Origin of the sequence: Fibrobacter sp. UWH9 (assembly GCF_900129715.1) — a bacterium.
In the GTDB taxonomy this organism is placed as follows: domain Bacteria; phylum Fibrobacterota; class Fibrobacteria; order Fibrobacterales; family Fibrobacteraceae; genus Fibrobacter.
On record NZ_FQWP01000002.1, the window covers coordinates 1 to 57,671 of the forward strand.

At 51.0% G+C, this 57,671-nt stretch carries 41 protein-coding genes, 3 tRNA genes and 1 other RNA gene (1 of these 45 running past the window's edge); 23 read left to right on the forward strand and 22 right to left on the reverse strand.

All coding sequences use genetic code 11. The features are described 5' to 3' along the window. Positions 1 to 237: 237 nt before the first annotated feature. Complete coding sequence (locus tag BUB94_RS01860; protein WP_073161614.1) at positions 238 to 567, reverse strand: DUF3467 domain-containing protein; 330 nt, start codon at positions 565 to 567, stop codon at positions 238 to 240. 190 nt (positions 568 to 757) lie between these two features. Further along, positions 758 to 5,377, reverse strand: coding sequence for a cadherin repeat domain-containing protein (locus BUB94_RS01865; RefSeq protein WP_139260099.1), 4,620 nt, complete (start codon positions 5,375 to 5,377; stop codon positions 758 to 760). A 163-nt stretch (positions 5,378 to 5,540) separates the two neighbouring features. Here BUB94_RS01865 and ffs point away from each other — a divergent pair. Continuing rightward, an RNA gene (ffs, locus tag BUB94_RS01870) (signal recognition particle sRNA small type) lies at positions 5,541 to 5,637 on the forward strand. A 202-nt stretch (positions 5,638 to 5,839) separates the two neighbouring features. Beyond that, positions 5,840 to 6,457: a histidine phosphatase family protein gene (locus tag BUB94_RS01875; RefSeq protein ID WP_073156681.1), complete on the forward strand. Its 618-nt coding sequence runs from the start codon at positions 5,840 to 5,842 to the stop codon at positions 6,455 to 6,457. A 33-nt stretch (positions 6,458 to 6,490) separates the two neighbouring features. On the opposite strand, the gene BUB94_RS01880 is transcribed toward BUB94_RS01875, so the two are convergent. Continuing rightward, positions 6,491 to 7,492, reverse strand: a complete 1,002-nt coding sequence (locus BUB94_RS01880) for a DUF5683 domain-containing protein (RefSeq protein WP_073233754.1) — start codon at positions 7,490 to 7,492, stop codon at positions 6,491 to 6,493. A 171-nt stretch (positions 7,493 to 7,663) separates the two neighbouring features. On the opposite strand from BUB94_RS01880, the gene BUB94_RS01885 reads away from it, so the two are divergent. The 3 genes from BUB94_RS01885 to BUB94_RS01895 all read left to right on the forward strand — a co-directional run bounded on the left by BUB94_RS01885 (position 7,664) and on the right by BUB94_RS01895 (position 10,230). Then, entirely contained in the window at positions 7,664 to 8,185 is a 522-nt protein-coding gene (locus BUB94_RS01885) for a CinA family protein (RefSeq protein ID WP_199505699.1), read from the forward strand. Between the two features lie 40 nt (positions 8,186 to 8,225). Next, on the forward strand, positions 8,226 to 9,332 hold the full coding sequence (gene recA / locus BUB94_RS01890) for a recombinase RecA (RefSeq protein WP_073156676.1): 1,107 nt from the start codon (positions 8,226 to 8,228) through the stop codon (positions 9,330 to 9,332). A gap of 133 nt (positions 9,333 to 9,465) precedes the next feature. Then, a complete protein-coding gene (locus BUB94_RS01895; RefSeq protein WP_139260100.1) occupies positions 9,466 to 10,230 on the forward strand; it encodes a hypothetical protein in 765 nt (254 codons plus the stop codon). Here the strand turns inward: BUB94_RS01895 and BUB94_RS01900 are convergent. Then, the gene (locus BUB94_RS01900) at positions 10,150 to 11,142 is read right to left on the reverse strand and encodes a hypothetical protein (protein ID WP_073233758.1); all 993 of its coding nucleotides are present in this window, start codon (positions 11,140 to 11,142) and stop codon (positions 10,150 to 10,152) included. The genes BUB94_RS01895 and BUB94_RS01900 overlap by 81 nt on opposite strands. Before the next feature lie 128 nt (positions 11,143 to 11,270). On the opposite strand from BUB94_RS01900, the gene BUB94_RS01905 reads away from it, so the two are divergent. The 8 genes from BUB94_RS01905 to BUB94_RS01940 all read left to right on the forward strand — a co-directional run bounded on the left by BUB94_RS01905 (position 11,271) and on the right by BUB94_RS01940 (position 15,424). Further along, complete coding sequence (locus BUB94_RS01905) at positions 11,271 to 11,711, forward strand: hypothetical protein (protein WP_073156667.1); 441 nt, start codon at positions 11,271 to 11,273, stop codon at positions 11,709 to 11,711. A gap of 120 nt (positions 11,712 to 11,831) precedes the next feature. Further along, positions 11,832 to 12,593, forward strand: coding sequence for a triose-phosphate isomerase (gene tpiA / locus BUB94_RS01910; protein ID WP_073156664.1), 762 nt, complete (start codon positions 11,832 to 11,834; stop codon positions 12,591 to 12,593). 46 nt (positions 12,594 to 12,639) lie between these two features. Next, positions 12,640 to 13,023 carry a preprotein translocase subunit SecG gene (secG, locus tag BUB94_RS01915; protein WP_083538013.1) on the forward strand — a complete coding sequence of 128 codons (384 nt, stop codon included), beginning with the start codon at positions 12,640 to 12,642 and terminating at the stop codon, positions 13,021 to 13,023. Positions 13,024 to 13,089: 66 nt separating this feature from the next. Then, positions 13,090 to 13,173: transfer RNA gene (locus BUB94_RS01920), tRNA-Leu, on the forward strand. 69 nt (positions 13,174 to 13,242) lie between these two features. After that, positions 13,243 to 13,473, forward strand: coding sequence for a hypothetical protein (locus BUB94_RS01925; RefSeq protein WP_073233760.1), 231 nt, complete (start codon positions 13,243 to 13,245; stop codon positions 13,471 to 13,473). Between the two features lie 171 nt (positions 13,474 to 13,644). Then, a complete protein-coding gene (gene murD, locus BUB94_RS01930; protein ID WP_073233762.1) occupies positions 13,645 to 15,009 on the forward strand; it encodes a UDP-N-acetylmuramoyl-L-alanine--D-glutamate ligase in 1,365 nt (454 codons plus the stop codon). An 81-nt stretch (positions 15,010 to 15,090) separates the two neighbouring features. Next, positions 15,091 to 15,174 (forward strand) — tRNA-Leu (locus BUB94_RS01935). 166 nt (positions 15,175 to 15,340) lie between these two features. Beyond that, a tRNA-Leu gene (locus BUB94_RS01940) sits at positions 15,341 to 15,424 on the forward strand. A gap of 309 nt (positions 15,425 to 15,733) precedes the next feature. Here the strand turns inward: BUB94_RS01940 and BUB94_RS01945 are convergent. Further along, on the reverse strand, positions 15,734 to 18,013 hold the full coding sequence (locus BUB94_RS01945) for a family 43 glycosylhydrolase (RefSeq protein ID WP_139260101.1): 2,280 nt from the start codon (positions 18,011 to 18,013) through the stop codon (positions 15,734 to 15,736). A gap of 217 nt (positions 18,014 to 18,230) precedes the next feature. On the opposite strand from BUB94_RS01945, the gene tgt reads away from it, so the two are divergent. Together tgt and BUB94_RS01955 are read left to right on the forward strand one after the other, a co-directional pair. Beyond that, a complete protein-coding gene (gene tgt / locus BUB94_RS01950; protein WP_073156654.1) occupies positions 18,231 to 19,367 on the forward strand; it encodes a tRNA guanosine(34) transglycosylase Tgt in 1,137 nt (378 codons plus the stop codon). 89 nt (positions 19,368 to 19,456) lie between these two features. Then, positions 19,457 to 20,914 (forward strand): NAD(P)-dependent oxidoreductase, encoded by a 1,458-nt coding sequence (locus BUB94_RS01955; RefSeq protein WP_073156652.1) that lies wholly within the window; start codon positions 19,457 to 19,459, stop codon positions 20,912 to 20,914. A gap of 226 nt (positions 20,915 to 21,140) precedes the next feature. Here the strand turns inward: BUB94_RS01955 and BUB94_RS01960 are convergent, their stop codons facing one another. Beyond that, positions 21,141 to 23,714 (reverse strand): pectate lyase family protein, encoded by a 2,574-nt coding sequence (locus BUB94_RS01960; RefSeq protein ID WP_073156650.1) that lies wholly within the window; start codon positions 23,712 to 23,714, stop codon positions 21,141 to 21,143. A gap of 256 nt (positions 23,715 to 23,970) precedes the next feature. Between BUB94_RS01960 and BUB94_RS01965 the strand changes: the two genes are divergently transcribed. After that, positions 23,971 to 25,740: an AMP-dependent synthetase/ligase gene (locus BUB94_RS01965; protein ID WP_073233764.1), complete on the forward strand. Its 1,770-nt coding sequence runs from the start codon at positions 23,971 to 23,973 to the stop codon at positions 25,738 to 25,740. Between the two features lie 529 nt (positions 25,741 to 26,269). Here the strand turns inward: BUB94_RS01965 and BUB94_RS01970 are convergent. The 5 genes from BUB94_RS01970 to rpsO all read right to left on the reverse strand — a co-directional run bounded on the left by BUB94_RS01970 (position 26,270) and on the right by rpsO (position 33,928). After that, positions 26,270 to 27,436, reverse strand: coding sequence for a phosphoglycerate dehydrogenase (locus BUB94_RS01970; protein WP_073156644.1), 1,167 nt, complete (start codon positions 27,434 to 27,436; stop codon positions 26,270 to 26,272). A 129-nt stretch (positions 27,437 to 27,565) separates the two neighbouring features. Then, positions 27,566 to 29,317, reverse strand: a complete 1,752-nt coding sequence (ispG, locus tag BUB94_RS01975) for a (E)-4-hydroxy-3-methylbut-2-enyl-diphosphate synthase (protein WP_073156641.1) — start codon at positions 29,315 to 29,317, stop codon at positions 27,566 to 27,568. 133 nt (positions 29,318 to 29,450) lie between these two features. Then, the gene (locus tag BUB94_RS01980; RefSeq protein ID WP_073156639.1) at positions 29,451 to 31,142 is read right to left on the reverse strand and encodes an HD domain-containing phosphohydrolase; all 1,692 of its coding nucleotides are present in this window, start codon (positions 31,140 to 31,142) and stop codon (positions 29,451 to 29,453) included. A 213-nt stretch (positions 31,143 to 31,355) separates the two neighbouring features. After that, positions 31,356 to 33,593: a polyribonucleotide nucleotidyltransferase gene (gene pnp / locus BUB94_RS01985; protein WP_371585311.1), complete on the reverse strand. Its 2,238-nt coding sequence runs from the start codon at positions 33,591 to 33,593 to the stop codon at positions 31,356 to 31,358. A gap of 62 nt (positions 33,594 to 33,655) precedes the next feature. Continuing rightward, entirely contained in the window at positions 33,656 to 33,928 is a 273-nt protein-coding gene (gene rpsO / locus BUB94_RS01990) for a 30S ribosomal protein S15 (RefSeq protein WP_073156633.1), read from the reverse strand. A 297-nt stretch (positions 33,929 to 34,225) separates the two neighbouring features. Between rpsO and BUB94_RS01995 the strand changes: the two genes are divergently transcribed. From BUB94_RS01995 to BUB94_RS02005, 3 genes are all read left to right on the forward strand, one after another. Beyond that, positions 34,226 to 34,855 carry a lytic transglycosylase domain-containing protein gene (locus BUB94_RS01995; RefSeq protein WP_073233768.1) on the forward strand — a complete coding sequence of 210 codons (630 nt, stop codon included), beginning with the start codon at positions 34,226 to 34,228 and terminating at the stop codon, positions 34,853 to 34,855. 268 nt (positions 34,856 to 35,123) lie between these two features. After that, the gene (locus BUB94_RS02000) at positions 35,124 to 35,897 is read left to right on the forward strand and encodes a hypothetical protein (protein ID WP_073156628.1); all 774 of its coding nucleotides are present in this window, start codon (positions 35,124 to 35,126) and stop codon (positions 35,895 to 35,897) included. Between the two features lie 160 nt (positions 35,898 to 36,057). Then, on the forward strand, positions 36,058 to 38,670 hold the full coding sequence (locus BUB94_RS02005) for a VPS10 domain-containing protein (protein WP_073233770.1): 2,613 nt from the start codon (positions 36,058 to 36,060) through the stop codon (positions 38,668 to 38,670). Positions 38,671 to 38,744: 74 nt separating this feature from the next. Here the strand turns inward: BUB94_RS02005 and BUB94_RS02010 are convergent, their stop codons facing one another. Then, positions 38,745 to 39,275 carry a hypothetical protein gene (locus tag BUB94_RS02010; RefSeq protein ID WP_073156622.1) on the reverse strand — a complete coding sequence of 177 codons (531 nt, stop codon included), beginning with the start codon at positions 39,273 to 39,275 and terminating at the stop codon, positions 38,745 to 38,747. 236 nt (positions 39,276 to 39,511) lie between these two features. On the opposite strand from BUB94_RS02010, the gene BUB94_RS02015 reads away from it, so the two are divergent. Beyond that, positions 39,512 to 39,829, forward strand: coding sequence for a T9SS type A sorting domain-containing protein (locus BUB94_RS02015; RefSeq protein WP_158236587.1), 318 nt, complete (start codon positions 39,512 to 39,514; stop codon positions 39,827 to 39,829). 18 nt (positions 39,830 to 39,847) lie between these two features. On the opposite strand, the gene tsaA is transcribed toward BUB94_RS02015, so the two are convergent. Further along, positions 39,848 to 40,582: a tRNA (N6-threonylcarbamoyladenosine(37)-N6)-methyltransferase TrmO gene (gene tsaA, locus BUB94_RS02020; RefSeq protein WP_073233772.1), complete on the reverse strand. Its 735-nt coding sequence runs from the start codon at positions 40,580 to 40,582 to the stop codon at positions 39,848 to 39,850. 87 nt (positions 40,583 to 40,669) lie between these two features. Between tsaA and putP the strand changes: the two genes are divergently transcribed. After that, positions 40,670 to 42,211: a sodium/proline symporter PutP gene (putP, locus tag BUB94_RS02025; RefSeq protein WP_073156614.1), complete on the forward strand. Its 1,542-nt coding sequence runs from the start codon at positions 40,670 to 40,672 to the stop codon at positions 42,209 to 42,211. Between the two features lie 169 nt (positions 42,212 to 42,380). Here putP and BUB94_RS02030 read toward each other — a convergent pair whose 3' ends face one another. The 7 genes from BUB94_RS02030 to BUB94_RS02060 all read right to left on the reverse strand — a co-directional run bounded on the left by BUB94_RS02030 (position 42,381) and on the right by BUB94_RS02060 (position 51,003). Beyond that, positions 42,381 to 43,535 carry a phosphoglycerate mutase family protein gene (locus BUB94_RS02030; RefSeq protein ID WP_083538015.1) on the reverse strand — a complete coding sequence of 385 codons (1,155 nt, stop codon included), beginning with the start codon at positions 43,533 to 43,535 and terminating at the stop codon, positions 42,381 to 42,383. 54 nt (positions 43,536 to 43,589) lie between these two features. Continuing rightward, positions 43,590 to 45,617 (reverse strand): DUF4129 domain-containing transglutaminase family protein, encoded by a 2,028-nt coding sequence (locus BUB94_RS02035; RefSeq protein WP_073233776.1) that lies wholly within the window; start codon positions 45,615 to 45,617, stop codon positions 43,590 to 43,592. Continuing rightward, positions 45,614 to 46,834, reverse strand: coding sequence for a DUF58 domain-containing protein (locus BUB94_RS02040; RefSeq protein ID WP_073233778.1), 1,221 nt, complete (start codon positions 46,832 to 46,834; stop codon positions 45,614 to 45,616). The genes BUB94_RS02035 and BUB94_RS02040 overlap by 4 nt, the downstream gene beginning before the upstream one ends. A gap of 338 nt (positions 46,835 to 47,172) precedes the next feature. Continuing rightward, entirely contained in the window at positions 47,173 to 48,084 is a 912-nt protein-coding gene (locus BUB94_RS02045; protein WP_073233780.1) for an AAA family ATPase, read from the reverse strand. 577 nt (positions 48,085 to 48,661) lie between these two features. After that, positions 48,662 to 49,489, reverse strand: a complete 828-nt coding sequence (locus BUB94_RS02050; RefSeq protein WP_073233783.1) for a glycosyltransferase family 2 protein — start codon at positions 49,487 to 49,489, stop codon at positions 48,662 to 48,664. Beyond that, positions 49,489 to 50,520 (reverse strand): NAD-dependent epimerase/dehydratase family protein, encoded by a 1,032-nt coding sequence (locus BUB94_RS02055; RefSeq protein ID WP_254793635.1) that lies wholly within the window; start codon positions 50,518 to 50,520, stop codon positions 49,489 to 49,491. The genes BUB94_RS02050 and BUB94_RS02055 overlap by 1 nt, the downstream gene beginning before the upstream one ends. Before the next feature lie 45 nt (positions 50,521 to 50,565). Continuing rightward, positions 50,566 to 51,003, reverse strand: coding sequence for a hypothetical protein (locus tag BUB94_RS02060; RefSeq protein WP_073156600.1), 438 nt, complete (start codon positions 51,001 to 51,003; stop codon positions 50,566 to 50,568). Between the two features lie 221 nt (positions 51,004 to 51,224). Between BUB94_RS02060 and BUB94_RS02065 the strand changes: the two genes are divergently transcribed. Beyond that, the gene (locus BUB94_RS02065; RefSeq protein ID WP_088665429.1) at positions 51,225 to 51,839 is read left to right on the forward strand and encodes a hypothetical protein; all 615 of its coding nucleotides are present in this window, start codon (positions 51,225 to 51,227) and stop codon (positions 51,837 to 51,839) included. A 32-nt stretch (positions 51,840 to 51,871) separates the two neighbouring features. Beyond that, positions 51,872 to 54,484 (forward strand): DNA gyrase/topoisomerase IV subunit A, encoded by a 2,613-nt coding sequence (locus BUB94_RS02070; protein ID WP_073233789.1) that lies wholly within the window; start codon positions 51,872 to 51,874, stop codon positions 54,482 to 54,484. Between the two features lie 276 nt (positions 54,485 to 54,760). On the opposite strand, the gene BUB94_RS02075 is transcribed toward BUB94_RS02070, so the two are convergent. Both BUB94_RS02075 and BUB94_RS02080 read right to left on the reverse strand, forming a co-directional pair. Beyond that, a complete protein-coding gene (locus tag BUB94_RS02075) occupies positions 54,761 to 55,984 on the reverse strand; it encodes a fibrobacter succinogenes major paralogous domain-containing protein (RefSeq protein WP_073233792.1) in 1,224 nt (407 codons plus the stop codon). 114 nt (positions 55,985 to 56,098) lie between these two features. After that, positions 56,099 to 57,671: the 3' portion of an NAD(+) synthase gene (locus BUB94_RS02080; protein WP_073233795.1), read on the reverse strand. Its footprint extends 467 nt past the window's final position; 1,573 of the gene's 2,040 nt are visible here — the last part of the coding sequence; its start codon lies off the right edge, out of view — the gene reads right to left on this strand; its stop codon occupies positions 56,099 to 56,101.

Sequence of the window (57,671 nt, forward strand, 5' to 3'; positions counted from 1 at the left end):
CGCTAGACGAGGATTCCTTTTCCGGTTCAACGAAGCTGTTGCTGTCGTCGTCACCGCAGGCGGTAAAGAACATGGTTGCCGCGAACAGGGCCAGGGCAAATGGTAGCAATCGTTTCATTTGTTCACTCCAAAGAGATAAACTAAAAATAAGTTGGTGGTTATGGAAATTTCACTTTACATTGAAACAAAAAAAAAACGACGTCTAGTAAAGTTGTCGCTTCGCTTGTCTTGAATCAATTAAGCCTTCTTCGGCTTTTCGGCAGGGGCTGCCGCCTGCATGCCGATGTCAATCTTTCCGAATTTCGCTTCGTAGGCATTCAAGGTGGCCCCAAGCATGATGGCGAGGCGCTTGGCCGTGTACGGGGTCATCACCACGCGCTCGGCTATTTCCACGTTCACCTTGCCCTGGTTCATGTTCCAGGCCTGATTCAAGCCCAGAAGCATCATGATTTCTTCACGGCCGCCCACGACGTTCGTTGCGTTCACGTAAAGGCTTTTCATGTTGCCGTCGTTCCAGACTACTTCTGGAAGGGAGTTGGCCGCTTTATTTTCTTTTTTTTCGTTCATGAGAATAGCTCCAAATAAAATGGCTATGTTCTACGAATGTGTAGGACTGCCATTTTATGTTGAATTTACTGAAAAAATACTAAAAAATGGTCTAACCCAACAAAAATTAGGTTAGACCAAGTATCTAAGATAAAGTTTTTAGATAGTTATATTACATCTACACTTTGAAAGAACATAGCCATATCAAATATTACTTCTTGTTGCCAGGACGCTTGTAGCCGAAGGACTTCAGCATATCGTCGCTAGTCTTGATGATATCGCCCTTCTTCTTGGCAGTAAGATCGTTCACCGGCGGCAAGGTACACTTCAGAACAGACTTCATGCCAACATCAACCTTGTAGACATAGGCACCCGTAGCAAACAGCTTGCCGGATTCAGCACGCACATAGCCATCCTTGTCCGGTTTCAGTTCAAAGAACATCTGAAGCAAGCCAGCCTCGTTGACAAAGGAAGGATCGTTCAATTCCTGAGTGAATCGATAGTAATCCACAAAGTTGCCCAAGGTCGTGTACACCCAGATCTTCACATCCATCTTGATGTCGTACAGGTTAGCGTTGGAAGCATTGACGTAATCAAATCCGTCTTCGCAGTACTGATTAACGTAATCACTAACCGTCAGCTTTACACTGTTTGCGGCACTCACACCTTCAATGGCCACAAGGCCATCAGAACCGACCAAGTCATCCAAGGTAGCCAGGCCACCAACGCCACTAACCACAGGAACCTTCACGTCCATGACCAATGTAGGACCAAGGTGAGTTCCTTCTTCAACGCCTTCGTAGGGAACCTTGCCGCTGCCCTTTTCGTTCTTGAAGCTGCCACCGATCAGGGTTTCCGCTTCCTTGCCGGTAGAGGGATTGCGAAGACTAACAGCAAAGGTTTCACCAGGTTTGGGAGGATTAGAGGCATAGTATTCTTCGACCTTTTCCTTGGTCACGACAGCCACAGGCTGTTCAACAGAAATCTCGACATCCTTGGCGTCCTTCATCACAACCCAGACGGTATCAGCACCCATGTTGCCGGCCTTATCCTTATAGAAACGGATAATCGGATTGGTACCCTTTTCCAGACTCTGGAGAACCAGGGTATCCTGCACCACGCCGTTCACCTTCCAGGTTACTTCTACAAAGTTTGCGCGGACGAGATCACCTGTCTGAGGATAGGTAATTTCAACCTTGGGACCAACGCGGTCTAGCACAATGAACACGGACTGGGTAGCCCCATTGCCATAAACGTTGACATAGGTGTAAGAAACGGAATAGCCGATATCGCCAACATCGCTACGAACCAGTTCGCCCTTACGATTGACACCGTAGGCAATATTGACGGAGTTGCCGTTGGCATCCACATAGTCATAAGATACAGTATACGGGACTGCATCAATGTCCTTCTTCGAAGCGGCACTTTCCGTCATCAGGTTACCATTGGCGTCCACCAGCAAAACCGCTCCGGTAGCTGCGTCAGCCTTATAGGAAATGGTTACGGTTCTGCCGTTCACGACTGTTTCGTAAGAAACCGTATAAACTTCAACAGAGTCGTACTTGCCCTTCGAATTCATGACCGGCACCTTAATAATGTCGCCGTTCTTGTCCACCTCGTAAGAAACCGTTACAGAATCGCGACCCGCAAAAGATTCCTTGTAAGAGAGAACCACCACATCGCCATTCACAGGAGTACGTTCGGTCACCTTCGTTTCGTCAAGAAGGATATTGGCCTTTTCCACCGTTCCCATAGTAGAAAGAGTGGAACTGGGAATTCCCGTAGTATCCAGGTCAATCTCTATGTAGTAGTCTTTCTTCACATTGGAAACAGAATCAGATACCGTTACATGAATCTTGTTCTTAGTTGCATTCACATAAGTGTTGGCATCATCTTCATCCAAACTTTCAACGATGGTATAAATGTTGTCGGCCACAACTTCGTTGTCTCCGGCGCCAACAGTCACGATCGGAGCGGCAGAGCTATAGCATACCTTGACGGAATCGCGGGCTGCACCATCCAGATCCGGATTGTCATACTCAACTGTAACGTATTGGCAACCATCCTTCAAGTTAGCTTCCTTGCATTTCTCGGCTGAAGGACTGTTATCGAAGGTGCAGCTCAACTCGATGTTCGGAACGTTGGTATAAATGGTCGTGGGGTTCGGCCACCCGCCCTGTTCATTTTTACCTTCAACAATCTTCACCTTGGAATTGGGCACGTCCACGACGGCAACCACCACGTTCTTTTCGGAGCAGCCATTGTATTCATCGCAAACCTGAATGGTAAGAGTCTCATTCTTAGACTTTTCGTAATCAATCTTGGCACCTTCCTTTACGGTGATTACGCCAGACTTAGAAACTTCAAACCAATTAGAAGTTCCAACCAAGGTATAAGTCTTTACGGTATCACCCGCATCCTTATCAATAGACTTCAGCGAAGAATCTGCAGAAGTTCCGGACTTGGAATTTTCAACCACGTGGACCGTATCCGTCATGATAGTCGGCGGATTGTTATTGAAGTCGATTTCGATGGTCACCTTGGAACTTGCAGTAAGAATATCTTCGTCCTTACCGGTAGAGGCACTCTTGTCGCTTACAATCACGTTGATTTCGTACTTGGACTTAGAGACGTTTTCATTCAGTTCAATGCCATCCTTCACATGGATCTTGCCAGTATTTTCATCGATAACAAAGAGGGAATCCACAACGGCGAAGTTCGGATCATCAGGATCAAAGGCGTAGGTAAATGTATCGTCATCGACATCCTTCACAGAAATGGATCCGTCAAGGATTGCCTTATCGCCACCATTAATCACATGGCCAGAAATAGTGAAAGTGGCAGGGCCAGTAATCGGAGCATCGTTCACCGGAGTGACAACAACGGTTAGTGTCTTGGAGCCTTCCTTTTTATCACTGGAGCTTACGGAATTCTGAGAATCATAGACTGCAAATTTCAGAGTCGTGTATTCATAATTCGACAGCGAATCACCATATTTATCAGCCACGGGCACATACTTCAACTGACCAAGGGAATCAGCCGGGATCTTCCTACCCACATCACTCTTAGTCAACGTTTTTCCAAAATAGGTCAACGAGCCCTTTGCAGGGACAGCTTCGATAACGACACCACCCATTTCTCGATCAAGGGGCGATTCATAGGGGAACATATCAGCCGCAAAGGTGAATACAGAATCTTCAACAGCGTCAATAACCGTGTCCCTAGTCACAGGGACAACATCCTGATCGATGATGTACATATCAAAGGCACCTTCGCGAACGTATTCACCAGAAGCATTCTTCAAAACGGCACCGACAAGATTCGAAATCTTCAACTGGAATTTTTCTTTATTGTTCGTGCCATACGCTTCGACAAACTGATCCAGCTTTGCGTGAATCTTGATCTGATTTTTCAAATCGAGAGTGTCAGAATCAACGTCAATTTCTGCGGAAGCCAAAGAATCTCCGCAAATAGGAGTAAGCCCCACAAAGTCAGAAGCATCTGCCAGAGCGCCACTGATCTTTCCATCAACCGGAGTTTCAGAAGACACACTGAAGCAATAATCAAATGTCACCTTCACCTGTGTCTTCTTGTTCAGCTTCAAGGGAATAACCGTATCTCTTTCGCTTTCGGGGAATTCAACCGTAGCAAACAAGGTCGGGTCAATTACAGACGGGTTGAAGCGCACATAGCGGAAGTCTTCGGCCTTGAAGTCAAACTGTACATAAATAGCCTTGGCAATCAGCTGGCCAGCGAAACGGGCCTGCTGCGCAATGGTAATGGTCTTGCCAGAAATGAATGTACCCTGAAGATGCTTTTCGCCAGCAGTCCAGTTAATCTCTTCGGGAGTGTAAAACAAAAGGTTGCCGGCATAATCCTTATTGCTAACCAAATTTTCATCAGATGTGGTCCACGTTCTAGATTCCCTATCCCATTCACTATCATCGGAAGCCTGGATTACGCGAATATTACTATGGTTGGTGATTTCAAGTCCACCATCCAAAAAGACGCGAGTCAAACGACCGCTCTTCTGCATGCGAACATACAAGGGCTTGTCATTTTCCAGTCTGATACCCGCAACACGGATATTATACATATCGTCAATATCACCGGGGGGCACATCAATATAGGCGTTGGGAGTCGTGGAAGAAGCATGAATGACCGTATCAATTTTCAGATAATGATCAGCATCCATACCGTCAAAGAAAGAGTAATCAACAACAGGAACATCAAGATCCTCATCAATGGGGATAGCTCCATCACACCCAATAGTAGCCTTTGTATCACGAAGGCCCTGCGTTGCGCAATAATATTCGCCGTCACAATTATTGTTTACGAAAAAGCCTTTTTCTACACAATACATGCCTGCAAAGAATTCGTTATTTCGGCCATTAAAGGAAGCCTCAAAAGTACCCCCAAAATGAGAAGGTCCGATCAAGATGGAATCCAGTCCGGTTCCACCCTTAAAGGAGCCTCCAAAAACCAGGGGGCCGCCAATAGAATGCACATCATTTACCATGACGAAGTCGCCAGTGGCACTACCAACATAGCCAGAAGAATCCGTAATATGGATTTTTCCACCATCAAAGACAATACCATCGCCGGCATTTTTTCCGTTACCGACAATGCCATCACCTTCGTACAGACCGGTACCCCAAAGTTTATACTTCATGAGGTCATTCCATGCATTGGTCTGAGACGCAGAATCCCCGGCAATTTTTGTAAACTTAAAAGGGAGCACTTCCAGAGGGAGTCCCTCTGCAAAAGATGCGCTACAGCAACCCAGAACTAGCAAAACTAGCCAAATCTTTCTAAAATCATACAAAAACATAATAAACCTCCGCAAATTCAACCCTATACCCTATCCCATAAAATAATAAAATAAAATTTACAACGTTAACAAAACGAAACCTAAAAGCGGTTTCTTATGTCAAATAATCCATAGAAACGGCCTAATCTCTTGAAAAATGTCAAAATTGTTCTATATTTGAGGCTCCTAGGCCCTGCGCAATGACTATTTGCGGGCAACTCGCCAGGGCGAAAGCAGCAACGGACTTGCGGATTTTTATGTGCTCAGGTAGCCTAGGATTTTTTTTAAAAACTGCTGGAAAACGGCAGTTTTTTTATTTTTGAGAAAGAGGAACGAGGTATGAGGGCGGAGCCTGCGGCTCCTTTGTGCCAAATAATCGCGCCGAAGGCGCCTGGTTTTAACTCACCACTATTCACTCTTAACTATTCACTCTTAACTATTCACTCTTAACTATTCACTCTTAACTATTCACTGTTCACTCTCATGATTCTCTGGACCATCCGCCATACCAAGCCTTACAATCCCAAAGATGTCTGTTACGGCAGACTGGACTTTGACGTTTCCCCTACTTTCGAAGAAGAAAGCGAGGGCGCCCTGAAGGCCCTGGTGGCCGCTGGAGCCAAGCCCACCCGTTTGTTTTCGAGCCCGTTGCTCCGCTGCACCCGCCTAGCCGAAAAGGCCGCCAAGGTGACCGGCCTCGAAGTCGAGAAGCGTGACGAAATCATCGAGATCAACTTCGGTGACTGGGAAGGTCAGAAGATGGATCAGGTTCCTCGCGAACAAATGCTGGGATGGGCCAACGACCTCCGAGGTTACAGGTTCAACAACGGCGAATGTTTCTATGACATCGACAAGCGCGCCGGCCGCCTGCTAGACAGCCTCGACGACGATGGAGAATTTCTGTGGATCAGCCACGCAGGTGTAATCGCCGCATTGCAGCACTTCGCCTGCGGACTCCCCGACGACCAGTTCGTAGAAGGAGCATTCAGTTACGCCATGGTCACCCGCTTTGAATTCAAGCGTAACGCCGAAGGCCACTATCGAGGGACCTACACAAAGATTCATGACGGAATCCAGATGGTTCCGCTGAAAATCGGTTAAAGCAAAAGCTGGCAAACGCCAGCTTTTTTCCGTTTAAAAATCAAAGGTAAACAGAGCCTGGGCGCCGCCGTTGAAATTCGGCAACAGAGCCAGGTGCAGCGGGTTGTCAAAGTCGCTCAACAGGGCGTCCACCACCGCATCGCCAATAGAATACAGATACAGGAGCGCCGAAGCCCAGATATACTGGTTACGGTTCTTGCGGTAATAGGTCACACGCTCTACCACACGTTCGTAGTCTTCACTAGTCGTGCTTTCTCCAGCCTGCATATGCTTGCGGTCGAGGTAATATTCTACCATGTTCTGCGAAGTCCAGACGCTGACGCTTGCTCCCATCAGTCCCATATATAGTAAGCCGGCCTTGCCAAACTCCCCATTATACATTTGTCCAAAACCGGGGATAATGGCCCACAAGGCGGCAGACTTCATACTCCTCAATTCATTGCTTCGATAATTGTTCTTATACCAGATACCAAAGGCGTCGAACATACTATACAACTGCAGACCATAGAGCCAGGCCGTTTCAGCCTTGCGCAGGTCTTCCTGTTCCATTTTCTTGTCGCTGTAGGCTCTCAGACGATTGATGTTGTCCGTACGTCTTTTTTGATAATATTCAAGGCTGTCCCTAGACTGCAAACCCATGATCTTTCGGGTATAGAAGGAGACGGAATCTCTAAAAGGTTCCGCCTGTTCCAGGACTCGTCGATACTGGAAGTCCTTATTGTAGACAACTTCGTAAAAAAGAGCAAGTTCGATTGCGGTAATGAATCCTCCACGAACGTAATGTTCCGTGTAATAATGACCACCACCCGGCAGGATACTTAAGAGCATGGTCAAGGGAAGAGAATTCCGCTCGGTAGGAATATCCCATTCATTTACCTTGAGGGTATCGATGGCCCTAATTCCGGTAACGCCCTTTTGCATGGGATTGACACTGTCTTGAGGAGATTCAGCGGCAAAGACCCCGGCCACCAACAGCAGCAGGGCCAGGACTCCGGCCCGCAGGGAGCGACTCCGGATAGGCTTGAACCAACTCATTAACATTGAGCGCAAATATATAAAAGTCTATACAAGGTTTTATTTACGCCAACGCCTATGAACGTCAAAGTCGCGCAAAACGTTATTTTGTATTTTTTTGGGGGAATGTCGTAATTGACATTTTATGACACAACCGTTTTGTATATTTGAACACGTAAAAGGAACAACAAAGTGAACAACGCAAACGAAATGAATCTCGAGCAGTTGGCAATCGCCGTCAAGGAAGCTCTGCAAGCAAAAGGCCAGATGATGGCCACCGCAGAATCCTGCACCGGCGGGCTTATCGCAAGCACCCTGGTCGACATTCCGGGCAGTTCCGCAGTCCTGGCAGGAGGCATTGTCGCCTACCAGAACGAAGTCAAGGAAAACCTCCTGGACGTTCCCGCAGAAATCCTCAACACCGTTGGTGCCGTTTCTGCAGAAACCGTCAAGGCCATGGCTGAAGGAGCCCGCAGGAAGTTTGGTTGCGAATGGGCGGTTTCCACATCGGGAATCGCAGGCCCGGGCGGCGCTGAACCAGGCAAACCTGTTGGTACAGTGTGGATTGGTGTCGCCAATAGTTTGCAAAATGAAGCTTTTTGCGAAATTTTTTCGGGAAACCGCAATCAAGTCCGCGAAAAAAGCGTGTATAGAACATTGCAGGTACTTCTAGAAAAAATAGTTCAAAAAAGCACTTGCACAAGTGAACACTAGTTGTTATATTTTTTAACGAAAAAACAAAACGGAGTCAATTATGGCTAAGAAGACGAACACAAACGGTATCAACACTCTCGGCAACCTTTCCGCAGATAAGGCAAAGGCAGTAGAAGCTGCCATCGCACAGATTGAAAAGAATTATGGAAAGGGTTCTATCATGGCTCTGGGCGATCAGCCCAACGAAGATATCCCCGTTATCCCCACCGGCTGTATCCAGCTGGACATGGCTCTGGGCGTAGGCGGTTTCCCCCGTGGCCGTATCATCGAAATCTACGGACCTGAATCCTCTGGTAAGACTACCCTCACCCTCCACGCCATTGCTGAAGCTCAGAAGCTTGGCGGTGTGGCAGCCTTCATCGACGCAGAACATGCTTTCGACGCTGTTTATGCCCGCAAGCTGGGTGTCGATATCGAATCCCTCCTGGTTTCCCAGCCCGACACCGGTGAACAGGCTCTCGACATCGCAGAAACCCTGGTCCGTTCCGGCGCCATCGACATCATCGTTATCGACTCTGTGGCTGCCCTCGTGCCCCAGGCTGAAATCAACGGCGAAATGGGCGACAATCACGTGGGTCTGCAGGCCCGCCTCATGAGCCAGGCCCTGCGTAAGCTTACCGGCATTCTCTCCAAGTCTAACACCTGCATGCTGTTCATCAACCAGCTGCGTATGAAGATTGGCGTCATGTTCGGCAACCCCGAAACCACCACCGGCGGTAACGCCCTTAAGTTCTACGCCACCCAGCGTATCGACATCCGCCGCATCGCAGCCATCAAGGACGGCGAAGATGTCATCGGTAACCGTACCCGCGTGAAGGTTGTAAAGAACAAGGTTGCAGCACCCTTCACCCAGTGCGAATTCGACATTCTCTACGGTTGCGGCATTTCTCGTGAAGCCTCCATCCTGGATCTGGCTACCGAACTGGATATCATCCAGAAGAGCGGTTCCTGGTTCAGCTACAATAACGAACGTATTGGCCAGGGTCGCGAAAACACCCGCCTGTTCCTGAAGGACAACGCAGAACTCTGCAACGAGATCGAACAGAAGATCCGCGAAAGCATGAAGGATGTAGAACTCTTCAAGCTGAACGACGGTGACGCTCTGGCCGCAGACGACGAAACTCTGGAAATCACCGACGAAGCCTAATTCGTAGATTTTCAAAAATTTCTTCCTAAAGCAAAACTCCGACCGATCCTTTAGCCATTGGGATGGGCCGGAGTTTACTTTTTTAGAGGAAGCAACGTCCAATTTTTTTTGAATTTTAACTATCTTACGGTTTATGAATAAGCGCTTGTGGACTTTGGCAATATCGATGGCACTGACAGCAGCGTCAGCCCAGACATCCTGCCCACACTTTATTCTAGAAGCGCCCATGGTCGTAAACATCGAAGGCCATTTTATTAACGTAAAGAATTCCCGCGAAAGCATTGATGTGGAATGGCGTCACCACCCCGAAAGTCTAGACACGTTTTTTGTCAATGCATCTAACCGTCCGCAGTTCAATTTCATTACTGCAGGAAGTTACCGCTATATGGAATTTCCCGACGCCAAGATAAAGCGCCAGCTGGGCACCCACCATCTAAAAGAAACTATTGGCGACACTCCGCTAAAGTTAGACGATATGGAATTGCTGGCCAACGGGCAGTTCCTGTGCAAGAATCCCACAGAACAGAAGTCGAACGTTTTTTCTACCGCCCTGTCTATGACTTGGTGGAGTCTTACTGCAGACACGCTCCCCACTCCGCAGAGTGTAACCATGCGAGGAGCCCGCAAGGAAACCAGAACATTCACCATCCGTCAGTGGAGAAATTATTCGGGATCCACACTGCCCACTCTGGTCAAACTAGAAAGCGAACAGTACAACGGAGAAATCTGGATCCGTTCCGCCTATCCTATCCAGGCACTGCAATCCGACCCGCTCAAGAAGAACGTTGCCAAGAAGACCCAGCCTCAGCAGCCTGAGCTATTCCGCAAAATTCCAATGAAAGGGGAAAGAAAAATACCCCTGATACTCAAGCTGAATCAAGAACTGTTGCGCGAGTGATCCATCGTAGAAGGATTTCCTGATGCGGTTCCAGCCACCCACTTCCAAGGTCAGGTTCTGGAGTCCCTCATTCCATGAAAAATGAACGCCAGCCATAGACTTGACATAGCTCAAAGCCTCTTTTTCTACGGTATTGTGGCTGCGCAGGTAACCTGTTCTGTAGAAGTTATTTTCAAACAGCAATGCAAAATTTTCGTCCAGGGGAATACGCCCGAACGTTTCTACAACAATCAGGAAGTCACGACTGAACACAGGAATGTTACGCTTGTAATCGTAACTCTTGCCATCGAAATCCGTGCTTACATCCGAAAGAATGTAATGCAAGGTGAATCCTAAATCGGAACCACCACGGAATTCATAGTTCATCGTTAGACCGAAGTCAAACAACTGGGCATAGTCAAATTCAGCATCTTCGCCGCCCACGTTATCGAGAACGTAATCGGCGTTCCATGTTTCCGCAATCCTTCCACTGCCTGTCACATCAGAAGTCACCATTTCCAGGTTAGACTTGAAGTACAGGTAGCTTTCATAATTGAAATTCAGTTCAAAGGACGGATTGATCTTGAAAGGGCGCAGTCCAAGACCTGCGGAGTAACCTCCATAGAAGGGAGTCAATTCCAGCCCGCCATCCATGCGAAGGTAGCTGGGATTACGTCCCAGTCGTTCGCCGTAGGGCAACATGCCCAGAGGTTCCAGCCAAGTATAATGGAGCGTCCCGAACAGCTGAGGCAACCACTGCCCCAAAACAAAGGGAGTATTGCCACTCAAGCCATAAGCCAGGTTGGCACCATATCGAAAGGCTGTCTGAGAGCTCTCGTTATAGCCATCAGCATAGGCATCAACGGGGTTTGCAACCGCAAACAGAGCACACAGAGTGGCTACAGCGCCAAATTTCTTTCCAAAACCGTTCATTTCAGTGTAAAATTAAAAATATTTTCATCTTTTGCCTAATAAAGTTCTTATTTTGTGGTCAACAAAACGAAATGATAAAATCAGACGATTAAAAAGCTGACTTTATAGATAAAATTAGAGGAGAAATTATGAAGCTCTCTCATATTTGCCTGCTCGGTGTTAGCGCCCTGATGTTCTGGGCCTGCGCCAGCCGTTACTCTTCCCCCATTCTTATCGAACGTGGCGAAGGTCGCAAGGAATATGAACGTGAATACTTTGCCATTAAGGAAAGTATGGGTATCGACAAGCGCCTGAAGGACGTGTTCAAGCAGGGCTATATCGAAGAAGGCATGACCAACGACATGGTCAACCTCCTGTGGGGCCCTCCCGACCACGAAAAGGAAACTTCTTCCAGCAGCGTTTGGGAATACTACACCCGCGAAGGTAAGCTGATTACCCGCCTTATCTGGAAGCACCCCGACCAGGCCCGTCTGAAGGGTTACGAAGGCGAATGGATCCTGGACAAGATCGAAGGCGACCGTTATGGCGGCTCTCCGGCACCGGTTTCCAAGCATTCTAGCAACTACTAATCGGTATTTTTCAGCCTCAAGCCCACAACTTGAGGCTATTTTTTTATTCGGTCTACCACAGGCAGTCCTTTTTTACTAAATTTACCCGCGTTAAATTTTAAACCTCTCAAGGAGTTAATTATGCGTCAGTATATCATTGCTGGTAACTGGAAGATGAACAAGACCGTTAGCGAATCCGTTCAGCTCGCTAAGGACATCGTTGAAGCCGTCAAGGACGTGAAGAAGACCGAAGTGGTCATCGCTCCGACCTACCTCGCCGCTGCTAAGGTTGCAGACGTCGTTAAGGGCACCAACGTGAAGCTCGCTATCCAGGACATCCACTGGAAGGACCAGGGCGCATACACCGGTAAGGTTTCCATCGACATGGTTAAGGAAATCGGTGCAGAATACGTGATCATCGGTCACTCCGAACAGCGTCAGTACTTCGGCGAAACCGAAGAAACTGTTAACCTGAAGGTTAAGAAGACTCTCGAAGCCGGTCTGAAGCCCATCATCTGCATTGGCGAAACTCTCGACCAGCGTAACGGCGGCATCCTGAAGGAAGTTCTCGGTCTCCAGGTTAAGGGTGCTTTCAAGGACGTTTCCGCTGAAGACGCTGCTAAGTGCGTTCTCGCATACGAACCGGTTTGGGCAATCGGTACTGGCGTTACCGCTACCGACGAACAGGCTCAGGACACCCAGGCATACGTTCGTTCCGTCGTTGCCGAAGTCTACGGTGCTGAAGTTGCTGAAGGCATGCGCATCCAGTACGGTGGCTCTATGAAGGGCGCCAACGCTGCAGGCCTCCTGGCTCAGAAGGATATCGACGGCGGTCTCATTGGTGGTGCAGGCCTCAAGGCTAACACCTTCATGGAAATCATCGCTGCTGCAGAAGCTAAGTAATTAAAGCTTTTAGCACAACAATTTAAAACCAAGGTAAATAACTATTATGGCAACTCTCTTCTGGATTCTTATCGTCCTCCACGTGTTCCTCTGCTTGTTCCTCATGCTCCTCGTTCTGGTTCAGAACGACAAGATGGGCGGCCTCGCAGGTCTCGGCGGCATGACTTCTCAGTCTGCCTTCTCTACCGCAGGTGCTGCGACCTTCATCCAGAAGTTGACCCGTGCCATTGCAGTTATCTTCTTCATCGTCGTTTTCGCCCTCGGCCTCATCACTGCCAAGCAGGATCAGGCAGTCGAAGAATCCGCCATGCAGAAGGCAACTCGCGAAAACGCTGCTCAGCAGGCTCCGGCAATCCCGGCTCTCCCCGCTGACTTCGGTGCACCGGCAGCAGCTCCCGCAGCTGAAGTTCCGGCTCCCGCCGCAGAATAATTACCTGGTAAACAGCTTTTGCGCGTAAGCTTGCAGATTCGTCTGCGACGCTGCAGCGCAAGGTTCGCGGTCGTGGTGGAATTGGTAGACACGCTAGCTTGAGGTGCTAGTGGGAGCGATCCCATGACAGTTCAAGTCTGTCCGACCGCAGCAAGAAGTCCGTCCTTTGGGGGCGGATTTTTTTATTTTAGCCCTACGGTTATCGAGGGAGGACGATTCATGATCAAGTTTTTTTTCGCGACAGCTATCTTCATTTGCGGTTGCTCATTAGATTCGGAGCGTGAGTGCCTAGAAGACAGAGATTTCTGCCTAGACTACGATATCGACCGACAAAACAACTGCATCGACGAAGACGCCTACAAGACTTGCATCCAGAAATATTCAAAAAAAGCAATGACTAACGTTGAAGAATTCTGCAAGGACCAAAGCACCTACAAGTGCAGTAATTAGCCAGAACAACGAAGCCAATCCGCTGAACAAAAGAACTGACGGTTGCTAAATTTTACCCCGTTAAAAAGGAAATCCCGTCTAGATCCTTGATTCTATCGGACCTGTTGTCCTCCAGAATGACTGGTCGAGGATAACATTGGCCGGGATGACATTTGAAGATAAAGGTTTAACATGAACAACAATTTGGTTTCTCCTGTAGGCATTCTCGGCTTTGGCGTTGAAGGCCAGAGCACCTTGCGTTATCTGTTCCGTGAAGGCGTCAAGGACATTGTCGTGATGGACAAGAATCCGGTGAACTTGCCGGAAGTTCCTGCAGGCGTAAACGTGAAGGTTTGCAGCGGCGAAAGCTACATGGACGGCCTCAAGGATTGCGTGACCGTAGTGCGTTCTGCAGGCGTATACCCCATGAGTCAGGAACTGTTCAAGTTCCAGATGAACGGTGGCATGATGACTAGTCAGATTCAGCTGTTCCTGGAACAGACCAAGTCCAGCAAGGTGGTGGGCGTTACCGGCACCTTGGGCAAGGGCAGCACCGTCAGCATGATCAGTCACATTCTCGACAAGTGCGGCAAGGCAAACATCATCGGCGGTAACTTCGGCGTGCCGGCGCTGGACCTGCTGGAAGACGATTCCGCAGACCGAATCAGCATTCTGGAACTTTCCAGCTTCCAGCTGATGACGCTTTCGAAGTCGCCGGACGTAGGCGTGGTTCTGCGCGTGTCTACGGAACATCTAGACTGGCACAAGACTGTCGAGGAATACCGCGACGCCAAGGCAAATCTGGTTCGCTGGCAGAAGAATAGCGGCACTTGCGTCTACCTGAAGGATGCAGAACCTACCGCAAAGATCGCAAGCGAAAGCCCCGCCCGCAATAAGCTGGCTGTTAGCTTCGGCGACGGCGAAAACGGAAGCAATGACGGAAACGCCGTTATCGAAGGCTCTACGCTGACCATCGGCAGCGACAAGCTGTTCCTTAGCGACTGCAAGGTCCGCGGCATCTACCAGCTGGAAAACATGGCTGCAGCAACCCTCGCCTGCACCGCCCTGGGCATCAAGGTAGCCGACGCTTTCGAAGCCTTGAAGTCTTACGAAACCCTCCCCTTCCGCATGGAATTTAAAGGCGAAAAGAAGGGCATTGAATTCTACAACGATAGCTACGCCACCCGCCCCGACGCCACCATCGCAGCCACAGGCAGCATGAAGCGCCCCTTCGCTTTGATTCTGGGCGGTTCCGAAAAGAACGCAGACTTTACTGAACTCAGCAACATCCTGGTGAAGGAACGCCCCAACCTGAAGCGCGTGGCCCTCATAGGCGCCACTGCAGAACGCATGCTTGCAGACCTGAAGAAGGCTGGTGTAGACGCCGCCGGCATCAAGACCGCCATCTTCCCCACTCTTGAAGAAGCTTTCGCAGACAGCCTGAATATCGGTGAAGGCGGTACCGTTATCATGAGCCCCGCCTGCGCAAGCTTCGGTCTGTTCAAGAACTACAAGGTTCGCGGACAGGTTTTTGACAAGCTAGTTTCTGAAGTTTAATTTTTTTGAGAAAAAGCGGTTAAAACCCTTTACAAGATTAAACGAAATAACTAACTTTGAGCCGTTCCGTTAAAGGACCTCGCGGTCGTGGTGGAATTGGTAGACACGCTAGCTTGAGGTGCTAGTGGGAGCGATCCCATGACAGTTCAAGTCTGTCCGACCGCAGTAAATAACTCGCTTGAAAAAGCGGGTTATTTTTTTATAGTCAGACGTTTTCACGCCCGCTTTCACTCCCAAAAACTTCTTCATTTTTTTCAAAAAAATTTCCGTTCAAACATTTACAAAAACGCAATTTGTTATTATCTTTGAGCCGTTCCATTAAAAGGACCTCGCGGTCGTGGTGGAATTGGTAGACACGCTAGCTTGAGGTGCTAGTGGGAGCGATCCCATGACAGTTCAAGTCTGTCCGACCGCAGTAAATAACCCGCTTGAAAAAGCGGGTTATTTTTTTATTTAGCCGACACAGATTCCGCTTTTTTCAACACCGACGCTGATTCCACGTTTTTAGAACACCGACGCTGATTCCACGCACTCCTAAAACATCCCACGCCCCCAAAACATCCTGTACATATTCAAAACGTCCGGTTCCGTCCCGCGCCCCCAAACTTCCGCACACATCCCAAACGCGCGTTTTATAATCAGTCAAACATCAACAAAACGCGCACAAAACAGAAAAGCCTCCCGAGGAGATTCGGGAGGCTCATCCGTTTGATTTTTCCATCAATTATTTAACGGTATTCACCATCATTTTCTTGGCACCGTCCACCTGCTTCAGCAGGTATACGCCCTTGGCATAGCCGGCAGCGTTAAGAGCCTTGGCGGCACTCTTTCCAGCCAGGTTAACCAGGCCGACCTTGTTGCCCTGAACATCGAACACATCGTAGTTCATGCCAGAAGCTGCAACGAAGTTGATTTTCTTCATAGCGGTTGTTTCGCCAAGAGGATTGTCATCGTCGGCATTCTTGCCCTTCACCAGGTTGAAGTAATCAAGGTCAAACCAGTCTGCGGTTGCAGTAATGCGAATGATATTCACACCGGCCTTCAAGGCCACATTAGTGGAAATCTTGTTGTAATCATCGAAGTTCTGTTCGTCATCGCTAGAAGAAGTTGCTGCAGGAACTTCAACTTCGCCGGCTTCAGTACCATTGACAGACACACTGAAACTTGCACCGCCGTTAGAAGCTGCGGCAATGTACATGGTGTAATCGCCAGCTTCAGCAGCATTCACAGAGTATTCCAGCCATTCGCCCTTTCTGATGTAGCCAACGACAGTCTTCTTTTCGCTCTTCTTGTAGATGTCAACACCAGTGCCATCGCGATACTTGGAGCATTCAGCTTCCTTGCCTGCGTCGGTACAAGAGTGGTTATCCGCATCATCTTCATAGTAGGAATCATTGCCTGCGCCGTAGCCCGGATCATCGAAGTCTTCGGCCTGTACAATTCCAGGAACAGTCCAGGGAGTCTGGGTCTCATTATGAGCGGTCTGGGGTTCCGGTTCGCGCTTGGTTCCCTGGAATTCCCATTCAAGAATACCCATGGTAGAGTCCTTTGCACCCTTGAATACGAAGAACACCTGATCAACTTCTCCGGTAAGACCCTTCATTTCGCAATCATTATCGGCATAGTCATTCCAGCCGCTAGTCTTTGCCAAATCGCAGGAACCTGCCAAAGTACCGGTGACAGAACCAGTATGGATTTCAACCTTGTTGTCGTTACCCACGTTAGCAGCCTTGATGCGAAGATTCTGGGCACCCTTGCCGAAGTCCACGCCAGTCACGCGAATCCAGGATTCCTTGGTGGCAAGGGGAGTCAGCACATGCTTAACAGCCTGGCCCTTGGTCCAGTCGGTACGGCTACGGACATTGCGCTGCTTGGAACTGGTGAGAGCCTTGTAGGTGTTGTACGGATCGAACTTGCCTACCTGCTTAGGACCTTCCTTGGTGAACACAAGCTTGTTCATGGAGCCATCAGCCGCGTAGGTAATTTCATCGATACTTACACTACGATGGTTACCCGGTTCCGGATCGGCAACACCCAGGGAAGCAGGATGTTCCTTAGCGCGAACAAGGCGACGATCATGATAAACAGCATAAGTCTTGCCCTTGAATTCAGCAAAACCCTGGTGGTTGTTACCGCCATCGCAACTATGAGTTTCACAGTCGTTAATCTTCCACACGGCTTCGATAACGATACCCTTGTAGGAGTAAGGACCAAGGGGATTCTTGGACATACCGTAACCGATTTCCTGACCGCTATTGTTGAAGCTGATATAGTACCAGTCACCATGCTTATGGATGTAAGGAGCTTCAAAGGACTTTTCTGCCTGGACTCGAGTCAGAGAGTTCCTGTCCAAAGTCACCTTGCCGTTACTTTCGGTGAACTTGATAATATCGAAGTTATTACCGATGGGACGCTTCACAGAGCTGGTCGATCCACCACCAAAAATCACATAGCCGGTACCATCTTCTTCAATGAAGATACCCGGGTCAAAGCAGTGGTCGATGTCATCGCAGTTGCCGAGGAAGCTATTGGAGCCACCGGCAATTCGAGGTTTGCCATAAGCATCCATAATGGGGTCTGTATAGGGACCATCAATGCTAGGAGCGGTAATCATACCCACGCCACTTGCGCCGTCGGGATACACAATAAAGGGTCTGCCATTACGGACGGCAATGCCGGAAGCCCAGGTATTGCCGGGATAAGTACCAAATTCACGCTTTGACTGGAAAACCATGCCATGGTCGGTCCAGTTCACCATATCCTTGGAACTGAAAGCATACAGACCGATAATATTGTACTGGAACGGGTCAGTGCTGACGCACATATCGTCCGTATCGGTCAGAATGTAGAAGGTATCACCATCAGAAGCGGCAGAAGGGTCTGCCAGATAATGATAACTGGAAATAGGATTTTCCGCCATTGCGGATGCGGCCAGGCCAAAAACGGCGGCAGCCACAAACTTGCGAGAGAGAAGGGCCGCTGTCGCGAGCTTATTCATCTTCATAACTTACTCCATACACGAATATCCCACCCATTGGAATTATTCTTATAGCAAAATACTCTATAATAATGGAATATGGACATTCGAATCCACCTTGTCATGGACAAATTGACAACGGCAAAATATTTACAAGCGCTATAGGAAACGCGGCTTCGCCCATACTATGGGAAATCGGGAAAAAAAAGCTATCTTTACAAAAAAAGTTAAAGAATCGTAAGACATGAACCGTTTTGAACTCATAAAGACTTCCAAGAAGTCCAAGGCACGTCTGGGAGTGCTCCACACGGACCACGGCGACATCCATACGCCGATTTTTATGCCCGTGGGCACCGAAGCTACCGTAAAGTCGGTAACGCCCCAACAGCTGAAGGACCTGAAGGCCGAAATTATCCTGGCCAACACCTACCACCTCTACCTGCGTCCCACAACGCCGAAAATCGCCGCTGCCGGCGGCATTCACAAGTTCATGAGCTGGGATCGCCCGGTTTTGACCGACAGCGGTGGATTTCAGGTATGGAGTCTGAAGGATTTACGCAAGATTAAGCCCGAAGGGGTGGAATTCAGAAGCATTCTGGACGGTTCCAAGCACTTTTTCAGCCCGGAAACCGTCATGAAGGCCCAGCGCGAGATCGGCGCCGACATCATTATGGCCTTCGACGAGTGTACGCCCTACCCCAGCACCGAAAAAGAAGCTCAGCACAGTCTGAATTTCACGCTGAAATGGACCAAAGAGGCCATGGATTGGCTCAAGGCCAACCCGGAAATCCACGGTTACGAGCAGAAGTTCTTCGGAATTGTGCAGGGCGGCATGCATAAACACCTGCGTAAGCAGGCAATAGAGCGCATCGCGGAACTGGAACCCGACGGATTTGCCATGGGCGGCCTCTCTGTAGGCGAGCCCACCGAAACCATGTACGAAATCGCTGATTTCTGCACCGACTACCTGCCTAAGGACCATGCCCGCTACGTGATGGGCGTAGGAACCCCCTGGAACCTGCTGGAATTGATCGGCCGCGGCGTAGACATGTGCGACTGCGTCATGCCAACCCGTAACGCCCGTAACGGAATGCTGTTCACCAGCGAAGGCGTCTTGCGTTACAAGGCCGCCCGCCACGCCGAAGAATACGACAAGCCGGTGGACCCAAACTGCGACTGCTACTGCTGCCGCAACTTCAGCCGCGCCTACCTGCGCCACCTGCACCACGCCGGCGAATCTTTGGGCTTTACCCTGGCCAGCATCCACAACCTGCACTTCTATCTGCACCTGATGCAAGAGGCAAAGGACCACATCGCAGCCGACGACTTCGAAGAATGGAGCAAGGCCAAGATCGAGGTTCTGCAGCGAAATCTGGAATAACGATACTGACAAAACCTTTATAGGCATCGTATATTTTTTATATTTGCCCGCGAAAAATTTGAAAACAGGCATCAAACCCGAAGGTGATTATGCAGGACTCTTCCGCAATGGATAAAGCCGCTCAGGCAGAATTGGATCGCATCAACGCGCTCCCCACGGTGACTCTGAAAGACAAGATGGCTATTCCGCCCCAGCGTGGTGCAGAACTTCCCCATCGCGAATACCGCACAACCATGGACGAAAGCACCAAAACCATGTCTCTGGCACAGGCTCGTCTCGAAGCTAGCCGTTGCATGGACTGTAAGAAGCCGTTCTGCACCGCAGCCTGCCCCATCAGCATGCCCATCCCCCAGTACCTGAAGTTGCTGGCCGGTGGTAACATCGAAGGCGCTGTGGAAATGATCCGCGCCACTTCCCTGCTGCCCTCCATCTGCAGCCGCGTCTGCCCCCACGAAAAGCAGTGCCAGTCCAGCTGCGCCATGGGTCGTACCCTGAAGGATATGAACAAGGGTATCCATATGGGCGAAACCGAACGTTTCTGCATGGACTACGAACGCGAACACATGGGCGGCAAGAAGGTTCCTGCCATGGCCCCCTCCACTGGCAAGAAGGTTGCCGTTATCGGTTCCGGTCCTGCAGGTTTCTCTGCAGCAGTAGACCTCCGTACCCTGGGCCACGATGTCACCATTTTTGAAGCCTACGACTTGCTGGGTGGCGTGCTCCGTTACGGCATTCCTCAGTTCCGTCTGCCCAAGGACATCGTTGACTACGAATACAGCATTCTCCCCAAGATGGGCATCGAAATCAAGACCGGCGTTACCATCGGTAAGGATATCACCATCGAACAGCTGAAGAAGGACTTTGACGCCATCTTCATCGGTAACGGCGCTGCCCAGGCTCTCAAGACCGGCGTTCCCGGCGAAGACCTGAAGGGCGTCTACACCGCCGAAGAATACCTGAAGAAGGGCAACCGCGGCGTTGAAATTGAATCCGGCAAGCGCGTTATCGTCGTTGGTGGTGGCAACGTGGCTATGGACGCAGCCCGCATGGCATTCCGTCTGGGCGCCGAAGACGTCCGCGTGGTCTACCGTCGTACTCTTAACGAAATGCCCGCCTGCAAGGCAGAACTCCGCGAAATCCTGAACGAAGGCGTGGTGGTTATGGAACTGCACAACCCCGCCGAATTTATCGCCGACGAAAACGGTCACGTCAAGCAGGCTAAGTTGGACCTGTTCCAGCTGGGCGAACCTGATGAAGCTGGCCGTCCCCGTCCGGTGAAGATCGAAGGCCAGAGCGAAACCATCGACTGCGATACCGTGGTCCTGGCAATCGGCAGCAGAGTTTCCAGCGAAATCAAGGACACCACTCCGGGTCTCGACACCAATCGCAACGGTACCTACATCGTCCGCGCCGAAGATTCTTGCGAAACTTCTGTTGACGGAGTATTCGTCGGTGGCGACGCCAAGCACGGACCTCTCACCGTGGTGATGGCCATGAAGACTGGCCGTGACGCTGCAGTCCAGATCCATAAGGCTCTCGTCGGTTAATCAAAAGGTTTGCGGGACCTACCCGCAGTTCCCCAAAAAATTTTAGAGGTTCCGCACAAAGGCGGAGCCTCTTTTTTATGCCCAGTCCAATCCTAGGCCGCCAAGAAAAAAGCGTACCGCACCCCATACTGTGCAGAACGCTTTCCCGGGACCGGATTCACATACCCTACGCGTCGTCCGATCCCTAGGCTACTTGTCGCAGCGTAAATTTTACGGCATCGCGATTTTACTGTTTGACGATTTTGCGTTGGAACGTCTTACCGTCGGCCACCAGGCGTACCAGGTATATGCCAGGCTGCAGATGACTCAGGTCATAGCTGACCCCGCCGGGCATTCCGTTCAGGCGCACCTTACGGCCATCCATACGGACCACATCCAGTCGGCGGATTTCGCTAGCGAACACATCCAGACGGCATTCCGAGACGTTATACATCAAGGGGTTTCCGTTGGCGGCAACCGTGGCAGAGAATCCAGTTTCTTCACCTTCGGAAGGTTCATCCTTAGAAGGTTCGTCCTTGGAGCCGGAAGAGGCGGGACCGTCTTCGGCAGGTTCGCTGGAGGAAGCCGGATCGTCGCTGCTGGAGGAGCCCGGCTCATCGGCGGAGGCATCAATCTTAACAGAGATCAGGAAGAGGTTAGCGGAATCGCCCTTGGTAATGGAATGCTTACCGGCAGCCAGCTTGACTTTTACAACGCCTGCGGTGGCAGTATACTTTTCACCATCGATCTTGATCCCCTTAGCGAAATCACCGTTGAAAACCAGAGTCACTTCAGCAGACTTGGCCAGCACGAATTCAACAGATGTAGCCGTTTCAATCTTGAGGCAGCGGGTCAATTCGGCACCGTTGTAAGACACGGTTCCCTTGCTGGTAGAAAGGTTTCCGAGGAATTCGAAGTAGTCGCTGCTGGCTCCTTCTTCGGTAAAGTTATGCACCAGGTCTGCAGAAATAGACTTCAAGTCGGAACTTTCATCAACGGGATCGTCTGCAGGCGCTTCGACGGTGGCAGAGGAACTGTTAGGAACAACGCCGCCAGAGACACTGCTGGAACTGGCCACAGTCGCACTGGAGGAAGGTTCAACAGAAGCACTGGAAGAGGGGCTGGATGCGGTTCCCGAAGAGGAGTTGGGAACGATCGGAGTCACGACAACCGCGCCATCACCCTGGATAGACTTGACGCTACCGGTATAGGCCACCAGCTTATTTTTCAGAGCCTGGTTCACAGCATAGAGGGCATCGTCTTCGGCGGTAAAGGTCCACTTGAAATCACCGCCATTGATACGGCCTGCATAGGCCATCACATTAGCCTTGGCGTCATCCGGTTCATCGGCAGTATACTTGTACATGACCGAGGTATTCACGTCGAAGTTGTTGTACTTGTTGCCACCAGACTTAGAAACAACAGTGGCAGGAACCTGTTCGTCGCGCTTGCTCACCACGTAGGCGTCGAAGTCGGTCTTGGTATTGATGGAGCCAACGGCAGTTCCGTCAACGCCCTTCAGGCGGTAGGTGGTTGCGCCGTAAGCGATGAAGGTACCGCCTTCTGCAAACTTGTTATTGTAGGCCTTGATGGTTCCGCCCGCTTCCTTGCTGAAGGTAGCGTTAACGGTGGTGCTGGTGGTAGTACCGGCATAAAGGTCGGAACCCTGCATAGAAGTGAGCATGGGGAACTTGCAGTTACGGAAGTAGTTACCTTCCATGAACACAGAGGAACCCAAGGTAGAGCCCGCACCGTACTTGGCATTGCCATCGTAGTAGTTGTTGTAGACGTGAGCGCTGTAATAACGCACGCGAGGATGACGGCTATCGGAATGGTCGTACCAGTTATGGTGATAGGTAATGTAGTAGCCGTCGGTAGTTCCTTCGGAAAGGCCCAGCAAGTTGGACTTGCCGTTATCCCAGAAGTGGTTGTAGCTGAAGGTGACGTAAGTAGACTTCTTGCAGTCCAGGGCTCCATCGCCCTTCACCTGGTCCGCATCGGAACCGGCATCGCCGTAGAACATATCGTTGTTGTGGATCCAGATGTACTGGTCGTTCTGCTGAAGACCGATGTTGTCGCCTTCGGAACTGTTCACGTTCATGACGCCCATATTGCGGACTTCTACGTTCTGGGCGTTCTTGATGCGGATACCCCAACCGTTTGCGGTAGCATCTTCGCCAATACCTTCAATGGTCACATAGGAATCTTCGGAAGAGCCCAAATCAATGAGCATGTCGCCTGCCACCAGGGAATCGGAGTCCGTCACGTTACCGATAAAGCGGAAGTCGAAAGGACGAGTTTCGTAACCCTTCTTCATGCAGTTCAGAATGCCCTGGAAGCTCTTGCAAGTGGTCTTCGTGCCCTTGGAATTGGTCACCACGTCGGCGGTCACCTTGTTCTTGGAATTTTCGGAAACATACACCACCACGGCACCGCTCTTGAGAGTACCGTCGGTATTGTAGGCCCCAGGAACGCGGCCATTGCTAAAGGCAAAACCGGTGCGGTCATGAGCCTTCACAGAAACCGTCTTGGATTCGGCAGCCCCTTCGGCACCATTCACCACGGGAGCAATCTTCAAGGTGTGTGAGCCTGCCTTCAGGCCGACCACGTCAGCACGCATATAGGAACCGTAGCTACGAATCAGCGGATCATCGATCTTGGTTCCGTCCACATAGACATTGTAGCTGGAGGCACCGGAAACAGGCTGCCATTCCGCATAGGCGGATTCCAGCCAACCGGCAGCGGTATTGACAGTCAGCGCCGAGGCGGAAGCGGCAAGGCCCAGCACTGCGGCAGAGAGAGAAAGAAATTTGCAATCCATAAACATCCCTTTTTTAAACCTTGAGAACGGGCACCATCCCGTTGTTCTCATTTTCTTTCTCAAATATAATGTTTATTTTTTAGAAAAGCAATATAAAAATTCTGATTTTTAAACAAAAATAAAGATTTTCAATATAAGAATGTTCTCAAAATCATTCAAAAGCATCATATTTTGCACCTTTCTACCCAGCCCTTTCTTTTTCAAGGTCTGCATAAATCTATTTTTGCATCAATCATATTTGAACCAAGGAGTTCCCATGGAACCGCTGCTGCACCAGTCCCTCGCCCACATGTTCTTCGCTACCTGCGACAGAGAGGATTTCCCCGGCTGGTACCACAGAAAACACGAACAGTGGATTTATTTCTCTAGGCAGCAACTCGCCAGAGATACCCGCTCCTTGGCCCTTGCGTTCAAGAACCGCGGAATCAAGGAACACCAGAGTATCGGCATCGTAGCCAACAGCTGCCCTGAATGGATCATGACGGACATCGCATCCCAGCTGAATCACGCCCAGGTGGTCCCCCTGTTTCCCAACATTTCCTCGGACAATTTCAACTTCCAGTGTGATGACTCCGACGTCCAGATTCTGCTGCTGAACAACGTAAACGAACTGGACCAGGCCATCAAGGACGTCCTTCCCCGCTTTAGCGTGGTCATCTGCATCGATCCGGCATCCGACTGCCCCGACAACGGCGTCTACTGGCACGACCTGATCCGCGAAGGCCAGGAACTGGCCAAGAAGCCCGAATCCTCCGCCTGGATCCAAAGTCAGCTGGAATCCATCAACCCCGACGACCTGTTCAGCATCATCTACACCAGCGGTTCCACCGGACGTCCCAAGGGTGCCGAACTGAGCCACCGCAACATGCTGGCGCAGATTCAGACCATCAGGCGCGATGTTGTCGCCCTGAACCACAACGACGTAGGTCTCGTAGTGCTGCCCGTGGCCCATGTGCTGGAACGCATGACCACCTATTTCTTTATCCTGAACGCCACAAAGGTATTCTTCGCCGACACCCCCAAGAACACCGCCCTCCTGATGAAGGAAGTCAAGCCCACCGTCATGATGGTGGTCCCCCGCATTCTGGAACGCGTCTACGAAAGCATGACGGCCGCCGGCGAAAAGTGCCACGGTTTCAAGCGTTGGCTGATTAACCGCGCCGTAAAGATTGCAAAGATTGAGGACCCCACCAAGCGCCCCAGCATCGCCCGCCGCATTTACGACAAACTGGTCTACAAGAAAATGCGCGAAGCCATCGGCGGCAAGTTCCGCCTGATCGTCTGCGGTGGCGGCGCCCTGAACAAGTCCATCTGCCGATTCCTGCTGAACGTTGGCATCAACATCTGCGAAGGTTACGGCCTTACCGAATGCGCCCCCGTGCTCACGGTGAACACGCCCAAGTGCATCCGCCCCGGTAGCGTGGGCATCCCCCTTGCCTATCTGGACGTAAAGATCGGCGAGAACAGCGAAGTCCTGGCCAAGGGCGACAGCGTTTTCAAGGGCTACCACAACATGCCCGAAGTAAACAAGGAAATCTTTACCGAAGACGGTTACCTCAAGACAGGAGACCAGGGATCCTTCGACGAAGACGGCTACCTGTTCTTGATCGGTCGCATCAAGGAACTGCTGAAGACCAGCACCGGCAAGTATGTAAGCCCCAACCCCATCGAGCTTGAAATCAGCCGCCACCCGCTGGTGGAACAGGCCCTTGTCATCGCCAACGACCGTAAGTTCGCTTCTGTGCTTATCTTCCTGAACCCCATCAACGCACGCCGCTTCCTGAACCGCACCAAGGACGAATTCGATATCAACCGCGCTCTGGAATCCAAGCACATCAACGAGGCTCTGGAACGTCACATCACCCGCATCAACAAGAAGCTGAACCATTGGGAACAAATCCGCAAGTGGACCCTCATTGGAGACAGCCTCACCGTTGAATCAGGCTTGCTGACTCCCACCCTCAAGATCCGTCGCAAAGCCGCCGAAGAAATGTACAGCGAACAAATCGAAGAAATGTACAAGTAGCGGAGAGCGATGAGCAGCGAGCTGTGTGCTGCGAGCGGAAAGACTCGAGGCGCGAGGCTTGAGGTATCATCCTGAGCGAAGGCATGTAAGGCCGTAGTCGATATAGAATTATTAGCAATTTATTGCCTTACAATTCTTAGGTTCGAAGGAGCAGGATCTAGATACTAGATATGAGATATTGGACGTTTGACGTGGGACTTCTAACTGGATTAGTGAACAATGAATAGTGAACAGTGAAAGGCGCCTTGTATAGCCTTGAGTTTTCAGCTTTGAGACATGAGTTTTTTAATCGCGCCGAAGGCGCCTTGCGTCACCCTGAGGGCGCTCAGGGTCTCGTACATTTATGGGATTCTGGAACAAGTTCAGAATGACAATCCACCCAGCACACCTCTTTCATATCTCATATCTCATAACTCATATCTCATAACTCATATCTCATAACTAAAAAAGCCAGGTTTTCACCTGGCCTTTTTTGCAAGGTCGACCTCATACCTCAAAGGAAGGCGAAGCCGACCGACCTCTTTGCCTATTAGAAATGGATCACGCGAACCTTGATGACCTTGGGCAGCTGAGCCAGCTTGTCCTTGATGGAATCATCAATGGAGCTTTCGATGTCGATCAGGTTGTAACCGATCTTGCCGTTGCTCTTGTTGGAGAAGGAGGCAATGTTGATGCCTTCTGCACCCACAACCTTGGTGATTTCAGCGATCATGTTGGGAACGTCTTCGTTAATCACCACAACGCGGGTCTTGATGCCCATGTGGGGCTTGTCCATGAGAGCCGGGAAGTTAACGGAGTTACGGACGCAACCGAATTCGATGTAGTCCTTCAGTTCTTCAACAGCCATGACTGCGCAGTTTTCTTCAGCTTCTTCGGTAGAAGCGCCCAGGTGCGGGAAGCACTGGATCTTGTCGTGCTGAATCTGCTTTGCATCCGGGAAGTCGCTGAGGTAACCCTGGAGAGTACCGTTGTCCAGCATTTCGTAGATGGGGTCCATTTCAACCAGACCGTTACGGGCGAAGTTCAGGATATGAGTACCCTTGAAGTTAGCCAGGTTCTTGCGGTTCAGGAGGTTTTCGGTAACGCCCTTGATGAACGGAACGTGAACGGTGAGGAAGTCAGAATTTGCGATCACGGTGTCGAGATCGGCAATTTCAACCTTGTTGGAAAGTTCGTGCATGTTCAGTGCGTTGGGATACGGTTCGTATGCGATCACGCGCATGTTCTTCCAACGAGCATAGTTAGCAACGAGAACGCCGATCTTGCCGAGGCCGATAACACCGAGGGTCTTGCCAGCCAGTTCAGAACCAGCGAACTTCTTCTTGCCGCTTTCAACAGTCTTGGCCATATCCGGATCATTGATGTCCAGAGCCTTGACCCAGTTTGCAGCCTGTGCAACATTACGAACAGCCATACCGAGAACGGTCATCACGAGTTCAGCAACAGCGTTTGCATTTGCACCCGGAGTATTGAACACGCAGACACCCTTAGCGGAAGCCTTGTCGATAGTGATGTTGTTAACACCAGCACCGGCACGAGCCACAGCCAGGAGGCCGTCAAACTGATCAGTATCAACCTGAGCAGAACGGACAAGAATTGCGTCCGGATTTTCGACGGTATCAGAAACCTGATAGTAAGCTCCAAACAGGCTGAGGCCCTTCTTGGAGATGTTGTTCATAGTCTTAATAGTTGCCATGATTTATTCCTTGTAGTTTATGTTAAAAATTCTTAGTGGCTAGTGGTTAGTGGTTAGTGGTTAGTGGTTAGTTTTATAATCGCGGCGTAGCCGCCTTACTTTTACTGTCTACTAACCACTGTCTACTAATCACTTCGCTTCCGGCGCATCCACCCAGCGGCCACGTTCCTTGATGAGAGCTACCAATTCTTCGATGGCATCTTCTTCGGGAATGTTCTTCTTGACTGCGGTCTTTCCTTCGAACAGGGTAATGCGGCCGGGACCACCACCCACGTAACCGAAGTCAGCGTCTGCCATTTCACCCGGGCCATTCACGATACAGCCCATAATGCCGATAGACAGATCCTTCAGATGACCAAAGCGGGCCTTGATCTTACCCATCACTTCCTGGATGTTGTACAAAGTACGGCCACAGCTGGGGCAGCTAATGAAGTTGGTCTTGCTGCGACGGCAGTAGGCAGCCTGCAAAATATCGAAAGCCAGTTCCACAGATTCCTTGGGGCTCTTGAAACCTTCGATAACAACAGCGTCACCGATACCGTCAGTGACCAGGCTACCGATGTCGGCAGAAGCACGGAGCATATCCTTCTCGGAGCTACCGATGTTGGCATAGAGCAAGATGGGATCCTTGCGGCCAGCGGCTTCCATTGCAGAAACCAGGGCGCGAACACCAGAAACCATGTTATCGCCAGTATAGCAGAACACGGAACCTTCCGGAACAGAAATAGGATTGGCGGCAAAGCCAGCAATATCCATGGGATCGTCAAAAGCCACAACAGGCTTGTCGGCCAGGCTGGCCACGGCAAATTCAGGACCGCGACCTTCAGAAGTCAGGCTGGCAGCATCGGAACGAACACCGACCTTGACCGGCTGAGCGCCACCGATTTCCACACCGTTAAGAACAACGGGCTTGGTTTCGCGACGAGCGTAGTGGTACGGATCCTTTTCGAGAATAGGCACATCGTAGCTTACCGGAACTGCGGGCAAGGCGCAAGCCTTGATCAGTTCCTGGGCAACGGGGACTTCGGCCACAGGATCTTCGGTCAGGGAGACGCGGATGGTATCGGCAAGACCGTCCATCAAGAGGGCACCAATACCTGCGGCAGACTTCATGCGGCCATCGGCACCGGCGCCAGCTTCGGTAACGCCCACATGGAAGGGGTACGGCTTGTAGTTTTCCTGCTTGATACGGGCAGCCAGCATACGGTAGGCAGAAATAGCCACGCGAGGATTGCTGGACTTCAGGCTCAGGACCACCTGGTCAAAATGTTCGGCTTCGCAAACAGCCAGGTATTCCATGACGGATTCCACCATGCCTTCCACGGTGTCGCCATAGCGGTAAATCATACGGGCAGAAAGGGAACCGTGGTTCACGCCAATGCGGATCACGCGGCCCAGACGCTTTGCTTCCTGGACGAAGGGAGTGAACTGTTCAGCCACCTTCTCCTTGCCTTCTTCGAACATGGCGTCAGTCTGATTTTCCAAAGTCAGGATGCCGGTATCAACGAAATTACCCGGATTGATACGGACCTTTTCAACCCACTTGAGAGCTTCGAAAGCAGCCTTGGGCTGGAAGTGGATGTCGGCAGAAACCGGCACCTTGCAACCAGCAGCACGAATGCGCTTCATGACTTCTTCCAGACCCTGGGCATCGGCCAGAGTGGGAGCGGTAATACGAACCAGGCCACAGCCAACCTTGGCAAGATCCAAGGTTTCCTGGACGGTCTTTTCAACGTCCTTGGGCTTGGTGGTAGTCATGGACTGAACTAAAATGGGGGCACCGCCCCCAATCAATGCATCACCAACACGAACCTGTACAGTTTCTCTACGGACTGCGTTAAAGCGGTCAGCAACATACGGAAATTCAGAAAACTTTGTCATATATAAGCAATTTAGGAAAAGTCGAGCGTCGCGGCAAAAGCGTTTTCGCTTTTGACATAACCGAGAAGCACTAAATGCGCTTGTTAAAGCGCCATTTAGGAAAATCCGCAATTATCGGCACATTCCAAATTACTTATGTAGAAGATTTGTAGTACTCTTCCAGCTTTTCACGACAGTTATAGAAGCACTTCCACAGCGACGGATCGAACTGGGAACCCATGCCCTTGGCGATAATATCAAAGGCATCCTCGAAAGAGAATTTTTCCTTATAGCAACGCTTACTGACCAGGGCGTCGTATACATCGGCCACAGCCATCACACGGGCTTCAAACGGGATATTCTCGCCACTCAGGCCCCTGGGGTAGCCCCTTCCGTCATAACGTTCGTGATGGAAACAGGCCACGTTCCTGGCGATGTTCACGAAAGCAGGAACCTCGATCTGTGAAAGGAGATTCTCGACAATGGCAGCACCCTTTTCAGGGTGAGTTTTCATCTCCTCGAATTCCTCGGGAGTGAACTTTCCAGGTTTTCTCAGAATCTCATCGTTAATGGCAATCTTGCCCAAGTCGTGCATAGGTGCGGCACTGACCAGAGCGTCGTAGAAGGTATCTTCATACTTGCGCTGTCGATCCTTACGCAGTTCATCAACAAGGATAGACACCACCTTGCTGGTACGCTTGATATGACCGCCCGTATTGCTATCACGGCTTTCAACCATGTTGGCCATGCCCACAATCATCTGTTCCTGGATAGACTTCAACTGGTTGGCGTTACTCTTCACCACAGTCTTCAATCGGGTATTGCTGTCGCCAAGCATCTGCACATAGTTGTGCAAATCCGTATCGTCCACAATCTTGAACAGGTTCACATAACGATCACGGAACACGTTGACCTTGCGAACATAACAGCGATAATGACGAACGCTAGACAGGTATTCCTTGGTATCCAGATAATCCCCGTCCCGCACTTCCCTCACCCACAATCTCAGGAAATCGATGGCAGCAGAACCCGAAGGCAGCAAGTGGTCTACGCGGCAATTTTTTAAGGCAGGAATGATCTCGTAGGCAATCTCGTTGCATCCCAAAAAACGGTATGACGAAGACACCAGAATATACCCATCCGTATTGTTTTTTTCAAGAACAGATAGAACGCTATGCCCGATGTCATAACTCTTTACACGGAAGCAAATGTATATCAGCGCCAGCTGGTCAAACACATAGACCGCAGGCATGATCAAGGTATCGATTTCCCAAAGGCGCGAAGAGAAGAACGCCAAAATCGTAGCAATATCGATAAGGGACATGGCCACAAGGCACTTAAAGGAAACGTTCTTCTTCTTGGCAAAGGCATAGATAAGAATGCTTACGTTGGCGATCAGGAACCCAAAAATCATCAGGTTGAACAAATCATGGCCAAAGCCATAAGTCGCCACATAGTTACCCACCCCTTCGAATGTCTGGACATACTCAATGGAGGTGTAATAAATATCGCTGAAACCTACCGTACACGACAGGCCGAATATTAACATCGTATAGGCATTCAGGATCGTGCGCACGAACTTGTGGATTTTAACCCGGCAGACATCGGCGACGGCATAGAACATGAACAGGGGCAGAAATACGGAACCCGCATAGTTGAACTTGTTGGCCACAATGGCTTCATCCACGTTGGTAGACAAGCCAAGCATCAAGTGCCCCATGCAGGACACCAATACCAAAAAGCTAATGAACGAATAATTGCCACTAAACTTTGGATTCAGATGCCAAATCGCCACCACATTCAAGGCGGCAATAATACACAAAACCAACAAACACGTAATAATCATACACAAAAACCCTACAATTGGCCAGGCGGTCTCTCTTAAAGATAATCAACTTTAGAACTAATCGCAAACAAAGACCCCCAAAGGGGCCCCAAACGCATACAAAAAACTTGCAATATGTGATTTAGCAAACAATTACCGCTAACCAAAAAAAAGCCCGACTGCTTTCGCAGCCAGGCTTTTTAAAGTTCTAGGAACTCTGTCGAAGTACTTCGATTAGGCTTCGGTTGCGGTCGCTTCTGCAGCAGCGCTAGCGGGTGCTTCAGGAGCGGCTTCGGCTGCGGGAGCAGCTTCAGCGGCCGGGGCTTCAGCCTTCGGGGGGAGCAGAGCCTTCATGGAAAGCTTCACCTTACCCTTCGGGTCAACACCGAGGCAGAGAACTTCAACTTCGTCACCGACGTGAACGACGTCTTCAACCTTGTCGACGCGGTGGTCAGCAAGTTCGGAGATGTGCACGAGGCCATCGCGACCCGGGAGGATTTCGACGAATGCGCCGAACGGCTGGATCGTCTTAACCTTGCCCTTGTACTTGCGGCCCGGTTCCGGTTCTGCAGTGAGTTCTTCGATCATGCGGCGGCAAACTGCAGCAGCCTTACCAGTCGGAGCAGCGATGTCAACGTTACCGTTGTCGTCGATGTTGATGGTGCAGCCAGTCTGAGCCTGCATGCCCTTAATGACGGAGCCACCAGAGCCGATAACGTCACGGATCTTGTTGGTGGGCACCTTCATCTTGATCATGGTAGGAGCCTTTTCGGAAACCTTCGGACGAGGTGCGGCGAGGCCAAGTTCAGCCATGCGGCCGAGAATGTGGAGACGGCCCTGCTTGGCCTGTTCCAATGCCTGACGCATCAGTTCCGGAGTGATACCACGGATCTTGATATCCATCTGGAAGGCGGTGATACCTTCTGCGGTACCAGTCACCTTGAAGTCCATATCGCCGAGGTGGTCTTCAGTGCCGGTAATGTCGGACAAGATTTCGATCTTGCCGCCTTCCTTCACGGAACCCTTTTCGGAGATGAGGCCCATTGCGATACCAGCAACCGGAGCCTTGATAGGAACGCCAGCGTCCATCAAGGAGAGGCAGCCACCGCAAACGGAAGCCATGGAAGAAGAACCGTTGGATTCCTGAATTTCGGAAACCACGCGGATGGTGTACGGGAAGTCTTCGGGCAGCGGAAGAACTGCAGCCAGAGAACGTTCGGCGAGGTGGCCGTGACCGATTTCGCGGCGGCTGGTGCCGAGACGCTTGCATTCACCCACGCTGTACGGCGGGAAGTTGTAATGCAGCATGTAGCTCTTTGCGCCTTCACCCTGAAGGCTTTCATAACGTTGTTCGTCAGCCTTGGTGCCGAGAGTACATACAACGAAACCCTGAGTTTCACCGCGCTGGAAGATGGCAGAGCCATGAGCGCTGGGGAGAACGCCCATATCGATTTCGATGGGGCGGATTTCGGTAGTGGTACGGCCGTCCAAGCGGACGTGTTCGTTCAGGATCATTTCGCGCATTGCGGTGCGTTCCAGATCGCCGAAGATTGCCTTGGCATCAGCAAGGAGAGCTGCGTCCTGAGCGTCGCCTTCGCCAACAATAGCGAGGATACGCGGATCTTCAGTCATACGCTTGCAGAGGTCTGCCATAGCAGGATAGAAGTCGGTCTTGACCATGTTGGAATGAACGTCCTTCTGGAGTTCGTCATTCACAACTTCCTTAACGGTGGTGAGCAGCTTTTCGTGAGCTTCGCCAAGATCCTTCGGAGCGAGGATCATCTTCGGCATCTTACCGCACTGGTCAACAAGCTTCTGCTGAGCAATGCAAAGCTGCTTGATGACTTCGTGACCGGCGAGGATAGCGTTGATCATGGTGTCTTCGGACACTTCATAAGCGCCACCTTCCACCATGCAGACGGAGTCTTCGGTACCGGCGACCACCATGTCCAGATCGGCGCATGCAATCTGATCATAAGTGGGCATCACAACGTTCTGACCGTCAACGACGGCCACGCGAACTGCAGCAACCTGCTGTTCGAACGGGAGGTCAGAGAGACCAATGGAGAGAGAAGCAGCGCTCACGCCGAGAACGTCGGGAGCGAACTTCTTGTCGGCAGACATGACCTGCACGATGACCTGGACTTCACGAGTGAAGTTTTCCGGGAACATGGGGCGGATCGGTCGGTCGATAATACGAGCGGACAGGGTTTCTTCGTCAGACGGACGACCAGCTTCACGCTTGGAGTAGCCACCCGGGAGGCGACCAGCAGCGTAGGCCTTTTCGCGGTATTCAACCGTCAGGGGGAAGAAGTCACCTTCCTTTTCTTCGCCGTAGCAGACAGTGGACAGAACGAATGCGTCGCCCATCTTGGCAACAGCAGCGCCACGAGCCTGCTTGGCAATACGGCCGGTTTCGAAAGAGATGACACGACCATCGGGAAGTGTTACAGACACTTCCTTCGGGTCCAGCATCTTGCCGTACTTTTCTTTGTAAGCATCAATAGACATAGATTATCTCCAGTCCACAGAAATTAGCCGCGGAGACCCAATTCCTTGATAAGAGCACGCTGAGCGACAATGTCCTTTTCGCCGTAGTACTTGAGGAGAGTCTTGCGCTTTGCAACCATCATAGACAGACCGCGCAGAGAGTGGTGGTCCTTCTTGTGCTGCTTGGCGTGTTCGGTGAGGTTCTTGATCTTTTCAGTCAGGAGAGCGATCTGAACGCGGACGTTACCGGTGTCCTTTTCGTTTGCGCCAAACTTAGCGGTGATTTCTGCAGCCTTTTCTTTAGTAATAGTAGCCATTTTACTACCTGTTCCTTTTGGTTTGTTTGTTTTACTTATTTACACGTTTGCACCCGAGTATTCTACATGCACTCCCAGTGGAATTAACTGGTCGGGAATACCAAGGTGAAATGACGTTGAGGAATAATATAGGTAAAAAGAAGAGAGACGAAAGACGGGAAACGAGAGAAAAGAGGGAAAAAAGGGGCCAAAAGGGGTGTTTGCGACTGATTTTAAAAACTCGTAATTCATATTTCGTAATTCATAATTAAGACAACTGTTTTTTCTATCATTGTTGGCGAAGGGTTTAGATAAATTTTGAAGAAGGTTTTACTGGTCATTTTTGCGATTGTATTCTTGTGCGGGGGCGTACTCCCTGCGGTGGAAGATTATCTTGACGAAATCGCAAACAGTAAGGACGTTCTCACCTTCTTCAACAAGAAAGATTCCCCTGAAAAGCTGAAGAAGTTCATCGTTTCGGTGAACCGAAATTTGAGCGTTGCCGACGTAGATCGTTTTGCCGGATACATCCTGACCTACTCAAAACAGTATGATATGGATTACAAGTTGGTGGCAGCCATTATCGCTCAGGAAAGCAGGTTCAAGGTCAACGCCAAAAGTCGCGTCGGGGCTTTGGGTCTTATGCAGATCATGCCAACCACCGGGAAAAATGTCGCTCAAAAGTTGAAGCTTTCCAAGTACAGTTTGTTGAACCCGAAAGACAATATCCAGATTGGCGTAAAGTTCCTGTCGATGCTCCGCAGCGAGTACAAGGGCGATATAAACCTGATGTTGGCCCACTACAATGGCGGATACAGGCAGGCGGAACTGTACAAGGCATTCAGGTATTTTGAATTTTTACGCCTGATAACCATGCAGTACGAGACCTTTAATTACGTGAAAAAAGTAAAGACCAACTACCGAAAAATCTCCCGCGACGAGGTATGAGGAGGTCGCCTACGGCTCCTTTCAGCGATGAGCTATGAGCCTTGAGCAATGAGCTAGATAATCGCGCCAAAGGGACCTGACGTCACCCTGAGGAATCTCAGGATCTTGTGCGTTCACGGGATTCTGAAACAAGTTCAGAATGACAGTTTGCGGATATTCAGAGGGACAGTCCCCACTGTTCACTACCCCCCCCTCTAGGTTGCGAAGCAACCGACCTGAAACCTCTAGTGTAGCGAACCTCATTTTCAATTGCTATCTTTGGCCGCAAATGTTCGAGTCCTTGAATTTTCACTTTTCCTTCTACGACTACCTGCTGGTAGCCATGGTGACTGCGCTTGGAACCTTGAGTGCTTACCTGAAGGACCCGCAGCTGAAGGCGGTTACGGCCACCATTCCCATCCCCTTCGGTTTCGCCTACATCGCCGTGGGCCTCCCCATCGGGGCCGCAAACGCCATTTCCGGATTCATGTGCATGCTGTATGCGAACATCGTCCGCATCCTCCATTACAAGGCTAAAGTGCCTATCGTGCTGTCCATCATTATAGGCCTAGCCTGTTTTGTGGCCATGGGCACCTTCCTTATGCCCCGCATCCCCGACAACGAAGCCTTTTTCGTAGGGGTCTGCGCCTTCGACTTTATCGTTGGCCTCATCATGTTCCAGAAGCAAAAATACAAGGCCGGTGTCCGCTACAAGACACCCCTGCCCATCTACATCAAGGCCCCCGCCATTGCCGGCGTGGTCAGTGGCCTCATGTTCATCAAGCGACTCATGGGCGGATTCTGCACCAGCTTCCCCATGATGAACTCCATCGTCAGCTACGAAAGCCGTTTTTCATTGGGTGACCAGTGCCGTCAGCTGCCCCTGTTCCTGATTGCAGGCCCCTTTATGTTCCTGGAGATGCACTTTATCGAGACCCGCCTGGGCCTAAACCATTGGCTGGTACTGCTTAGCGGCTACATTATCTTCAGCGTGATTTACGTTCCCCTGAACAATGAACTGAAACGAAGGAACGCCTGTAACTATAACAACCCCCAGGAATAGTTCCCCATAGGCATATTCCAAGCTGTTGTGATTAAATAAACGTTTTTAACAACAAGGGCGCCCCAAAGGCGTCCTTTTTCGCTATTTGGAAATATTTTATATAATGGTAATTTGGCACTTCATACAATTTAGGGTGCCGCTGGTGAAATCTGGAGAATATATGTTTGGAAAAATCAAGGCGATTGGCATTATGGCAGCCATTGTTGCCACCGGTGTAACACAGTCCAACGCTGAAGCTTACGACTGGGGTAACGTCCGTTTCGATGGTGGCGGATTCATGAGCGCCATCCTCCCCAGCCCCTATCAGAAAGATTTGATTTACGCCCGTACCGACGTGGGCGGCATCTACCGCTGGGATGCAACCAAGTCCTACTGGATTCCTCTTATGGACCAGTTCAGCGAAGAAGACAAGGGTCTTTACGGCACCGAATCTTTCGCCCTGGACCCCACCGATCCCAAGCGCATTTACGTTTTGGCAGGTACCGGCTATTTTAGCTGGGGACGCACTGCAGTACTCCGCTCCGAAGACTACGGTACCACCTGGGACACCACTTATGTAGGCAACAAGGAAGGCGAAGGTATTCTCGCCCACGGTAACGGCATGGGCCGCCAAACTGGCGAAAAGCTGGCCGTAGACCCCAACATGCCCAACATTATTCTTTGCGGTAGCCGTACTGCAGGCGTTTACAAAAGTGAAGACTATGGTAAAACCTGGAGCAGCCTCTACAAGGTGGCTATTTCTAGCGCCTCGGGAAACAGCCTGAGCGGCGTAAATGGTGTCGCCTTCGTCATGTTCGACGAATCCCAGGGCAAGCTAGCCGACGGCAGCACCGCCACCATTTACATCGGTATTTCCGACACCAAGGACAATCTGCAAGTTTCTAAGGATGGCGGTAAGACCTGGAAGACTATCGAAGGCGGCCCCTCCAAGTACATGCCCCACCGCGCCAAGATCGTAGATGGCGATATGTACATCACCTACGCCGATGGCCCCGGCCCCCATAACATTAGCGGCGGCGCCGTGATGAAGCTGAATCTCAAGTCCGGCACCTGGACCGACATCACCCCGTATGATGATGAAGAAGACGAAGGCGGCACCGTTCAGCACAAGAAGAACGAAAGTTCCTACGGCGGCATCGCCATCGACCCCAAGGACAAGAATCACATTGTAGTTTCTACCCTGGGCAAGTACACCGGCCGTCACGTAACCAAGGACGAAAAGGATAACTACGGCGACCGCATTTACGTTACCACAGACGGCGGCAAGAACTGGGTCCATGGTCAGCATTACGGCGACGTACCCAATATCGACGCCAACGGTACCGACTGGATTCCGGGTAATGCCATCCACTGGGCAGGCTCCCTGGAATTTGACCCGTTCAACAACAAGAAGGTCTGGGTCACCAGCGGTAACGGTATTTTCACTACCGACGACATCACCGCCAAGGTTCCTGTCTGGAAGTTTGAATCCAAGGGCGTAGAAGAAACCGTTCCCCTGGATATTGTCAGCATTCCGGGCGGTCCCCTGGTTACGGCCATCGGCGACTATGATGGCGGAGTCTACACCGACATTAACGCACCCGTCAAGCGCCACTTCCCCATCGTAGGTTCTACCGAAAGCATCGGCTACGCAGCCCTCACCGGCACCTTGATGCGTACCGGTATCGTAACGGTCTACGGCCAGTACGATTCCAAGAGCTACAAGAAGATGTACCGTTCCGACGACTTGGGCAAAACCTGGGACGAGATGCCCATGGACACCACAAGCACCATGGAGAACATGCGTAAGGGCCACCTGACTCTCTCCGCAGACGGCAAGGTCATCATGCACAAGCCGGAAAACGGATCCAGCTTCTATCGCTCCGTTGACAACGGCAAGACATGGAAAGAAGTAAAGACCGGTAGCGGCAACGGCCGTATGGCTTCTGACCCCGTGAACCCGAAGGTATTCTACGTCATCGGCGATAACGGAGAAGTGATCGTTTCCAATGACGCCGGCGAAACCTTCAAGCAGGTAACATCTCTCAAGACCAACGAAAACTTCTCTGGCGATGGTAACCCCATCCGTACCGTTCCCGGCAGAGAAGGCCACATCTGGGTGGCTCGCGACCAGAATCAGATCTGGCAGAAAGACGGTTACACTCATAACGGTCTCAGCTATACCGAAGACGGTGGCAAGACCTGGAATGATTGCGACATCGTAGGTACCGCCGTTGCAGTAGGTATCGGTAAGGCAAAAGAAGGCGCCGACTACGAAACCATCTACATCTGGGGCGGCACCAGGGAATATGTAGGCGAAGGCCAGTGGGGCGGCAAGGAATACAAGTACTCCACCGTCGGCCTCTACCGCAGTACCGACAAGTGCAAGACTTTCGAACGCATCAACGATGACATGCATCAGTTCGGTGGTCCGGGTAACGGCAAGTTCGTCCAGGGCGACATGAACAACTACGGCGTGGTGTATATGAGTACCGTTGGCCGTGGCCTGATTGTTGGCGCACCGGAAGGAACCAACATTGTCATGAACAACCCCAGAATCATCAACATCGGACGTTCCGCCAGCATGAACCAGCAAGGACGCAGCCTCCAGATCGCAGCCCCCGAGGGAGCCGTTCTCAAGCTGTATTCCGCAAACGGAAAGATTGTCCTTTCTCAGCAAGTTGGCGGCAATGCAAACGTCAGCCTGAACAGAATTCCCATGGGTAAGTACATCGCCCGATTGACCAACGCCAACGGAAACAATCTGCTTTCCAAGGCCATCCTGGTCAAGTAAGCTTTAAGGAGCAAGAAAAGAAAGCCCTCGGTTTTTAGAACCGGGGGCCTTTCTTATGCAATTTTTTGGGAAAATTACTTGGCGAGAGCACTGAAAGATTCAGTGTAGGAGTTCTTGATAGCCATTTCATCGGTCAAATTGTACATAAAGTACAGCTGACCCAGATTCAAGGTCACGAGGGTACCGGTTTCGTCAAGAGCGACAGTGGCGGCCAATTCAACAGTCTTGGGTCCCATGCACATGGTGTTGGTAAAAGACCTCATGTGCAAGACGCCTGCGGCAACAGACCATTCGCCGTAAACAGGATTGCAGTCTGCGGTAGCAATGTCTGCTGCCAGGGCAGGAGCGTCAAACTGGAATTCATGAGTATTCTTGTCGAAAGTCAGCGTGCCCGGAGCTGCGGTGTAATTGAACATGGAATGCATTTCACCAGAAGCCTTGTTGGCCATACCATTGGCGTTCCATGCACCATTCAGGCAGTCATCGGAAATGCCGTTAGCGCAAAGTTCTGCACGGGTCGGATCCGGAGTGCTATCATCGCTACAGGCAGACAGGAGACCCAGGGAACAAACGCCAGCCAGGGCGATCAAAGAAAACTTTTTCATATAAAACCTCTGTTATTTGTGGTTGAATATAAGAAAAAGTGGCGAACATTTTTTTTTATTGATTTTATTTTACCAAAAGACAATGGCTTTTTTACGCAAAAAAGCATAATGTTGTAAAAAAGAACAACAGAAATCCCCCCATTTATATGTACAGACAGGTCAGGAATAGCTATTTTTGGCCCGTGTTTGGAGAGGTCTGCGACTTAACAACAGCAGACGAGTGGAGTTATAGTAGAATGAAGAGATATCTGACAGCAGCAGTTTTGGCTACTTCACTGATGTCGCTCAGTGAAGCAGCCCCAAGCACAAACTTCCAGGTCAACTTGCTGGGCGATTCTAATATGGGGAGCCCTAGCCTCACCCATGCCGAAAAGAATTACCAGGCAAGCGTCAAGGTTTATTCCATGTTGGGCAAGGAAGTTCTAACCTTAGGTAAGAACACCACCTACTTCGAAGCTACCAAGGCATGCAGCCAGAACCTCCCCTCAGGCCGCTACGTGATCAATATCAGGGCAAACGGAACCGACCGCAGTTCCATTATCAATGTTAGATAGTCTAAACCCGACTCTATACTAAATCTTAATCAAGTCCAGGACCGAAAGCACTTCATCCTGGACTTTAAATTTGACTTCAAAGCCAGCAAACTTAAAGCCGTAAACTCGGTCGGCATCCTTCTGGTAAGCCGGGCGGGGATCCTCAGCCAGAATTTCGCGGAGGGTATCCAATTTTTCTGCCGGAAACTCCCCAAGGTCCACGGAGAATTCCACCTTCAGGCTTTTTTCGCGGAGGGGTTCCGCAAAGCCGCCCAGTGCATCGGGCACGGAATCGGCATAAGGCAAATAGGGCTTGATGTCTACAATGGGAGTTCCATCCATCATGTCGGCGCCGCTAACGATAATTTCGGGGCCGCAATAATCCCCGTCAACCACGTTCAGGCGGATTTCCTCGATTTTTACGCAGCTCATGGCCACGGGATTAGGGCGGAAACTGCTGCGGGTGGCAAAAACTCCCAGACGCTTGTTGCCTCCGAGGCGGGGCGGGCGCACCGTAGGACTCCAGCGATTTTCGCCGTTCTCGCCCACCCTTACATTTTCTGAAAAAATCCAGAGGACCCACAGGTGGCTAAAACCCTCGAGACCGCGCAAGGCGTCGGCCACTCGAAACTCAGGTTCAAAGCGAATGGAGGAACGCAATTCCTTTAGCAATCCACTCTGGCGGGGAATGCCGAACTTATCGGGAAAGTCACTCCGGATTCTGGCAATGACCTTAAAGGGGAAATGAGATGGGGTTTCGCAGTCTGGGTTCACAGAGCCATATATAAAAATTTCTATCTTGCCCCACCGATGATTTAACTCAGGCGAATGTTTTTTCGCCGCAACATAGAAGAGGAACAAATGACCGTAGTCGTCTTTATTCTTTACTTGTTGATGATGCTAGGCATCGGTGCCTACTTCTCTCGCAAGGCAAATAGCCTCAACGCCTACTACCTGGGCGATCGTGGCATGAACAAGTGGGTGGTGGCTATGTCCGCCCAGGCTTCCGATATGAGTGGCTGGATGCTCATGGGTCTCCCCGGCGCCATCTACCTCAGCGGTTTCTCCGAAGCATGGATCGGCATCGGTCTCGTGATCGGTACCTATTTCAACTGGAAGATCGTTGGCCGCCGTCTCCGCAAGTACTCTCACTTCTGCGGCGACTCCATTACCCTCCCCGACTTCCTCTCTAACCGTTTCCGCGACAAGAAGGGCATCATCCGCGTGATCGCATCCTTCTTCATCCTGGCATTCTTCCTGTTCTACACCGTTTCCGGCTTCGTGGCTTCCGCAAAGCTCTTCGGCACCATCTTCGGTCTTGACTACACCACCGGCCTGATCATCGGTGCCGTGGTTGTGGTGAGCTACACCTTCATGGGCGGCTTCTTCGCTGTTTGCTGGACCGACTTCATCCAGGCTTCCATGATGCTCATTGCCGTGCTGGTGATTCCCACCATCATCTGCGTTTCCGGTGGCGGCTTCGCTGCAACCATGGATGCAGTGAACGTACAGAATCCCTACCTCATGAGCCTCTTCACCAACGCCTCTACCGGCAAGGCCATCGGTTTCATCTCCCTGATTTCCAGCCTGGCCTGGGGTCTCGGCTACTTCGGTATGCCCCACATCCTGGTCCGTTTCATGTCCATCAAGAACGCTGAAGAAATCAAGCATTCTCGCCGCATCGCCATGACTTGGGTCATCATCTGCCTCGGTGCTGTGATCATGATCGGTCTCCTTGGCCGCTATTATGTAAGCGCTAACGGTCTCACTGTCCAGGACCCTGAAAGAATCTTCATGGTCCTCTGCCAGGCCCTCTGCCATCCGGCTATCGCCTCTATCCTCATGGCCGCCATTCTCGCCGCTATCATGAGTACCGCAGACTCCCAGCTCCTGGTTTCTGCTTCCGCTTTCAGTAACGACATGTACAAGCACATCTTCCGCAAGAACGCCTCCAACAAGGAACTGATGTGGGTGAGCCGCGTTGTGGTTGCCGTTATCGCTATTATCGCTGTTCTCGTGGCACTCCAGGGCGCACCTTCCGCTGGTGCCGCTAAGGAAGGCAAGAGCTTCCTTGACGTGGTCATGAGTCTGGTCAGCTTCGCCTGGGGTGGCTTCGGTGCAACCTTCGGTCCGCTGGTTCTGTTGGCCCTCTTCTGGAAGCGCACCACCCTGCCCGCAGCCGTTGCCGGTATGCTGGTTGGTGGCATCACCACCTTCGTCTGGAAGTTCTACCTCTCCGGCCTCAGCGGTGAAATCTTCCAGATTTACGAACTGGTTCCTGGCTTCGTATTCAGCATGGTTACCATCATCGTGGTAAGCCTTTTGACCAAGGCCCCCTCCAAGGAAATCCAGGACGAATTCGACCAGGTGGAACACACCCGCTTGAGCGATATGAAGCTGTAAGATTAGATATCAGATTCACGATATGAGATATGGATTTCTCATGTCGTGAGATTCCGAAAAAATCGGAATGAAGATTTGCAGAATTCAATTTAATCTTCAGCAAAAAGAAACCCAGACTTTTTAAGTCCGGGTTTCTTTTTTTATAGTCTAACGTTCTAGATTAACAGAACTAAGTCGTTCCAGATTCCAGACCCTTCACAGGAAGAACCTTTACAGAACCATCGGCACCGATCACCACGGCAATACCGGCCAGGTAAGTAATCCAGCTGCGATTTTCGTAGTATCTAAGGTCAATCTGACGGCCAGAGGCATAAATTGTCAAAGGAGCCAGGAACATGTCGTGGGTATTCACCACGCTTACACGAGCCTTCTTGGAAATCACGCCCACCAGGAATTCATCAATGAACTGCTTGGCACGAGAGTCCAGGTCATAGAAGGCATCTTCATAACCGCCATTGAAAGCCCAGTCCGTTGTAGCCACATAGTTTCCATCGGTAGACAAGGCTGCATAAGCATTGAAAGCGGAGTCATTCTTGATGAACCAGCCTCCATTCAACACGCCATAAGCATCGTGGTTGAATCCAGTTTCACCACGACCCTTGGCGATATTCTCCAACGTTTCGCGGGTACGGACATATTCAGAATGAGCGTAGTAGGCCGGATCTTCGCTTGCGATTTTCTGGCCCACGGACTGAGCAGAGAAAATACCGAATTCCGTCAGGTGAGAAGTTTTTCCAGAACTGGAATTACGTTCGGCATGGCGCAGAACAAAGACCACCTTTTCATCGGGCTGCAGGGCCTTGAACACCTTTTCTACACTAGTGAAAGTCGTCAGGTCCGGATTGGCCGGATCGTATGCCACGTCGGCATCGGGATCAGCAAAGAGCGTTCCCTTAAAAGAGGACGTTCCAAGAGAATCCAGGCAATAGACGCCGTTACCCCTGCCATTGTCAAGAGGTTTGACTTCGCAGCCCTCGGGTACATAAGAGGGTTCATCGATATCGGTTCCAACAGCATAGGGGTCCGCATTGGGATTCTCCGTCGGACCTTCAACACCGCTAGAAGATTCAGGCTGAGACGGATCCAAAGTAGGATTAGACGGGTCTACAGACGGATCCACTGTGGGGTCAACAGTCGGGTCAGACGGATCGGCAGAGGCCGAAGACTGCGCACCCGGTTCAGGAGACATGCCGGAATCGGAAGAAAGGATTTCTGATGCAGGAGGATTAGGATCGTTAGAAGGTTCTGTTGCAGAACTACTGTCGCCACAAGCCCAGAACAGGGATGAGCACAGGACAGGCAAAATCAGGAATTGTTTTTTCATAGACTCTAATCTAACAAAAAGGGCCAAAATGACAAGTAAATTTTAGGAAAGGGTCTACGAACACCAGCGATTCCTTTCGTATTCCCGCAATATTTCCACAGCATCGGCAGGTTCGTGCCCTTCTACACGCCTCAAAAAGTCGCCCACCGTTTCACCAGGTTCTCGGTGGAAGCCTGCACGAGCCAGTTCCTTTTCGGCAGCATCCAACTTTTTTGCCCAGTGAATCGCCTTGGCCGACGTAGACACGATTCGCTTTTGACGAGCCCTAAGGGCTCCACGGGTTTTGATCGCAACAAGGAACGCTGACAATAAAACGAGAAGCAGGTAAGGGATTCCGCTATCTATAAAGCTCTGGGTGTAGTTCTGCCAGCTGTCTACGGAACGCCTCCATTCACCTTCCTTTAAGAAATGCATGATGCGGGCGGCGCGACCGCGGATTCCTTCCCACTTTACGCTGAACCAGCTAGGCTCGGTGCCCAAGGGAGAAAACATAGGAGGCGTGGGGTCAAAAATAGCCCAATGACCATCCACAAAAACTTCGACCCAGGAATGGGCATGCTTACGACGGAACACCGCATAGGGGCGGCCCTCCACCACTTCGGGGTGAGCAAAGCCGGTAGCATAGCGGGCAGGAATTCCAACGCGGCGCAAAGCGAGAGCCGCCAAGGTAGCGTAGTATTCACAGAAGCCCTGCTTGGCATGCCAGAAAACAGACAGAGGATCCCGGGTCACATTCCCGCCACTGCGCCAACGTTCCAGTCCCGGAATCTGCAAAGAATAAGTAAAATGATTCTTGAAATAAGCCAGAACACGCTGAAGATTTTCTGCATCGGAATTTTCACCGGAAATGCTGTCGCTACGGACCAGTCCCATCTCGGCCACTACGGAATCCATAAGCGTTTCATAGCGGGCACCAACATGCAGGTCCCCTTCGCTGTACGCCAGCAGGGAATCCGGGATGACGCAATTTCTCTGGGAGCCACCAACGCCTTGAGCATCTCCATTCTCCTGAGCATCGCAAACGAAGTAGTACCAGTCCGAACGTTTGCCGTTCTGATCTAGCCCGCGGACCATGCCCCCGGCAAAATACTGTAATGAATCCACGTCCTTTGCGGCATAGCCCACCGCACCATAGGGAGCAAATACAAAACCAAAATTCTTTACGGAGGACTGTACCCAAACCTGTCGTACTCCATGGTTAGCGGAACCTGCCGGAGTCTCCCCCATCGAAGTAACAGAATCCATCACTTCCATCACCGCGTAGTCCACCTGGTAATAGGCCGGCGTCAAAGTCTTTACTTGTTCCGTAGGAAGTTTCCAGATTCCCGCCACGTACTTTTCGTAACTGGCCGCCTTCAGATAATTGGAAGGCAACGAATCCCACACGCGGAGCACCACCTGACTATTATACTTGCCGTTGTAATTGCTGCCAAAACTTCCCAGTGCCGCCACCTGGTCAAAGCCCATGACCCGTTCACGCTGGTAATAATCCTCGGCCCACCGCGCCCCTTTTTCGTAGCGATGCGCCCGCCAATAACGCCACCCGCCAAAAGCGATTCCGCCCAAGGCAACCACCAGCAGCACAAACAAAAGATACTTGTACCAGGCCGTTCCCCGTCGGCTGTAGGCAAACAGGCAAAGCAGCAACCCTACAATACCAGCAACAGCCCAACCCTTAGGCACCATGAACATACCAAACAGCAAGGCCGCCACACCGTCAAAAGCCACGAAAGCTTCAAAGCCGCCATTACCGCGACTGCGTTCCTGCAACGCCGCCAAGAACAGCAAATACAATCCCGGCAAGAAAATCATCATGGGGTTCACACCGTTCTCCACACCGGGAGTCACCACCCAATACAAGGCCAGCGGCACAATGGCCCCATAGGCAGGAATCTTGTTGTACTTGGGGCGCTTGGAAAATTCCTTGCGGCTGGTGGCGTTCAAGAATCCCGTCACGGCAAAGTAAATCGCAAAAAGCAGGCCCAGCCAAGTCGCCTCGAAAGTATGCCCCAAGTTAAAGGAGGCTGTCATCAAGAACAGGCATTTGGCTACATAACGGATGTCTACTATTTCTTTTTTCACAGCGACACCCCCGACTTTATGGAAGCGGGCTCCACGAACAGGCACTTATCCGAAGATGGATCACGGCCCACCACAATATGCTTGTGGACCAGAGGTTCTTCCTTGGCGTACAGTCCCACCCGAAGCACCGGATCCATGGGCCGTGCCGCAGGAGACCAAGGTCCTGGCTTTCTCGCCGAAATCAAGTTCGCCGCAGGAATTCGGGCCAGCGCGTCCATCAAGTTCTTGCGACGTTCCCCTTGGGCGGCACCACTACCAGCCAGCGGAATTTCTTCATCGTCAATAAAGAATCGCCCAAGGATGTTCCGTTCCAGAAGCCACAGGCCAATTCCCGCCGTCAAGCGGATGGCAAATTCCAGATGCTGACGTTCTCCAAAGGAGGGAGCTGCCGTATCCAGAACCAGAATGGCACCGGCCCCGCGTTCCGTTTCAAATTCCTTGGTAAAGGGCTTGCCGTAGCGGGCAAAAGCCTTGTGGTGCAAGTCTCGAAGAGCATCTCCTTCCCGGTACTCGCGGACGCCCACAAAATTCATTCCGCGATTTAGGCTAGGCATCAACAGCGGGGCAAACACCATGCCGCTAGCCCCCGAGGTTAAGAACGGGAATTCACCCACCTTTATAGGATTCGGATAAACCAGCAATTCCGCAGAACCGCGATATTCAAAAGGCCACTGCAAAAGTCCCATGATTTCGGGAACGTTGGCCGCAATCTTTTTCAGCGGAAAAGCGCCGCGGTTCTTCGTCTGAATTTTGCATTCCAGTTTCTTAAAACCGTCAGCGGCATTAATCTGAACCATCTCGGATTCAAGCCAAGTCAAGCTCGGGTCCATACGGTAAGATGCCAACTGCACCGAATCCAGACGATCAGCAGATCCGCCTCCGCGACCAAACAATCGCAACAGCAGATTAGAAGAACGCTTACGACCGATGGCATTTATGGCATCTTCGCCCCCAACGCCCACATCGGCCCAGATGGTAGCCACCTCCCCCTCGTAAGCGGGAGTCACCACCACATTTTCCATAGAAACGTAATTCAGCTTGCTGGAACAGAACAGGGAAAGAATCATTCCCAGGAACAGCAAGAAATCCAGACCGCAAAACACCCAGGCCGCCCAGAATCCAGGGACCATGCCCACCGCCATAGACAAGGGCATCAATGCGGCAGCCGCCTTTCCCGCCGGAGTAAAATATTCCTGCCACAGGTAGAACGCGAGCATCAGAACACCCGCCCGCCGAGGCGCACGAGGAACACTACGAACAAACCAGGAGAAGAAAGACATGGGAGTAGGAAGTAGGAAGTAGGAAGTAGACGGTAGGTGGTAGGTGGTAGGAAGGGGAGAGTGTCATCCTGAGCGTAGTCGCAAAGCGACGAAGTCGAAGGATCTAGCAAATCAAGATATCAGAAACCAAATATGAGTTATCATTGTTGCGCCAAAGGCGCCCTTACCTGCGGTGAGTTTTCAGTTGTGAGCTATGAGTTTTTTATAGTCGCGCCAAAGGCGCCTTACTTTTAGCTCACTGCTCATCACTCGCAGCTCATCACTCATTACTAACCTCACTTCGGTACTTTAACTTTTTTCAGGATGCTTTGCAGGATGTTCTTGCTGGCTTCTGGATTGGCGCTGTCCTTGGCAAACACGCGATGTTCCATGACCGGGAAGAACACCCGCTGAATATCATCGGGATTCACGAAATCGCGACCAGCCACAAAGGCACAGGCCTGAGCCATTCGGACCAAGTTCAAACCAGCGCGAGGACTTGCCGCCAGACGTACGCCCCCGTCACTACGAGTCGCCTGCACAAGAGAAACGATATAACGTTCCAACGCCTCATCAATATGAATCTTGAAAACCTGTTTGCGGGCTTCGAGAATATCCACCGGCGAAGTCACCGCCACCACCTTGTCTACAGGCCGACCTTCACGATGGCTGCGCAGAATATCAAGCTCCGTTTCTTCGGTGGGGTAACCTACAGAAATGCGAACCATAAAACGATCCATCTGAGCCTCGGGCAAAGGGAACACCCCGTGGAATTCCACCGGATTTTCGGTGGCCAGAACCATGAATAATTCCGGCAACTTGTGACGTTCACCTTCCAGCGAAACCTGACGTTCTTCCATGGCTTCCAAAAGCGAAGACTGAGTTCGTGGCGATGCACGGTTAATTTCGTCGGCCAGCAAAACCTGGGTAAAAACCGGACCCTTCTTAATATCGAATTCACCGGTCTTGGCATTATAAACCGCGCCACCCGTCACATCGGCAGGCAACAAGTCCGGCGTAAACTGGATTCGGGAAAATTCCGCCCCCACAGCCGCCGCCAGGGCCTTACTCAAAGTCGTCTTACCCGTACCCGGCACATCTTCAATCAGCACATGGCCATCGGCCAGCAATGCCATCACTAGAAGTTCCACCGTATCGGACTTCCCCAGCAACACCCCATTTAAAGCAGAAATCAAAGACTTAATCATACCTTAAATATATGTAAGTCAGAGAGAAAAGCGCTAACCAGGGGAAAAATAAATGAGAATTCATGCGCAAGAATCAGATACCAGTTTTGAGTTATGAGATATGAGGTATGAGGTATGTGGTATGAGATATGAGGTATGAGGTATGTGGTATGTGGTATGAGATATGAGGTATGAGGTATGAGGTATGAGATATGAGGTATGAGGTATGTGGTATGAGGTATGTGGTATGTGGTATGTGGTATGTGGTATGTGGTATGTGGTATGAGATATGAGGTATGTGGTATGAGATATGAGGTATGAGTTATGAGGTATGAGTTATGAGATATGAGGTATGAGCTATGAGGTATGAGGTATGTGGTATGAGGTATGAGGTATGAGTTATGAGGTATGAGTTATGAGATATGAGGTATGAGGTACGAGGTACGAGGTATGAGTTATGAGGTATGTGGTATGTGGTATGTGGTATGAGGTATGTGGTATGAGGTATGAGATATGTGGTATGTGGTATGTGGTATGTGGTATGAGGTATGAGGAAAATGCAAAAAGATTTTTTATTAACGCAATAGGTATAGAATTTTTATTTCACTTTTAACATAAAGCAAAATCTTCTAGCAATTTGTCTTAAACAGCGAAGGCCGTAGGTCACTACGTTCAGGTTGGATTTTTCTTCGGCGTAAACAGTGGGAATGGGAAGTTCACCTATGGCAAAGCCACGGGCATCCGCAATGGAAATCAGCTCCAGGTCGATGTCAAAGGAGGGGCTCAGGCGAGATAGTTCCACGGTGCGCAAGAAGTCGGCGGAGTAAAGAATGAATCCGCTGTGGCGATCAGTCAGCTTCTGACGGAACACCAGATTTTCTAGGGCGGTCAAGAAGGCTCCGCCAATTCTCTTGTGCAGGGGCATGTTCCCTGCCTTGGCGCCACCGGTCACTGCGTGGCGAGAGCCCTGCAATAGAGCGAGCGCAGATTCGTTACCGTGGCCATCTACGGTTCTGAAATTTTCCAGATGGTCTAGAAACTGGTCCAGCAAATCAGCGGGGTACTGTCCGTCGCCGTGAAGGCAGACGATGAACTTGGCGCCCGAGGAGAGTCCTTCGCTTAAGCCCTTTTTGACGACAGCGCCATAGCCGCTGTTCTTTTCAAAACGAAAATATTCGAGGCGGGGGGCGGAACCGTTCCGAGATTTTTCAACAGTCCCTTCCTGCGATTTTTCAGCGGGACCTTCCCGAAAACCTTCTACATATTTATCAAACTGTTTGCGGGTCCCGTCCTGCGATCCATCATCTATCACAAGAATCTTGGATTTGCGCAACACGCTTTGGGGAATTTTATCCAGCACACCGGCCAAGGTCTTTTCCACATTGTAGGCCGGCACAAAAATAAAGGTGTTGAATTCCGCGGGCATTATTCCGCCAACTTTTCAAGGCAATCCGAAGTGCTGTAATGTTCCGCAAACCAGGTCAGCGATTCCCGCAAGACTTCACGCAAGGGTGTCGAAGCCTTAAAGCCTACCAGCCGTTCCGCCTTTTCGACACTGGGCATGCGGCGGAGGGAATCTTCGTAGCCAACGCCATAGTATTCAACGCCGTCCACAATCTGTGCCCCAGGGATTTCTTCTACGGGAATGTGCTTTACATCGGCATAGATTTCGGTCATGATCCGTGCCAGTTCCGCAATGGAAATTTCGTTGTCAGGATTTCCAACGTTAAAGGCCTGGCCCTTTGCAGCCGCAGGATTTTCGAAGATGCAGAAGATAAAATCAATGGCGTCATGAACCGAGGTAAAGGTCCGTCGGGCAAGTCCGCCATTCACAAGCTTAATGGGTTCGCCCCGCACCAGGGCCGTAGAAAAATTCGCCAGCACCCGGGGGATTCCTTCCCCATCGACGCCGGGCATAAAATCCATGTAGGGGCCCACAAAGTTGAAGGGGCGCACCACGGTCCATTGCAGGTTCGTAAGCCCTGCCATATAGCGTTCCGCCAGAAGTTTTGCGGTAGCGTAGCTCCAGCGACTTGCAGCCACCGACCCAAAGACAAGGTCTGCAGAATCTTCTTCCAGCAGGCCGGAATCCGCCGCGGTCTTTCCATAAATTTCGGAGGTAGAAAAATGGATTAGCCAGGAGCCGCTCTTGGCGCAGGCGTCGGCCAGGCGGGCCGGGTGATCGTAATTGCTGCGAATGACGGTTGCCGCCTCGGACATATAACGGCTAGGCACGCAAATGGCAGCCAAGTTCACCACCACGGGGAACTGTGCAATGCGCTGCACCACGGAAGGGTTCGCCAGATCGCCGCAGTAGAATTCCACCCGCGGGTCAGCCAAGTGCTGCTGGATCCTGTAAGATTCAAGGTCTACGGCAAACACCCGCCAGCAGGTACGCTGCAGCACAGCTTTAAGCAGGTGACTACCAATAAAACCACCGCAGCCGACAATGGCCACGGTGATCGAATTGTCTTTAGGATTTAAGTGCGGGATTCTCAAGGATTACTTAGAAACCTTGAAAGTACCGGAATTACCGGCCTTACTGGTATTTTCGTAAGGAATCACGCGGATGATAGCTTCATCGGAAGGTTCAGAATAATTGCTATCGAGAACGACCTTCTGTTCGTAGCAAGTCTTGCCATCCGGATGTTCCGGGCCCATGGATTCTTCGAACATATCGTCGCCCAGGTCATCCTTGTCGACCTTGTACACGAAACGGAAACCCGTTCCCTGAATGTCGGAGCCGTAAATAACGGTAATGGTTTCGCCCATCTTGAACTTTTCGCCACCGGCCGGGTAGACGACCTTTACGCCGCCTTTAACGGAGCAGTCGTAGCCAGCCTTTTCGTCGCTAGAAGCAGAAGAGGAATCATCACAGGCGACAAAGCCGAAAGATGCAGCAAACAGAGCGGCCAGGGAAATCACACGGGAAAATTTCATAAAAAACCTCCAATTACTAAACGGAATATATAAAATTTGAATGCCTTCAAGAACTATAATACCATAAAAAGATGCTATATTACCGTCCTATAATTGTTAGGTGTTGAGGTTATGTCGACAATCTTATCGAAGATACCCATGAGGTCGTCATCCCTTCAAGTACATGCAAGGAACTGTGTATCCGTAAGGACTCCTCATTCACCTTTGTATCGCGTGAAGTCGTGACTACGGGAAACTTTGCAGGTCTTGACTCCTTGTATGAAGCTTTCGGTTTGATCAGGCCAGATCTCGTTGATATGTATGGTGTTGGAGGATCGAATTGGAACTACGTTCTTTCGGGATCGAAAAACGATGTTTATGAAAGTTCGCTGAACGCCCGATTGAAAGATGAAATCCTTTACAGCATCGACCCTGGGGAACCCTTTATAATCACCATTGACACATTTAATGTTCGTGTTGAAAAAGGGACAAATACCAGTTCGTTAGCAAGTCGCACTTATCTGAAATCCAGTCAGATAGATGTGTGCGGACAATTAATGATTTGGGCGAACGAAAGCGAAAGCCTTTCTCACTTTTTTGTGGGCGGTTCCATAATGAGCGCAGAAGTGGAATTGAATGGCCGATCTTCAACCAGTGATGAGTGGATTTCCGCGTCAACTGTCGGATACACCCTTAATTTGGGCTACACCATCGCAGAACATTATCGAGTCGGGTTACAGATGGCTGCACAACACATGTCAGTCGCTGTAGCAGGAACTGGGGAACACCGTAGGTGTAGCAATGTCACTTTACTGTCAGAAATTTTTTCTACATTAAGCCCCAAAACTGATTTTTGAACGTACGACATTATTCTATTTCTACACGACTTATGAGCGACATGAACAACGATAACGAAAACGAAGTAGAAACTTCCAAAGAATCTTTTAACGATGTTAAGGTGGGTGAGCACCAGGATACTACTCTGGGCCTGTCCAATGTACACCACCTAGAAAAACTGTATGACGGCTGGTTCCTTGATTACGCCAGCTATGTAATTCTGGACCGCGCCGTTCCGTATTACGAAGACGGCTTGAAGCCGGTGCAACGTCGTATCTTGCACTCCCTGTTCGAAAATCACGACGGCCGTTACCAGAAGGTGGCAACCATCGTCGGTCGTACCATGGCTTACCACCCCCACGGTGACGCATCCATCGGTGATGCCCTGGTGGGCCTGGGCCAGAAGGGCCTGCTCATCGATACCCAGGGTAACTGGGGTAACCCGCTGACCGGCGACCGCGCTGCAGCCCCCCGTTACATCGAAGGACGTCTGACACCTTTTGCCGTAGACGTGGTCTTTAACGGCGAAACCACCGAATGGGTGCCCAGCTACGACGGACGTAGCGAAGAACCGGTAACCTTGCCTGTCAAGTTCCCCCTGCTTTTGGCTCAGGGCGTCGACGGCATTGCCGTGGGTCTCAGCACCTCCATTCTCCCCCACAACTTCCGCGAACTTTGCGAATGCAGTATCGCCATCCTCAGGGGCAAGAAGTTCGAACTCTATCCCGACTTCTTTACCGGCGGCATTATCGATGTTAGCGAATATAACGACGGTCAGCGTGGCGGTCGCGTGCGTGTGCGCGCCAAGATCGAAAAGGTCGACAACAAGACTTTGGCCATCCGCGAAATCCCCTACGGCACCACAACTTCAAGTTTGATCGACAGCATCGTCAAGGCCAACGACAAGGGCAAGATCAAGATCAAGCATGTGGACGACAACACCAGCCGCGATGTGGAAATTCTGATCCACCTGCAGGCCGGTACCGATCCCCAGGTGGCCATGGACGCCCTCTACGCCTTTACCGACTGCGAAAAGAGCCTGTCCCCCTGCACTTGCGTCATTGTAGACAAGCACCCCAAATTCCTGGGCGTGTCCGAAATCCTGCGCATGAACACCGAACATACGGTTCACCTGCTGCAGTGGGAACTTCAGAACGAACTGAAGCACCTTGAAGACAAGTGGCACATGACCAGCCTCGAAAAGATCTTCATAGAAAAGAAGGTCTACCAGGTTATCGAGAATGCCAAGAGCCGCGAAGAAATGGTCCAGCTCATTGATGAAGGCCTGAAGCCCTACGTCAAGAAGATGCTCCGCCGCGAGGTCACCGAAGAAGAAATCCTGAAGCTTGCAGAAATTCCTATCCGCCGCATCAGCCGTTTCGACCGCAAGAAGGCCGACGAACTGTTGGCAGAACTGGATGCAAAGATTGCCGAAAACAAGTTCAACCAGGAACATATTACCGACTACACCATCAACCACTTCAAGAATATCCTCAAGAAGTATGGCGAAGGCAAGGAACGTAAGTCCCAGATTGCAGAATTCGGCAAGGTGAACGCTGTACATGTGGCCATCGCCAACCAGAAGCTGTATGTCAACCGCAAGGAAGGCTTCCTGGGCACCAGTATGAAGAAGGAAGAATACCTCTTCGACGTTTCTGAATACGACGACCTGATCGTATTCAAGGCCGACGGTAGCTTCAAGGTGGTCAAGGTCAGCGACAAGGACTTCGTAGGTAAGGATATTATCCTAGTCGAAAAGTTCAAGAAGGATGATGACCGTCATATTTATAACGTCATCCATTTGGATGGCAAGGACGGAGCTTACTACATCAAGCGCTTTAACGTGGGTGGCGTCACCCGCGACAAGGACTACTTCATGGGCAAGGGTAAGCCGGGCAGCAAGATTCTCTACATGTCCAGCAACCTGAACGGCGAAGCCGAAGTGGTAGAAGTCACCCTGAAGCCCCGCCCCCGTACCAAGCTGAACTTCGAAGTGGATTTCAGCACCATCGAAGTGAAGGGCCGTGGCGCCATGGGCAATATCGTTACCAAGTACCCGGTCAAGAGCATCAAGCGCCTGCGCAAGGGTGTAAGTACCTTGGGCGCCCGCGTGCTGTACTTTGACGCCCCCAGCGGTATCATCAGCACCCAGAAGAAGGGTGACCGTATCGGCGAATTCGGCGAAAAGGACAAGGTCCTTATCGTCAAGGAAAACGGAACCGCCCGCGTCCACGACATGGCAGATCCCATTCTCGTGGGTACAGGCATCAAGTACATTCACAAGTACGATCCTGCACAGGTCTTTACGGTGCTGTACTTCGAAGGCGGAAACTTCAACTACATGGTCAAGCGCTTCAATCTTGAAGGCTGCCCCATGACTACGGAATTCAGCCTGGTCAGCGATCATAAGGACACCCAGATGATCGAATTCTTCGCCACCGACGACGCCCGCGAACTGATGGAATATCAGGTGGGCCGCGAAGTCCAGAAGGAAGAACTGGATCTGACGGAAATTGCAGAAGTCAAGGGCTACAAGGCTCTGGGCAGCAAGTTTACCGCCAAGAAGGTCAAGCGCGCCAGCCGCATTTCTCCGCCGGACACTTTCGATGACGGCACTTCGGATTCCGAAGGCGAGGACGACGGCGACAACGACCTGTTCAAATAGACACCAGTCATCCCGGCCTCCGAGCCGGGATTTTTCTTATTGACCATTCATTTTACTATTAGCATATTACCTTTGGTAAAATACTAAAGGTGAAATACGGAAGTCGTTCTCCTGTCCAATCAATGCCTCCAGCGCAAAAAAAATCGCAAGCGCCCTCGTCGAAAAGGAACTTCTGCTGGAGACAACAACCCTTGAAGGAAAAAGTTACTGCGTCTATAACGTATTTCTGAGCCGGTGGCTAGAAAGGCTGAATTAGAAGCATTTTGAAGGTTTAGCCTAGTCCTTAAGGCAACGCAAACTTTGACCGTAGTCCTTGCCGTTGTAGATCTGGTAGGCGTAGTCGCCACTGTAGTAGAAGTACAGGTACCACGCGACGTCGCGACCGTTCTCAGAAGCAGACCACAAGAAGGCGCCGTAGCCCTCACCGCTGACATCGCCATTGCTGCGCCTGTCACCGGCGGGGAGCACCGAGAAACCATACTTGTCGGTCCCGTTACCGCTCTTGCCGTTATAATCATTCCAGCCGCTGGTGGATTTCAACAACGAACCAGCGGTGTCGGAACCTCCGATGTAGGTGTACAGAGTACTGTACTCCTCGTCCGTGGGCACATGCCAGCCTTCTGGGCAAATGCCGCGGTGGGGGCTATTGGGGGTACAGGTCTTGCCATAGCCACACCTGGTTCCAGCATTTACACTGAACTGGGCAGCACTATCCATCACGGCACTCCAGGTATAAAGGCGACCGTACTTGTCGCAGTTGGAAGCCTTGTTTTCGTAGCACCAACTGGTGGAATCGGAAGTGTAACTGCTGTAATTGTACTTCACGCCAGTGTATGCGTAGTTCAGGTTTTCCGCCATCCAGGTCTGGGTGCCGATGGTGACGGTCTTGTAAACTTGGTTGTCGCGGGAATCGGTCAGAGTACCGTAGACGGGAGATCCCGGGTCGGTGCCCGGGATGACACTCGAAGAAGAACTGCTTGCGACAGAAGAAGAGGATGTTACGGAACTTGAAGATTCTTCCGAACTGGAACTAGCGACAGAGCTGCTACTTTTTGCAGAGGAACTGCTAGATCCTTCGCTATCGCTCAGGATGACACTGGAAGAGGAACTTGCAACCTCGCCAACAACATCCCAGGAGCCTTCCACGCAATTCAACTCGCGGTCTTCTTCATAAAGGTAAGCTGACAGGCCTTCTCTTGACCCCGTGCAGCCAGGCAGATTTTCTTCAACGTCCGCAATCATATCGTAATGGACCCACTTACGATCCTTGCAAATGAAACCTTCCTTTGTCCCATTAATAAAGTTAACGAAACCTTCCCCGCTTTCTGTACAGCTGGGCAAATTTTCTTCAGACTCAACAGAAGAAATGTTTGTGTCCTCATGGTTATTACCCGGTCCGTTTGCTGAACCGTCGTCGCCACATGCGGCAAGGCCCAAAGCCAGAGCAAAGGCTACAAAGCCAAACTTTACCACTTTCTTTCCAAAAAATTTCTTGTTCATTGAATCTACTCCCTGGGGCAAGGTTTGCATACTCGCACCATACATTAACGTTTCAAGTATAACTTAATTTACAGGTTCTTGCCCGTGACCGAAATTCCAACAACGTTTGTCAAGCTATTCCCTAAAGCTTGCGTTCAGGGAATTGGTGAGCCAATCAGCAAAGCTTGCGTCGCTGGGCATTCTCCAGTCGGCACGAGGCGACAGGGAGATGGTCCCCACCTTGGGGCCGTCGGGAATGCAGCTGCGCTTGAACTGCTGGGTAAAGAAGCGGCGTACAAACAAAGTAAGGCAGCGTTCCAGTTCTTCGTCGGGATAAAGACCGGCGAAGGCATGCTTTGCCAGGAACAGCATCTTTGCAGGTTCTGCGCCGTACTTTGCAAAATGGTACAGATAGAAATCGTGAATTTCGTAGGCGCCAAGGATGGATTCGGTCTTCTGGGCAATCTGGCCGTTGGCGTCGGCAGGCAGAAGTTCCGGAGAAACGGGAGTATCCAAAATGTCGCGAAGCACTGCAGAAAGCGCATCGGCGAACTTGAAAGCAGCAGTCTCGTCGGCGGAGCCAGCGGCTACATCTGCGGCAAAGAAATTGCGGGCGCGATCAGCATACCAGGCCACCACATGACGCACCAAAGTCTTGGGAATGTCGCAGTTCACGGCGTACATGGACATATGGTCAGCGTTATAGGTGCTCCAGCCCAGAGCGATTTCAGAAAGGTCGCCGGTACCTACCACAATGCCACCTTCCTTGTTGGCAACGTCCATGAGAATCTGGGTGCGTTCGCGGGCCTGGACGTTTTCGTAAGTCACGTTCAGCACGGCAGGATCATGACCGATGTCGCTGAAGTGCTGCATGCAGGCGTCCTTGATGGACACGGTGCGCAGTTCAACGCCCAAAAGGTTTGCCATTTCCACCGCATTATTCTTGGTGCGGTTGGTCGTACCAAAGCCAGGCATGGTCAGCACCAGGATTTCAGAGGCGGGGCGATTCAACAGTTTGAAAGTTTCGGCAATGACCAGCAAAGCCAAGGTGGAATCCAGGCCACCGCTCAGGCCAACAACAACACGCTTGGAGCGGGAAGCCTCGATACGCTTGGCCAAGCCCGCACACTGAATGTTAAAGATTTCCTTGCAGTTGGCATCACGAGTTTCGATGTTACCCGGCACAAAAGGCGTGGGGCAAACATAACGATACTTGAGAGCGTCTGCAGAACCCGATTCGTCAAAGGAAATTTCTGGCAGGGGGCCAAATTCTGCAGCAGTCGCAAAATAGGGAGTAGAATCGAAGTCCTGGAAGGAACCTTCGCTCAAGCGCTGCATATTCAGGCGCTGCACATCCACGTCGGCGTAAATGATTTCGGAGTCGCGGCCATAGGTCTTGCTTTCGGCCAGCATACTTCCGTTTTCAGAAATCATCAAGTGACCGCTGAACACCATGTCCGTAGTAGATTCCTGCACACCTGCAGAAGAATAGACATAAGCGGCCATGCAACGGGCCGACTGGTTCATGACCAGGTTACGGCGGTAATCCCCCTTCCCTACCAGAGCATCGCTGGCAGAAAGATTCAGAATCACGTTGGCTCCAGCCAGGGCAAGTTCACCGCTGGGCGGCATGGGAGTCCAAAGGTCTTCGCAAAGTTCCACGCCAAAGCAAATTTCGGAACCGTCCAGACAACCCGTGCGGATAAAG

What these genes read in the sequence shown, in the direction of transcription:
- BUB94_RS01860 (WP_073161614.1), bottom strand. Translation starts at nt 567, where the DNA reads ATGAACGAAAAAAAAGAAAATAAAGCGGCCAACTCCCTTCCAGAAGTA.
- BUB94_RS01865 (WP_139260099.1), bottom strand. Translation starts at nt 5,377, where the DNA reads ATGTTTTTGTATGATTTTAGAAAGATTTGGCTAGTTTTGCTAGTTCTG.
- BUB94_RS01875 (WP_073156681.1), top strand. Translation starts at nt 5,840, where the DNA reads ATGATTCTCTGGACCATCCGCCATACCAAGCCTTACAATCCCAAAGAT.
- BUB94_RS01880 (WP_073233754.1), bottom strand. Translation starts at nt 7,492, where the DNA reads ATGAGTTGGTTCAAGCCTATCCGGAGTCGCTCCCTGCGGGCCGGAGTC.
- recA (WP_073156676.1), top strand. Translation starts at nt 8,226, where the DNA reads ATGGCTAAGAAGACGAACACAAACGGTATCAACACTCTCGGCAACCTT.
- BUB94_RS01895 (WP_139260100.1), top strand. Translation starts at nt 9,466, where the DNA reads ATGAATAAGCGCTTGTGGACTTTGGCAATATCGATGGCACTGACAGCA.
- BUB94_RS01900 (WP_073233758.1), bottom strand. Translation starts at nt 11,142, where the DNA reads ATGAACGGTTTTGGAAAGAAATTTGGCGCTGTAGCCACTCTGTGTGCT.
- BUB94_RS01905 (WP_073156667.1), top strand. Translation starts at nt 11,271, where the DNA reads ATGAAGCTCTCTCATATTTGCCTGCTCGGTGTTAGCGCCCTGATGTTC.
- tpiA (WP_073156664.1), top strand. Translation starts at nt 11,832, where the DNA reads ATGCGTCAGTATATCATTGCTGGTAACTGGAAGATGAACAAGACCGTT.
- secG (WP_083538013.1), top strand. Translation starts at nt 12,640, where the DNA reads ATGGCAACTCTCTTCTGGATTCTTATCGTCCTCCACGTGTTCCTCTGC.
- BUB94_RS01925 (WP_073233760.1), top strand. Translation starts at nt 13,243, where the DNA reads ATGATCAAGTTTTTTTTCGCGACAGCTATCTTCATTTGCGGTTGCTCA.
- murD (WP_073233762.1), top strand. Translation starts at nt 13,645, where the DNA reads ATGAACAACAATTTGGTTTCTCCTGTAGGCATTCTCGGCTTTGGCGTT.
- BUB94_RS01945 (WP_139260101.1), bottom strand. Translation starts at nt 18,013, where the DNA reads ATGAAGATGAATAAGCTCGCGACAGCGGCCCTTCTCTCTCGCAAGTTT.
- tgt (WP_073156654.1), top strand. Translation starts at nt 18,231, where the DNA reads ATGAACCGTTTTGAACTCATAAAGACTTCCAAGAAGTCCAAGGCACGT.
- BUB94_RS01955 (WP_073156652.1), top strand. Translation starts at nt 19,457, where the DNA reads ATGCAGGACTCTTCCGCAATGGATAAAGCCGCTCAGGCAGAATTGGAT.
- BUB94_RS01960 (WP_073156650.1), bottom strand. Translation starts at nt 23,714, where the DNA reads ATGGATTGCAAATTTCTTTCTCTCTCTGCCGCAGTGCTGGGCCTTGCC.
- BUB94_RS01965 (WP_073233764.1), top strand. Translation starts at nt 23,971, where the DNA reads ATGGAACCGCTGCTGCACCAGTCCCTCGCCCACATGTTCTTCGCTACC.
- BUB94_RS01970 (WP_073156644.1), bottom strand. Translation starts at nt 27,436, where the DNA reads ATGGCAACTATTAAGACTATGAACAACATCTCCAAGAAGGGCCTCAGC.
- ispG (WP_073156641.1), bottom strand. Translation starts at nt 29,317, where the DNA reads ATGACAAAGTTTTCTGAATTTCCGTATGTTGCTGACCGCTTTAACGCA.
- BUB94_RS01980 (WP_073156639.1), bottom strand. Translation starts at nt 31,142, where the DNA reads ATGATTATTACGTGTTTGTTGGTTTTGTGTATTATTGCCGCCTTGAAT.
- rpsO (WP_073156633.1), bottom strand. Translation starts at nt 33,928, where the DNA reads ATGGCTACTATTACTAAAGAAAAGGCTGCAGAAATCACCGCTAAGTTT.
- BUB94_RS02000 (WP_073156628.1), top strand. Translation starts at nt 35,124, where the DNA reads ATGTTCGAGTCCTTGAATTTTCACTTTTCCTTCTACGACTACCTGCTG.
- BUB94_RS02005 (WP_073233770.1), top strand. Translation starts at nt 36,058, where the DNA reads ATGTTTGGAAAAATCAAGGCGATTGGCATTATGGCAGCCATTGTTGCC.
- BUB94_RS02010 (WP_073156622.1), bottom strand. Translation starts at nt 39,275, where the DNA reads ATGAAAAAGTTTTCTTTGATCGCCCTGGCTGGCGTTTGTTCCCTGGGT.
- BUB94_RS02015 (WP_158236587.1), top strand. Translation starts at nt 39,512, where the DNA reads ATGAAGAGATATCTGACAGCAGCAGTTTTGGCTACTTCACTGATGTCG.
- putP (WP_073156614.1), top strand. Translation starts at nt 40,670, where the DNA reads ATGACCGTAGTCGTCTTTATTCTTTACTTGTTGATGATGCTAGGCATC.
- BUB94_RS02030 (WP_083538015.1), bottom strand. Translation starts at nt 43,535, where the DNA reads ATGAAAAAACAATTCCTGATTTTGCCTGTCCTGTGCTCATCCCTGTTC.
- BUB94_RS02040 (WP_073233778.1), bottom strand. Translation starts at nt 46,834, where the DNA reads ATGCTCGCGTTCTACCTGTGGCAGGAATATTTTACTCCGGCGGGAAAG.
- BUB94_RS02045 (WP_073233780.1), bottom strand. Translation starts at nt 48,084, where the DNA reads ATGATTAAGTCTTTGATTTCTGCTTTAAATGGGGTGTTGCTGGGGAAG.
- BUB94_RS02050 (WP_073233783.1), bottom strand. Translation starts at nt 49,489, where the DNA reads ATGCCCGCGGAATTCAACACCTTTATTTTTGTGCCGGCCTACAATGTG.
- BUB94_RS02060 (WP_073156600.1), bottom strand. Translation starts at nt 51,003, where the DNA reads ATGAAATTTTCCCGTGTGATTTCCCTGGCCGCTCTGTTTGCTGCATCT.
- BUB94_RS02070 (WP_073233789.1), top strand. Translation starts at nt 51,872, where the DNA reads ATGAGCGACATGAACAACGATAACGAAAACGAAGTAGAAACTTCCAAA.
- BUB94_RS02075 (WP_073233792.1), bottom strand. Translation starts at nt 55,984, where the DNA reads ATGAACAAGAAATTTTTTGGAAAGAAAGTGGTAAAGTTTGGCTTTGTA.